Source organism: Aquitalea sp. (assembly GCF_030150775.1).
Classification (GTDB): domain Bacteria; phylum Pseudomonadota; class Gammaproteobacteria; order Burkholderiales; family Chromobacteriaceae; genus Aquitalea; species Aquitalea denitrificans.
Genome location: NZ_JASLFG010000059.1, coordinates 1 through 44,341 on the forward strand (window position 1 = coordinate 1; position 44,341 = coordinate 44,341).

40 protein-coding genes and 1 rRNA gene are annotated in these 44,341 nt (G+C 59.7%); 20 read left to right on the plus strand and 21 right to left on the minus strand.

Translation table 11 applies throughout. The features are described 5' to 3' along the window. Positions 1 to 85 precede the first annotated feature (85 nt). Entirely contained in the window at positions 86 to 874 is a 789-nt protein-coding gene (gene fabI / locus QVF59_RS19990) for an enoyl-ACP reductase FabI (protein WP_045847060.1), read from the plus strand. A 114-nt stretch (positions 875 to 988) separates the two neighbouring features. On the opposite strand, the gene QVF59_RS19995 is transcribed toward fabI, so the two are convergent. The 4 genes from QVF59_RS19995 to QVF59_RS20010 are packed head-to-tail and all read right to left on the minus strand — an operon-like array spanning position 989 to position 3,702. Beyond that, positions 989 to 1,327 carry a branched-chain amino acid transporter permease gene (locus QVF59_RS19995; protein WP_287882228.1) on the minus strand — a complete coding sequence of 113 codons (339 nt, stop codon included), beginning with the start codon at positions 1,325 to 1,327 and terminating at the stop codon, positions 989 to 991. Next, complete coding sequence (locus QVF59_RS20000) at positions 1,324 to 2,010, minus strand: AzlC family ABC transporter permease (protein WP_287882230.1); 687 nt, start codon at positions 2,008 to 2,010, stop codon at positions 1,324 to 1,326. The genes QVF59_RS19995 and QVF59_RS20000 overlap by 4 nt, the downstream gene beginning before the upstream one ends. Further along, complete coding sequence (locus QVF59_RS20005; RefSeq protein WP_287882232.1) at positions 2,007 to 2,465, minus strand: DUF2000 family protein; 459 nt, start codon at positions 2,463 to 2,465, stop codon at positions 2,007 to 2,009. Before QVF59_RS20005 ends, QVF59_RS20000 begins: the two co-directional genes overlap by 4 nt. 31 nt (positions 2,466 to 2,496) lie before the next feature. Continuing rightward, positions 2,497 to 3,702 (minus strand): fatty acid desaturase, encoded by a 1,206-nt coding sequence (locus tag QVF59_RS20010; RefSeq protein ID WP_287882234.1) that lies wholly within the window; start codon positions 3,700 to 3,702, stop codon positions 2,497 to 2,499. A 547-nt stretch (positions 3,703 to 4,249) separates the two neighbouring features. Here QVF59_RS20010 and QVF59_RS20015 point away from each other — a divergent pair. Both QVF59_RS20015 and QVF59_RS20020 read left to right on the plus strand, forming a co-directional pair. Further along, positions 4,250 to 5,077, plus strand: a complete 828-nt coding sequence (locus QVF59_RS20015; RefSeq protein WP_287882235.1) for a MoaF C-terminal domain-containing protein — start codon at positions 4,250 to 4,252, stop codon at positions 5,075 to 5,077. A 16-nt stretch (positions 5,078 to 5,093) separates the two neighbouring features. Further along, entirely contained in the window at positions 5,094 to 5,873 is a 780-nt protein-coding gene (locus tag QVF59_RS20020) for an SDR family oxidoreductase (RefSeq protein WP_287882237.1), read from the plus strand. Between the two features lie 88 nt (positions 5,874 to 5,961). Here the strand turns inward: QVF59_RS20020 and QVF59_RS20025 are convergent, their stop codons facing one another. Next, entirely contained in the window at positions 5,962 to 6,753 is a 792-nt protein-coding gene (locus QVF59_RS20025; protein WP_287882238.1) for an SDR family NAD(P)-dependent oxidoreductase, read from the minus strand. Positions 6,754 to 6,945: 192 nt separating this feature from the next. Between QVF59_RS20025 and hpaR the strand changes: the two genes are divergently transcribed. Continuing rightward, positions 6,946 to 7,416 (plus strand): homoprotocatechuate degradation operon regulator HpaR, encoded by a 471-nt coding sequence (gene hpaR / locus QVF59_RS20030; RefSeq protein ID WP_287882240.1) that lies wholly within the window; start codon positions 6,946 to 6,948, stop codon positions 7,414 to 7,416. 84 nt (positions 7,417 to 7,500) lie between these two features. Here the strand turns inward: hpaR and QVF59_RS20035 are convergent, their stop codons facing one another. The 5 genes from QVF59_RS20035 to QVF59_RS20055 form a co-directional block, all read right to left on the minus strand. Then, positions 7,501 to 8,091, minus strand: a complete 591-nt coding sequence (locus QVF59_RS20035) for a DUF3156 family protein (RefSeq protein ID WP_287882242.1) — start codon at positions 8,089 to 8,091, stop codon at positions 7,501 to 7,503. Continuing rightward, positions 8,072 to 9,583: an APC family permease gene (locus QVF59_RS20040; RefSeq protein WP_287882244.1), complete on the minus strand. Its 1,512-nt coding sequence runs from the start codon at positions 9,581 to 9,583 to the stop codon at positions 8,072 to 8,074. Before QVF59_RS20040 ends, QVF59_RS20035 begins: the two co-directional genes overlap by 20 nt. Before the next feature lie 146 nt (positions 9,584 to 9,729). Continuing rightward, positions 9,730 to 10,434: a helix-turn-helix transcriptional regulator gene (locus tag QVF59_RS20045; RefSeq protein WP_287882246.1), complete on the minus strand. Its 705-nt coding sequence runs from the start codon at positions 10,432 to 10,434 to the stop codon at positions 9,730 to 9,732. Between the two features lie 61 nt (positions 10,435 to 10,495). After that, the gene (locus QVF59_RS20050) at positions 10,496 to 11,827 is read right to left on the minus strand and encodes an aspartate aminotransferase family protein (protein ID WP_287882247.1); all 1,332 of its coding nucleotides are present in this window, start codon (positions 11,825 to 11,827) and stop codon (positions 10,496 to 10,498) included. A gap of 143 nt (positions 11,828 to 11,970) precedes the next feature. Continuing rightward, complete coding sequence (locus tag QVF59_RS20055; RefSeq protein ID WP_287882249.1) at positions 11,971 to 13,470, minus strand: aldehyde dehydrogenase family protein; 1,500 nt, start codon at positions 13,468 to 13,470, stop codon at positions 11,971 to 11,973. Positions 13,471 to 14,017: 547 nt separating this feature from the next. Between QVF59_RS20055 and QVF59_RS20060 the strand changes: the two genes are divergently transcribed. Next, positions 14,018 to 14,968, plus strand: a complete 951-nt coding sequence (locus QVF59_RS20060; RefSeq protein WP_287882251.1) for a helix-turn-helix domain-containing protein — start codon at positions 14,018 to 14,020, stop codon at positions 14,966 to 14,968. Positions 14,969 to 15,046: 78 nt separating this feature from the next. Here the strand turns inward: QVF59_RS20060 and hpaA are convergent, their stop codons facing one another. Beyond that, positions 15,047 to 15,937, minus strand: a complete 891-nt coding sequence (gene hpaA, locus QVF59_RS20065) for a 4-hydroxyphenylacetate catabolism regulatory protein HpaA (RefSeq protein WP_287882253.1) — start codon at positions 15,935 to 15,937, stop codon at positions 15,047 to 15,049. A gap of 357 nt (positions 15,938 to 16,294) precedes the next feature. Here hpaA and QVF59_RS20070 point away from each other — a divergent pair, with 357 nt between their 5' ends. From QVF59_RS20070 to QVF59_RS20130, 13 genes are all read left to right on the plus strand, one after another. Beyond that, on the plus strand, positions 16,295 to 17,059 hold the full coding sequence (locus QVF59_RS20070) for a fumarylacetoacetate hydrolase family protein (protein ID WP_287882254.1): 765 nt from the start codon (positions 16,295 to 16,297) through the stop codon (positions 17,057 to 17,059). Next, positions 17,056 to 17,832 (plus strand): fumarylacetoacetate hydrolase family protein, encoded by a 777-nt coding sequence (locus QVF59_RS20075; RefSeq protein ID WP_287882256.1) that lies wholly within the window; start codon positions 17,056 to 17,058, stop codon positions 17,830 to 17,832. Before QVF59_RS20070 ends, QVF59_RS20075 begins: the two co-directional genes overlap by 4 nt. 211 nt (positions 17,833 to 18,043) lie before the next feature. Then, the gene (hpaE, locus tag QVF59_RS20080; protein ID WP_287882257.1) at positions 18,044 to 19,504 is read left to right on the plus strand and encodes a 5-carboxymethyl-2-hydroxymuconate semialdehyde dehydrogenase; all 1,461 of its coding nucleotides are present in this window, start codon (positions 18,044 to 18,046) and stop codon (positions 19,502 to 19,504) included. Between the two features lie 130 nt (positions 19,505 to 19,634). Continuing rightward, on the plus strand, positions 19,635 to 20,483 hold the full coding sequence (hpaD, locus tag QVF59_RS20085; protein WP_287882258.1) for a 3,4-dihydroxyphenylacetate 2,3-dioxygenase: 849 nt from the start codon (positions 19,635 to 19,637) through the stop codon (positions 20,481 to 20,483). A 62-nt stretch (positions 20,484 to 20,545) separates the two neighbouring features. Continuing rightward, the gene (locus QVF59_RS20090; protein WP_287882260.1) at positions 20,546 to 20,926 is read left to right on the plus strand and encodes a 5-carboxymethyl-2-hydroxymuconate Delta-isomerase; all 381 of its coding nucleotides are present in this window, start codon (positions 20,546 to 20,548) and stop codon (positions 20,924 to 20,926) included. Between the two features lie 6 nt (positions 20,927 to 20,932). Further along, positions 20,933 to 22,126, plus strand: coding sequence for a Bcr/CflA family multidrug efflux MFS transporter (locus QVF59_RS20095; RefSeq protein ID WP_287882262.1), 1,194 nt, complete (start codon positions 20,933 to 20,935; stop codon positions 22,124 to 22,126). Beyond that, positions 22,123 to 23,586: an NAD-dependent succinate-semialdehyde dehydrogenase gene (locus tag QVF59_RS20100; RefSeq protein ID WP_287882264.1), complete on the plus strand. Its 1,464-nt coding sequence runs from the start codon at positions 22,123 to 22,125 to the stop codon at positions 23,584 to 23,586. Before QVF59_RS20095 ends, QVF59_RS20100 begins: the two co-directional genes overlap by 4 nt. A gap of 9 nt (positions 23,587 to 23,595) precedes the next feature. Next, complete coding sequence (hpaH, locus tag QVF59_RS20105; RefSeq protein WP_287882266.1) at positions 23,596 to 24,399, plus strand: 2-oxo-hept-4-ene-1,7-dioate hydratase; 804 nt, start codon at positions 23,596 to 23,598, stop codon at positions 24,397 to 24,399. Positions 24,400 to 24,531: 132 nt separating this feature from the next. Continuing rightward, complete coding sequence (hpaI, locus tag QVF59_RS20110) at positions 24,532 to 25,332, plus strand: 4-hydroxy-2-oxoheptanedioate aldolase (protein ID WP_287882267.1); 801 nt, start codon at positions 24,532 to 24,534, stop codon at positions 25,330 to 25,332. A 209-nt stretch (positions 25,333 to 25,541) separates the two neighbouring features. Next, positions 25,542 to 26,885, plus strand: a complete 1,344-nt coding sequence (gene hpaX / locus QVF59_RS20115) for a 4-hydroxyphenylacetate permease (protein WP_287882269.1) — start codon at positions 25,542 to 25,544, stop codon at positions 26,883 to 26,885. Positions 26,886 to 26,993: 108 nt separating this feature from the next. Continuing rightward, positions 26,994 to 28,172 (plus strand): porin, encoded by a 1,179-nt coding sequence (locus QVF59_RS20120; protein ID WP_287882271.1) that lies wholly within the window; start codon positions 26,994 to 26,996, stop codon positions 28,170 to 28,172. Between the two features lie 314 nt (positions 28,173 to 28,486). Then, complete coding sequence (locus QVF59_RS20125) at positions 28,487 to 29,653, plus strand: p-hydroxyphenylacetate 3-hydroxylase oxygenase component (protein WP_287882273.1); 1,167 nt, start codon at positions 28,487 to 28,489, stop codon at positions 29,651 to 29,653. A gap of 35 nt (positions 29,654 to 29,688) precedes the next feature. Beyond that, complete coding sequence (locus QVF59_RS20130) at positions 29,689 to 30,627, plus strand: p-hydroxyphenylacetate 3-hydroxylase reductase component (protein WP_287882275.1); 939 nt, start codon at positions 29,689 to 29,691, stop codon at positions 30,625 to 30,627. Between the two features lie 60 nt (positions 30,628 to 30,687). On the opposite strand, the gene QVF59_RS20135 is transcribed toward QVF59_RS20130, so the two are convergent. Continuing rightward, entirely contained in the window at positions 30,688 to 31,473 is a 786-nt protein-coding gene (locus QVF59_RS20135; protein ID WP_287882277.1) for a response regulator, read from the minus strand. A gap of 381 nt (positions 31,474 to 31,854) precedes the next feature. On the opposite strand from QVF59_RS20135, the gene QVF59_RS20140 reads away from it, so the two are divergent. Continuing rightward, positions 31,855 to 32,988, plus strand: coding sequence for a M14 family metallopeptidase (locus tag QVF59_RS20140; RefSeq protein ID WP_287882279.1), 1,134 nt, complete (start codon positions 31,855 to 31,857; stop codon positions 32,986 to 32,988). Between the two features lie 7 nt (positions 32,989 to 32,995). Here the strand turns inward: QVF59_RS20140 and QVF59_RS20145 are convergent, their stop codons facing one another. The 4 genes from QVF59_RS20145 to putA form a co-directional block, all read right to left on the minus strand. After that, positions 32,996 to 33,358, minus strand: coding sequence for a cysteine-rich CWC family protein (locus tag QVF59_RS20145; RefSeq protein WP_287882281.1), 363 nt, complete (start codon positions 33,356 to 33,358; stop codon positions 32,996 to 32,998). Positions 33,359 to 33,640: 282 nt separating this feature from the next. Next, a complete protein-coding gene (locus QVF59_RS20150; protein ID WP_159878686.1) occupies positions 33,641 to 34,384 on the minus strand; it encodes a metallophosphoesterase in 744 nt (247 codons plus the stop codon). 135 nt (positions 34,385 to 34,519) lie between these two features. Then, on the minus strand, positions 34,520 to 35,749 hold the full coding sequence (locus QVF59_RS20155; RefSeq protein WP_159878688.1) for a branched-chain amino acid ABC transporter substrate-binding protein: 1,230 nt from the start codon (positions 35,747 to 35,749) through the stop codon (positions 34,520 to 34,522). 202 nt (positions 35,750 to 35,951) lie between these two features. Continuing rightward, positions 35,952 to 39,548, minus strand: a complete 3,597-nt coding sequence (gene putA, locus QVF59_RS20160) for a trifunctional transcriptional regulator/proline dehydrogenase/L-glutamate gamma-semialdehyde dehydrogenase (RefSeq protein WP_287882283.1) — start codon at positions 39,546 to 39,548, stop codon at positions 35,952 to 35,954. A gap of 286 nt (positions 39,549 to 39,834) precedes the next feature. On the opposite strand from putA, the gene QVF59_RS20165 reads away from it, so the two are divergent. Next, complete coding sequence (locus QVF59_RS20165; protein WP_159878692.1) at positions 39,835 to 40,188, plus strand: DsrE/DsrF/TusD sulfur relay family protein; 354 nt, start codon at positions 39,835 to 39,837, stop codon at positions 40,186 to 40,188. 68 nt (positions 40,189 to 40,256) lie between these two features. Here QVF59_RS20165 and QVF59_RS20170 read toward each other — a convergent pair whose 3' ends face one another. The 5 genes from QVF59_RS20170 to rrf all read right to left on the minus strand — a co-directional run. Then, positions 40,257 to 40,589, minus strand: coding sequence for a BON domain-containing protein (locus QVF59_RS20170; RefSeq protein WP_159878694.1), 333 nt, complete (start codon positions 40,587 to 40,589; stop codon positions 40,257 to 40,259). 234 nt (positions 40,590 to 40,823) lie between these two features. Next, positions 40,824 to 42,170, minus strand: a complete 1,347-nt coding sequence (locus QVF59_RS20175; protein WP_287882286.1) for a sigma 54-interacting transcriptional regulator — start codon at positions 42,168 to 42,170, stop codon at positions 40,824 to 40,826. Next, positions 42,167 to 42,718 carry a hypothetical protein gene (locus tag QVF59_RS20180; protein WP_287882288.1) on the minus strand — a complete coding sequence of 184 codons (552 nt, stop codon included), beginning with the start codon at positions 42,716 to 42,718 and terminating at the stop codon, positions 42,167 to 42,169. Before QVF59_RS20180 ends, QVF59_RS20175 begins: the two co-directional genes overlap by 4 nt. Beyond that, positions 42,700 to 44,130 (minus strand): sensor histidine kinase, encoded by a 1,431-nt coding sequence (locus QVF59_RS20185; RefSeq protein WP_287882290.1) that lies wholly within the window; start codon positions 44,128 to 44,130, stop codon positions 42,700 to 42,702. The genes QVF59_RS20180 and QVF59_RS20185 overlap by 19 nt, the downstream gene beginning before the upstream one ends. Positions 44,131 to 44,247: 117 nt before the next feature. Further along, positions 44,248 to 44,341: ribosomal RNA gene (gene rrf, locus QVF59_RS20935) — 5S ribosomal RNA — on the minus strand; the annotation flags it as partial.

The window sequence follows — 44,341 nt, forward strand, 5'->3', positions numbered from 1 at the left end:
AAGGCAGGCTGTAGGACAATCCCCACGACAGCGTAGCGCAGGCTTGGGTATAATGCCCCCCTGTTTCTACCAAGAAGGACTCCAAATGGGCTTTCTGCAAGGCAAAAAAATTCTGATTACCGGCATGATCTCCAACCGCTCCATCGCTTATGGCATCGCACAAGCCTGCCATCGCGAAGGTGCCGAGCTGGCGTTCACCTATGTGGTGGACAAGCTGGAAGATCGTGTACGTGAAATGGCCAAGGATTTTGGCAGCGAACTGGTGTTCCGCTGCGATGTACAAAGCGACGATGAAATCAACCAGCTGTTTGTCGACCTGGGCAAACAGTGGGACGGCCTGGACGGCCTGGTACACGCCATTGCCTTCGCCCCGCGCGAATCGCTGGAAGGGGACTTCCTGGACGCACTGAGCCGCGAAGCATTCCAGACCGCACACGATGTGTCGTCCTACAGCTTCCCGGCACTGGCCAAGGCGGCCCGCCCGATGATGCAAGGCCGTAACGGTGCCCTGCTGACCCTGTCCTACCTGGGCGCGGTACGTGCCATCCCCAACTACAATGTGATGGGTCTGGCCAAGGCCAGCCTGGAAGCATCGGTACGCTTCATGGCTGCCAGCCTGGGCAAGGACGGCATCCGTGTGAACGGCCTGTCCGCCGGTCCGATCAAGACCCTGGCTGCCGCTGGCATTTCCGGCTTCTCCAAGCTGCTGTCCATTGCTGCCGGCCAATCCTGTCTGCGCCGCAATGTGACCACCGAAGAAGTGGGCAACACCGCTGCCTTCCTGCTGTCGGACCTGTCCTCCGGCATCACCGGCGAAATCACCTATGTGGACGCCGGCTTCAGCATCAACTCGATGAACGTGCCGGACGCTTAAGGCATAATTGCGCATGAAAAAATGGCAGCCTCGCAAGCGATGGCTGCCATTTTTTTGGTATCCACATCCGGTCTGTGCATTACAGACTCATGCCAATTCAGATAGTCAGACACCTCACGCGCAGTTGAAGCCGTGCGAATTGCGCAAAACGACATAAAGCAATGTTCCAGCCATGATGCTCAGCAGTGCCGAGCGCCAGCGTAGCTGCAGCAAGATCGCCAGGCCGATGGCCCCCCCTTCCTGCCATAAGCCCGCAGGGTTGTTGCTAGCGTTGCCATGCACGCTATGCAATACCAGCAAGGTCATGATGGCCGGTGGTAGGAAACGACCTAGTTGCGCAACCATCGACAAGCGTTTCAGTAGCGGAGCAGCCAGGAACGGCAGCGCACGCAGCAGGATGGTGACCGCTGCCATGCCAAGGATGGCGGTAACGGCGTAGAAGGTGTTGATCATGGCGTCACCTTGCTTGGTTGTTGGCGTGCGCTGGCGATGCCGACCAGCAGGCTCAAGCCCATGGACAGCAGCAATGCCTGCGCAGGGACAACCAGCAGAGCCAGTGCGTAGGCCACCACCGCCGTGATAATGGGAAGTACACGCTGGGAAGCCCGCCACTGCTCCACCGCCAGCACAGCGAACAGCGCCGCCAGACTAAAGTCGATACCCACCAGCGTAGTGCTGGCCCGTACACCGACAGCAGCACCGATCAACGCCCCCAGCACCCACCAGGCATGGTTCAGCATGGCCACCCCCACCATCTGCCGTGAGCTGGCATTCTTAGGGAGGGTAGTGATCACCGAGTAGTTCTCGTCAGTGAGCACCCAGACCAAATAGGCCCGTGCAAGACGGGAAACCGGCAATTTATCCAACAGTGACAAACCGTAAAACACATGTCGTATGTTAACGATGGCCGTGGTCAGCACGATGCCTTCTACAGGTGCCCCCAGGCCAAGCAAGGGAATAGCCATGAACTGCGCAGCACCTGCAAACACTAGCAGGCTGGCCAGCGGCGGTACCCACCAGACCGCGCCAGCCTGAACCAGCAAAAAGCCAAACACCATGCCCAGCGGCACATAGCCCATCGCCACCGGTATCGACAACGCCATGATGGACGGTGCGCGAACAGCTGCCGCGTTCACGGTGCCTCCGCGTCTTCTGCCAACATCCGCGCCTTGTAGAGAGAAAATTTCTTGGTCACCGCCTCTATCTCCCGTTTTTCCCCAAACAAGCCAACCGCGACTATCTCAGCCGTTTGTGCGGTCAAGGCCTCGGTATGGGCAATCTGCTCTGCCGCAGAAGCCCCTAGCATGCTGGTAGTAAACATATTGCATACAAGAGAGGGGATCTCGCGGGTTCTAAGCAGCAGATTGAACAACTGGGTAGAACTCTTGGCCTCAAGCACGATGACCGGATAAGCAGAAATCATGCTGGTCACTCCGATTGCCGGAACGGGATAAGGCAAGACTGCTGACTTGTAACCTAGCCTGCTTCCCAGGCCAATACAGAGGTGGGCACAAGCATTGAATAGGACGGCGGGGTCGTGCCTGCGATTCAGAACAATGATGAACTTGTCTGATGTGACTTCGTAGTGCATGGCTAGCTCCAAAGACAAAAGGATTGAGACCTCAGGTGGGCGAATCCGACGAAACTGATGGGACAGATGACGGCACAGAACCTTGATTATTGAGCGCCGGAGCGGCCGCCATCGACGTGAAAACGTGATTCAGCATCTGTGATAGTCCCCAACATTCACGCTGACCCATGCCCTGATCATTCCCGGCATCAATTGCCTGTTGGCGAGCAAAAATCGCAAGTGGCCATTGCGCAGGACGGTGACCAACCAAACCACACAGATGGTGCCAATCGTGCGCTGGCAAGTCGCCAACGAGTACCGATAAACGAAGAGGAATATGCAGCAGCAAGGTACGTAGCCACCAAGCTATCCAGGTGACAAAAGTCCCATTCTCAGGTAGTGGCTCTCCGCAAAAGCGGCCAATGCACCGCTGAGCATAGCTCTCATCTTTCGTAGGCCCTTCTTCGCTCACCAACCAAACGTGTTCCGTCAGAAATTGCAGTAACGCGCTAGCTTGATATCCCCAAACCATCGGCAACCAGATTGCCAATGCCACATTACTAATACCAAGTTGACTGGGCAAAACCCAAACCAACATCACCAGCCACAAAACAGACAACAGTCGCCAGAAAAACCTACGTGCCAGCAAGTTCGAACGCAGCCGTGCCGCAAGGAAATAGACATGATAAACAGGGGAAACTAATACCCAAGCAAGAACCAAGTACAGCTGACGTATAGTACGACCTGGTCTCAAGCCGAAGCGATAAAGCAATGCTGCGTCTGCATCGCGTAATGTTGTGAAGATCGTCCGCTTATGGTGTTCGAAATGCTCCCGCTTATACTCTGCCATATCCTGAACAAAAGTAATTGTTACCAAAACATTACCAATAAACTGATTTAGCTTTTGGCGATTACGAATAAAGGCCCCATGAGCACAGTAGTGAATATATACAACCTGAATCTTACGTAGCGCACCAGTCACAATCATGGCAAATATTGGAGTCAGCCAGAAACCAGCCCAACTCACACTGACACCTTTTTCTAACAGCAGCAAATGGATTAAAACTGCGACCATCAGTAGCGACAGTGTACAGATCATCATTAGCAAAGGATGGGGCCGCAACAAAGGCTGCTCTCCAGATAATGGTTTTCCACTTAGCCATGTCCAGACAGGCTGAGACCATAGAGGAAAGCGGAGATAAGACTCGCGCGCACCTAATTTTTTGTCATCAACTTTCAACTTCATATCTTCCTGCATTTCACCATCTCCAATATCATTCCAACACAACCTTCCAACATTAACCAAGCAATACATCTCAGCTATCGTAAACTACTGAAAAACATATTCTCCATTATTAATTAACAACAAACATTCAAAGCAAACAGCCATTAGCAAACACAACACTACTCAAACACTCCCAAAGGCAATGCCCTCACTAAAAAACAGCCCAACAGAATACACTGCAATCACAATAAACAAACTGGCAAAACTAACTACCGACGCATAACAATCAACTTAAGATATCAACAAAACATCAAGATATTTCTTAACAATTAATCATAAAATTCGCAACAACTACCCATACTTTCCAAAAAATTTATCAAAAATATCAACAAGGTACATTACCGCATTATCATTTACACCTACTATCAATATAAAATTATTGTAGAGATACAGACTAAAACTGCGTATCGCAAAGAAAAATAGCAAATAAAGCTTGCTACAACTCCACCATACGGTGGATGGTTGCCTGCCCAAGCCCACTGCACACTGCGCCCACATCCACCTTCATCAGGAGCGCAGCATGAGCAATCAACCCGTTTTCATCCCGGTCGGTGATCTGGCCGATGGTTTTGCCCCGGACAGCCACATCCTGCCTTTCAGCCCGCTGCTGCAGGGCCGTCAGCTGCAACTGCATTTTGCCGATGGCAGCCGTGCCCGCTTGCTAGTGAATGCCGCAGACTGCCAGCTGACAGCATTGACCGACGGGGAGGGGTCAGGCTTCAGCGGCCAGGGCCGCTACCGCGCCAGCAGCCTGCGTCCCGATATCGTGTTGCTGGATTTCCTGCCGGAAGGGCAGCACGGGCATTCACTCAGCCTGGTACTGGATCTGGCACATGGCCTGTTCACTGCCGTGGCCGGTGTCCTGCCACAGGCGGAGGATGTCACCCGTTCCGCCTTCAGCCGTGTATTGGCCGGTGAGGCGCTGACCGCCGTGGACTGCCGCTTTGCCCATGGCTGCATCGACCAGCCGGTGACAGCACACAGCACGCTGCACCACAGCACCGACGAGTTGATCGGCCTGCGCAACCAGTACCGCTACAGCCCCACCGAATGCTACGAACACATTTATCTGAACAGCCACTTCTATACCTGGCAGTGCCTGCAAGGGGTGGAGCAAGGGCTGGCCGATGTGGACCGCTGCCATTACTTCAAGCTGGCAGAGCAGCTTTATCTGTTTGTGTGGCGGGAAAAGATTGTCCCCACGCTGGGCGTGGTGCTGATCGACCTGCAACAGCTGAAAACCGATGGCAAGATCTTCGGCTACCAGGGCAACGACTTTAGCGCGCTGTCCAACTTCCCGGTGGGTGCCATCACACAGATTCTCAACCACACCAGCCACGCGCTGTAAGCCGGAGAAAGCGCCCATGCTGAACCTGGATTTTGCCGGCAAAGTGGTCTTGGTGACCGGCGGCGCACAAGGCATAGGTGCCGCCATCAGCCAGCTGTTTGCCCGCCACGCGGCTACGGTGGTGGTGGCGGATATGCAGGGAGAAACGGCCCAGTCCACGGCCGCCAGCTTGCGGGCACAGGGCTTGAGGGCCAGCGCCTGCCAGTGCGATCTGGCCGAGCCGGAACAGGCCACCGCACTGGTCGCGCAGGTGCTGGCACAATATGGCCGGCTGGATGTGCTGATCCACAATGCAGCCTATTTCCCGCTCACTGCATTTGCCGACATCACCCCGCCCCTGCTGCAACGAACGCTGGCGGTGAATCTGCAGGCGCTGTTCTGGCTGAGTCAGGCCGCCCTGCCCGCCATGCGCGCACAAGGTGGTGGGCGCATGCTGGTGACTTCCTCGGTAACCGGCCCGCGGGTTGCCTATCCGGGGCTGGCGCACTATGCCGCCTCCAAGGCAGGGGTCAATGGCTTCATCCGCGCCGCGGCACTGGAACTGGCAAGCGATGGCATCACCGTCAACGGCGTGGAACCGGGCATGATCCGCACCCCTGCCATGGATAATCTGGGCGATGACAAGCTGAATGCCTCCATCGCCCGTAACATCCCGCTGGGGCGACTGGGGGAGCCGGGAGATATTGCCGCCGCCATGCTGTTTCTCGCTTCGGATGCGGCGGCCTACATCACCGGCCAGACCATCATCGTGGACGGCGGTGCCACCTTGCCGGAAAGCACGGCGGCGCTGCACTGAAACGATTCGTAGCGCCGCATTCGTAGCGCCGCAAACGACAACACCGCCATCTGGCGGTGTTGTCGTTTGCATACAATTGCAACTGCACTCAGGACAGTGCGTTGAAAGCCAGGGTAGGCACATCGACAATGCTGGAGCCGCCATCGGCCACAATGGCGGCCCCGGTGATGATGCTGGCCTGCTCCGACAGCAGGAAGCGACAGATGCCGGCGATTTCCTCCGCCGCGGCAGCCCGGCGCAAGGGAACATCCGCCGTCACCCGGGCATAGGCCTGATCCAGGCTGTCGCCATACTGTTGCATCAACGGCTGCATTTCCTCATCCGCCATCGGCGTTTTCACCCAACCGGGACACACCGCGTTCACCCTTACCCCATGCGGCCCATAATCACGCGCCAGCGAGCGGGTGAGGCCGATCAGCGCATGCTTGGCGGTGGTATAGCCACACACCTCCGGCCCGGCGGCCAGTGAGGCAATCGAAGCCAGCAGCACCATGGCACCCCGGCTGGCCATCAAATCCGGCAGGCATGCCCGTGCGGCAACAAAAGCGGTATCCAGATTGGCACGCATGGCGGCATGCCACGCGGCATCATCCGTTTGCAGCGCGCTGCCCATGCCCAGCCCACCGGCACAACACAGCAAGCCAGTCACCGTGCCAAAGCGTTGGTGGATTTGCGCCAGCCAGCCAGGCCAAAGCGTACTGTCTGCCGCGTCACCAGCCAGGGCCAGCGCACCGTATTGCGCGGCCAATTGCTGCACAGGCGCGGCACGACGGCCAATCAACACCAATTGCACGCCATCGGTGGCCAGCAATGCAGCGCAGGCTGCGCCTATGCCACTGCCGGCACCGGTAATCACCACGGTTTTGGCTTGTGCTGCCATCTGCTTTCCTTTCAGAAATAAGAACGGGAAGCCACAGTGTAGGCAGGCCAGCCATCTTCACCCATCCACCAGATGGAGGAGCCGCGTCTGCATGTGACACACATTGTTCCGGGCAAATGGCAGATGGCGACTTGGGAAGGAGCGGGCAGAATGTTAAGATATTAATCACATTGATCCGCCAGCCCGAGACGCATGCCAACTTCCAGCGCACAACACCAGCACCGCCTGCCGCAGCACCTGCTGCGCGCCCGTGAAGCCGTGATGGCTTACTTTCGCCCCTTGCTCAACAGTGTGGGCCTGACCGAACAGCAATGGCGCATTCTGCGCCTGCTGGATGACCGCGGCGAAATGGAAGCCGGGGTGATTGCCGACCTGGCCTGCATCCTGTCGCCCAGCCTTACCGGCATTCTGGTGCGCATGGAAAAGGCCGGCCTGATTCACCGCAGCCGCGACAAGGTGGATAGCCGCCGCCTGATCGTGTCCTTGTCCAGGGAAGGCCGTCGCTTGACCCGTGAAGTCGCGCCGCTGTCCAATGCCTGCTACCGGCAGATAGAAGCGCATTTTGGCGAGGAAAAGCTGGAGCTGCTGATCAGCCTGCTGAACGAACTGGAGCAACTGCCAGCCCCCGTGGCGCTGACCGAGGACAAGCCGCAGCCGACCTAAGCGGACCTCTGAAATAAGAGACGGAAAGCAACAGGCCCCGGTGTAATGCCGGGGCCTGTTGTGTATTGTTTTACCGCGTAAAAATCAGCCCGCACTGGCCACCACTCGCCGCACCGCCGCCATTACCGCTAGCAAGGCCAGCTTTTGCGTGGTCAACAAGCGGATATAGCGGCGAAAAGGCGGGAAGCTGCCCACCACTTCACTGGCGGCAAAGTGTTCTATTTCCAGCCGCCAGCCCTGCTCATCCGCAATCAGTTCACAACGCTTGAAATCCAGCGGCATCAGCGCGGTGTGCAAGTCGCGGTCCTGCTGCAACAAGGCCATCAGGGCCGCCAGCGCTGCGCCATCCCCATCGCGGCGCAGACAGGCAAAGCCGCTGCGCTGCCAGTTGCCGCGGTGCTGCAGCGCCAGCCGGGACGGACGGGATGGCACAGCACCAGGCAGCGTCAGCACAAAGCAGCAACTGACGGTATGCAACAGGAACTGGCTTTCCACCCGCTCCTCCACCCGGAAAAACCAGTCTGGAGCAGGCAAGCGGTAAGCCGGACAGCCCTCTTCCACGCCGACGACCTCCAGCCCGTTCAGGTCTTGCGCCAGCCTCGCCAGGGTTGCCCCCGGCCGGTAAGCCCGTGGCAGGCGCGGCTGCCACAGCCGCTCAAGCACCAGAGGCAACACGCTTGAGCTCCTCGTCGATCAGCGAAGCATGGCCGCCCACCTTGCCGAACTCTTCGGCCAGGATGTCTTCAATGGCCACGGCGCGGAAAGGGTTCACCTTCTGGACAAATACGGTCCACACCAGTGCATACAGCGCAGTCAGACCCAGCATGATGCCAAAGGGCAGATAGATGTCTCGCGGATGCATGCCCGGCGGGGTGATGTACCAGATGGCAATCAGGATGCCCACCGAAGACACGATCTGCGGCAGCGGGAACCACGGCGAGCGATAGGCCCGCGGGAAATCCGGCCGGGTGAAGCGCAGCCGGACAATGGCCAGATTCACCAGCAGATATGCCACACCCCAGGCGCATACCGCCGCCAGCACCAGCGGCATGATGCGGTCCAGATCCCCCTGGATGAACCAGGCATGGACGCAGGGAATGACCACCGCCACCAGAATGCCGACCAGCGGCGTTTTGAAGCGCGGATGCAGATAGGTAAAGGCCTTGGGCAATGCCCCATCCACCGCCATGCCGTACAGGATGCGCGGCAGCGCGGCAATCAGGGTATTGATGGTGGCCGCACCGGCAAACAGTAGGCCGACACCCAGCCAGATCTTGCCGAACGGGCCCATCACCTGGTCGGCAAAGGCCGGAATGGCCATCGGCGTATCCAGCAAATGCGGGCCGGCGGGATTTTTCGGGTCCATTGCCACATTGGCCACCTGATGCACCATGGCCGCACCGTACAGCGCCATGGTCACGGCCACGCCGGTCAGGCCCAGCCTGGCAGCACGCGGAATGTTGCGACCGGCGTTTTTCAGCTCCGGTGCCAGCGGGGTCACCAGCTCGAAACCGACAAACATGAACATGGCCATGCCGATCAGGCTGAGCACGCCACTGGCGTCGCTCAGGTCCAGCGGGCTGCCGAACCAGCCTTGCAGCGACACGGCCGGGGCCTTGATGAGGCCGATGATGCCGAACACGGTAAGCGTGGCCCACATCACGAAGGTCAGCACGATTTCGGCCTTGCCGAAAATGGTAACCCCCAGGGCATTGAGGATGCCGAACAGCACCACCAGCCCTACCCCTACCATCCAGGAAGTACCGCTGTGCTCCATCATGGTGTTGAGGTGTTCAAAGTTCACCAGCGCCATGATGCCGGACAGGATGGTTTCCGCCGTACCGGCAAACACATGCACCAGCAGATAAGCCGAAATGGTGCCGGTAATCGCCCAGAAGCGTCCCAGCCCGCAGGATATGTAATCGTAGACGGCACCGGACGTCGGCATCATCGAGGCCGCTTCGGCAAAGGTGGTGGCCTGCGCCTGCATCATGATGAAGGCAATCAGCATGGCCAGGGCAAAGGTGCTGCCCGCCATGCCAAAACCGCTGGTAACGGTAAGGATGACCGGGCTGGCCATCACCACGCCGACCGAACTGGCCAGCGCCACCGGAAAACCCACCACCCCTTGCTGCAGGTGCAGGGTCAGTTTCTTCTCTATCGACATGCTGTTTTCCTCCTGAAGACTCGCTAACCATGGCAGGGAGGCACTGCAGCAGGCTTGGCTACCTGTCTGTGGCGCATCAGTACACCTTCCCCATCATGCTGATAACCGGGCGCGCTTCTTTTTATGGCTTTTCCCGGACGAAACCGTCACTGCCGCAACTGCTGTACGGCCTGTTGCCGGACAAACAGGGCATGCGCCAGCGCGGTACGACTACTCACATCAAACTTGCGAAACAGGTGCAATAAATGGGTTTTGACCGTGGCGAGACCCATGTTCAGCTCGCGGGCAATGGTCTTGTTGCAGGCACCGGTAGACAACAGCATGGCCACCGCCTGCTCGCGCTCGGTCAGCACGATGGCGGGGGCCGGGCAAGGCTGGCTCAGCATGCTGTCCAGCGCCATGTCCAGCAGGCCATGCAAGCCATGCAGCACACGCAGCTCGTCGTCGGCAAAGGCGGGCATCCGCCCTTGCCGCAACAGCGAAAAACCGGCCACCACCCGCCCTTGCCGCCGCAGCAGGATTTCCGCGACATCCACCAGCCTGTTGCTGGCCAGAAACGGCGCATAGCGCGATGTGGCACGTTGCGCGGCCGGCAAGGCGCTGCCCAGCGTCACCACATCCAGCGGCTGGCGCGCCAGCCTGGCCGGATGCAGCGGGTCGTGCCCCATGTAACGCGCAACATAGCGCTGATGCACCTCCTGCGGCATGTGACGCAAGACGAAATCATGCGGCTGCTGCTGCCGGTCCACCCGGTAAAAGGCAGTGGCGCTGTGCGGCAACACATCCTGCAGCACGTCCAGACAGCGTTGCAACGGTTTTGCCACCGGTGCGTCAGCAAGCAGATGGTTCATGGTGTTGTCCTGGCAATGGGCGGGAGCAGACACCAGGCCGGCTCCCGCCCCGTCACGTGGTTCAGGCAGCCTCGAAACCGGCAGCCAGCGCACTGACAATGGCATCGCATTCTGCCTGACCGATGACCAGCGGCGGCGACAGGATGATCTTGGTGCCCACCGGGCGTACCAGCACGCCGTTTTCACGCGCGATTTCGGCAACCTTGTTGGCATAGCCGCCCATCGGATCGATAGGCTCGCGGCTGTGTTTGTCCTGCACCAGATCCAGCGCAATCATCAGGCCCTTGCCACGCACCTCACCGACGGCGGCGTATTTCTCGGCAAACGGTTTGAGCCTGGCCAGCAGGTATTCCCCCTGGGCGGCGGCCTGGGCCGGCAGGTTTTCCTCGCGCACGATCTTGAGGTTGGCAATGGCCGCCGCGCAGGCAACCGGGTGACCGGCATAGGTGTAGCCGTGCATGATGACGCCGCCGAAATCCTGGTTCTTGGCAAAGGCATCGGCCACGCGCTGGTTCACCACGGTGGCACCCAGCGGCACATAGCCGGAGGAAATGCCCTTGGCCAGGCACATGATGTCCGGCTTCACGCCCCACAGACGGCTGCCGAACATGGAGCCGGAACGGCCAAAACCGGTGACGATTTCATCGGCAATCAGAAATACGCCGTACTTGTCGCACACCGCGCGGATCAGCGGCCAGTAGCTGGCGGGCGGCACGATGACACCACCGGCACCCTGGATGGGTTCGGCAATGAAGGCGGCCACGGTGTCCGGGCTCTGGAACAGGATTTCCCGCTCCAGCATCTGCGCGCAGATTTGTGCCAGTTCTTCCGGATCTTCGGTAAACGGGTTGCGGTACAGCCACGGTGTTTCCACATGGAAGCAGCCGGGCAGCAGCGGTTCGTAGCTGCGACGGAACACGGTATTGCCATTGACCGAAGCACCGCCGAAATGCACACCGTGGTAACCCTGCTTGAGCGAGATGAACTTGGTGCGGTCCGGCTGGCCGCTGACACGCCAGTACTGGCGGGCCAGCTTGAGCGCGGTTTCCACCGCGTCGGAACCACCGGAACTGAAGCTGACCCGCGCCATGTCTTCCTGCTTCAGCATGTCGATGAGGGTGGCGGACAATTCCTCGGCCCGCGGGTGGGAGATGCCATCAAACAGCTGGAAGTATTCCAGTTCGTCCAGTTGCTCCACGATGGCCTGCTTGATTTCCGGGCGGTTGTGGCCGACGTTGACGTTCCACAAACCGGCGACGCCATCCACCAGCTTGTGGCCCTGGTCGTCGAACACATGACAGCCATCGCCACGCACGATGCGGATGGGCTGGCGCTGCTTCATTTCATTGGGGTGCAGCATGGGGTGCCAGAAACGGGACTTGTCGTAAGACATGGGTTACTCCTTTTGCAGACAAATGTGCGACCGATGGCGGCCAGCAAACCTCGTTAAGTACCTGAGTCAAGCCGCGCCGCCGCAGACAGTACAAGGCGTACGGCAAGGCGGCGCGACACGGGATCGGGTGACTTGTCAGTCACTCAGTGCGCGATGCAGACCGACTTGGTCTCGGTAAAGTTTTCCACCGCACCGCGACCAAACTCGCGGCCGATGCCGGACTGCTTGAAACCGCCAAACGGCAGGCTGGGGTCCAGCGGGATATGACTGTTGACCCACACCGTGCCGGCCTCGATGCGCGGCACCAGGTTCATGGCGGCGGACAGGTCGTTGGTCCACAAGCTGGCGGCCAGGCCATAGCGCGAGTCGTTGGCCATGGCGATGGCCTCGTCGGGATGGTCGAAGGGCAGCGCCACCAGCACTGGGCCGAATACTTCCTCGCGCACGATGGTGCTGTGCTGGGCCGCATTGACAATGATGGTGGGCTTGACGAAGTAACCGGGCAGATCGGCCGCGCCGCCACCGGCCAGAATGCTGGCGCCTTCGCTGCGGGCGGTGTCGATCAGCCGGCACACCGACTGCTGCTGGCGTGCCGACACCAGCGGATTGACCTGGGCGTTCAGGTCCAGCCCGCTGCCCAGCGTCATGCTGTTGGCGGCAGCGGCCAGCCCTTCGACGACCTGGTTGAACTTGCTGCGCTGGATATACAGGCGGGAAGCGGCGGCACAAACCTGGCCCTGATTGAGGAAGCCGCCCATCAGCGCGCCCTGGATGGCCTTGTCCACATCCACATCACCCAGCATGATCATCGGGTTCTTGCCGCCCAGCTCCAGCGAGAAGCGGGTCATGTTGTCGATGGCGGTATGGCCGATGGTCTTGCCGATTTCGGTGGAGCCGGTGAACGACACCTTGCTCACCAGCGGGTGGCCGGCCAGGGCCTGGCCGGCGCGAGCGCCACGGCCGGTCAGCACATTCACCACGCCGGGTGGAATGCCGGCTTCCAGTGCCAGCTCACCCAGGCGCAGCGCAGTCAGCGGGGTTTCGGTGGAAGGCTTGAGCACCACGGTACAACCGGCGGCCAGGGCCGGCACCATCTTCCAGATGGCAATCATCAGCGGGAAATTCCACGGCACGATGCCAGCCACCACCCCCACCGGCTCGCGACGGGTATAGGCGGTGTAACGGGTGCCGGGCGGTACCGGAATCGACACGTCCATGGTTTCGCCACCCAGCTTGGTGGCCCAACCGGCCATGTAGCGGACAAACTCGATGGACGCGCCCACTTCGATGGCACGCGAAATATGGATGGACTTGCCCTGATTCAGCGTTTCCAGCTGGGCCAGCTCTTCGGCGTGCGCTTCCAGCACATCGGCCAGCTTCAGCAAGATGCGTTCGCGTTCGGCCGGACGCAGACCGGACCACACCCCGGCGGTGAAGGCCCGGTGTGCACTTTGCACCACCACATCCACATCCTGTTCGTTGCCATCGGCCACGCTGGCAATCACCTGTCCTGTTGCCGGATTACGCACTTCGGTACGTTGGCCGGACTGGGCAGCCACCGTCTTGCCGTCCACCAGCAAGCCATGCTCGCGCAGCAGGAAAGCATTCACCGGCTCCAGTACCACTACCCGATTGTGATCCATTCTTCTCCACTCCTTGCAGGGCGGTCTTGCCCGCAGGCAGGCCGCCTGATTTGCCTTGTCGCCATCAGTCGCTGACAAGCAGCAACAGCAGCAACGCGATTTGTTGCAGATCAATATACGCGTCAGTTTTTGGCGGCCTGATCCCAAATCGGCAAATCCTGCATGGCCTGCCCGGCAGGACAGCACAGCGCAAAACAGGCTGAACCCGGACCCCGTTGTTGCAATGAAGAAACAGCAGCCAACACGGCAGGAGGATTGCCGGACAAGGCTGTGGCAAGCCTTGCCCGACAAGGGTGACAGACAAATAGATAATATATTAAGTATTCTTTGCAGCGCATCGGCAAATGACCCAATATAGTCAGGACTTGGCCAGTACAAGACAGCATGTCCAAAACGGACATGCCACCAACTTGCCCAAGCAGACAAGATGGCCCGCAGAGGTCGGGCGACCGCCCATGCTGTCGCATCAGATTGACATCTACAACGTCAGAAACAGCAGGTGAGCGGCCACAGGCTGCCACCGGAGAACTGCATCAGGAGGTCCACCATGCTGGCTGAAGTTCGCCATTTCGATGACGCCCAATGTCATGCCGCACACTTGCCCGGCTGGCAGCAGGTATACGACCAGATCAGTGGCGGGCGCTTTTACAGCTCGCTTTCCCGCCTGAATACCGGCCATCTGGAAGTGTTCCGCGAAGCCTTCAACCAGCGCGTGGTGCAATATGGCCGCGCCCCCGCCGACATGGTGCACTTCGCCATCCCCATCCACGCCCCGCTGCCGCTCACCCTGCAAGGCCGCGCAGTTGGCTGTCATGCCATTACCGCCTTGCGCAGCAATGAAGAATTCATCATGCATGCGCCTGCCGAAGTGGACTCCATCCAGCTGTCGGTACGCAATGAAGACCTGGCCGCACTGGCACCGGAGTTTTACCAGCAGCTGAACAGCAAACGCCAATGGCAGCCGATAATCCAGATTCCGCCCGAACAACTGGCCCACACCCGCCAGTTATTGCTAAGCGTGTTCGATCAGGCAGTGGAAAACCCGGACCTGATGCGCTTTGCCGGCAGCCAGAAGCTGGTGCAACACCAGTTGATCAGCCTGCTGCTGGACCTGCTGCACGGCAGCGTGCCGGAGCGCGCCATCAACCTCACCCACGCCACTCACTGTGACATCGTGCGGCGCAGCCAGGCCATCGTGCTGGCCAGCAGCGACGAGCCGGTGACGGTGCTGGACCTGTGCCAGCAGCTGCGCATCAGCCGGCGCACCCTGCAAAACAGCTTTCAGCTGATTGCCGGCACCACGCCGGTGGATTACCTGCGCTCCATCCGGCTCAATGCGGTGCGGCGCATGCTGCTGTCAGCAGAACATGCCGGGCTTGGCGTGCGCGATGCCGCCGGGCACTGGGGCTTTTACCACCTGGGACATTTTGCCCGCGATTACCGCAAGCTGTTTTGCGAGCTGCCATCGGAAACCCGCCAGCGCAGCCTGCTGCAATAAAACCCGCTGACAAAACCCCCGCTCCCGCCCCGACTCTCCAAGAGCTTTTGTCAGCCGCGCCAGGCTGCCGGTGCTGCCTCATCCCGCATGCTGCTGGCGGTAGGCACTGGGCTTGCTGCCGGTTTCACGCAGGAAGAAGCGGGAAAAATACGCCGGGTCCTTGAAGCCAAGGTGATAGGCAATTTCGTTTACCGACCCGGCGGAATACATCAACAAGCGCTTGGCTTCCTGCAACAGCCGGTCATGCACCAGTCGCTTGGACGGCAAATCCGCCATGCGCCGGCAAATATCATTCAGCCGCGACTCGGTCACCCCCATTTCCTCGCCATAGCGCCACAGCGGCCAGTGCTCGCGAAAATGCGCTTCGATCAAGGCATTGAAACGATGGAAAATCTGCAAGTCCTCGCGGCGGCATTGCCGGCTGTGCTCGCCCTGCGCACTCAGGCGCAAGGCAGTCACCAGTACCAGCTGCACCAGGCCGTGCAGCGCGGCCTCGCGCCCCACTGCGTCATGGCCATACTCCTCGGCCAGCAAGGCCAGTAGCTGCGGCAGGTGCTGCGCGGCCTCCCCGTCGGCCAGCTCGACACAGAAGGGCTGCATCAGCCCTGCCTCGCGCTGGGTCAGCGGCAGTGTGTGCAATAACTGGCGTGCCAGTTCCTGCCGCACGGTCAGCACATAGCCTTCGGCATCGGCCTCGGTGATGAAAGCATGCGGCACCGTGGGCGGGGTAAAGAAAAACAACGGTGCCTGCGCCACATAGTGCTGCTCTTCCAGATACAGGCGAATCTGCCCGCTGGCCAGATAATGCAGCTGGAAAAAGCGGTCGTGCCGGTGCACCGGCATATTGCGGCCAAAGAATTCCGCCAGTTTGCCAAAGGATTCAACATTGATATCCGACTCGCCATAGCGGCTGTCATACACCTTGCCGATGTCGATATTGGGAATCGGGGTACGGTTTTCCTGCTTCATGGCCGCTCCGTCGTAGCCTGTGCGCAAAATGCCACAGGCCTGTTGATTTCCATCTTTTGTACAGTAAGCATTTTCAGCGTGCAAGCAGTCAGCCAGCACCACCTTGCCAGACAGCTTGATTTACCGTCACTACAGCAAAATCCCATGCATTAACCAAGCAAGGCACACCCGTGACAAACCCATGAAAAGTACAATTCATTCCTTAGAAAATGCTGCAAGGCACGTGGCATAGTAGCTGTCATCCGCTGTTGCAGCACATGAAGCGCGTTGACAAAGGCGGAAGCAGGCCCGTATAAAGTTAACATATTAAATAAATGGCCAGCACCGCTGTCCACCACCACAACAAGGAAGAGACCGATGAAGCAAGGCCGCATCGTGCTGAACCAGCAAGCCCGCCAGGTGACCGCGCTGGCTGACGGCAAACTGCTGCTGGACAACGGCAATCCACTGGCAGACTCCCCGCAATGGCTGGCTCCCGCCAGCGGCACCGTGTATGGCGTGGCGCTGAACCACCGCAGCCTGCTGGAACAGCTGGAAGCCGACTTCCAGCAGCCGCCCTACCAGAAAGCCCCGGCCACGCCGGTGCTGTTCATCAAACCGCGCAATACCCACGCCGGCCACGGCAGCACCATTGCCCTGCCGATCCAGGCCGGCAAGGTGTTTGCCGGTGGTGCGCTGGGCGTGGTGATTGGCAAGGTGGCCAGCAAAGTGGCAGTCGAACAGGCACTGGCTGTCGTGGCTGGCTACACCGTGGTGAATGAAATCAGCCTGGAAGAGACCAGCTTCTACCGCCCGGCCGTCAAGGCCAAGTGCCGCGACGGTTTCTGCCCGATGGGCCCGTGGCTGGTGGATGCTGCCGCCATCGACCCGCTGAACGTGGAAATCCGCAGCTATCTGAACGGCGAGCTGGCCGAAACCAATCACAGCCGCGACTGGTTGCGCTCCGTGCCGCAGCTGATTGCCGCCCTCAGCCAGTTCATGACCTTGCAGCCGGGCGACGTGATCATCCCCTCCACCCCGCTGCGCCAGCTGGAAATCTGCCCCGGCGACACCGTGGCCGTGGAAATCGACGGCATTGGCCGCCTGGAAAACCACCTGATCGCCGAGGAGAGCGCCCAATGAAACACGCCCGCATCCGCCTGCCCGGTGAGGCAGAGATCCACGCAGTTCTGGTGAATGACGACCACTCGGTACAACTGGCTGATGGCCGCCGCTTTGCCGAAGAGGCGGTCGAATGGCTGCCGCCGGCTGAAGGCACGGTATTCGCGCTGGGGCTGAATTATGCCGACCACGCCGCCGAACTGGCCTTCAAGGCCCCGACCGAGCCATTGGTGTTCCTCAAGTCACCGGCCACGCTCACCGGCCACCGGCAGGTATCGGTACGCCCGGACAACATCGCCTACATGCACTACGAGTGCGAGCTGGTGGTGATTATCGGCAAGACCGCCAAGAACGTCAGCCGCGAACAAGCGATGGACTACGTGGCCGGCTACAGCGTGTGCAATGACTACGCAGTACGTGACTACCTGGAAAACTACTACCGGCCCAATCTGCGGGTGAAAAACCGTGACACCCTCACCCCGATCGGCCCGTGGTGGGTGGACCGTGACGACGTGGCCAAGCCAGCCAGCCTCACCCTGCGTACCTGGGTGAATGGCGAGCTGCGCCAGCAGGGCAACACCAGCGACATGGTGTTCGATATTCCTTATCTCATCGAATACCTCAGCAGCTTCATGACCCTGTCCCCCGGCGACATGATCGCCACCGGCACGCCGGAAGGGCTGGCCGATGTGCTGCCCGGCGATGAGGTGATTGTCGAGGTGGAAGGGGTGGGTCGCCTGGTCAACCACATTGTCAGCGAGGCGCAGTACGCCGACAGGCTGCTGACAAAGTGATTTGATGAGATTGCACTGGCCCCGGCAAAGCCGGGCCTTTCAACAAACTGATTGATTCCGCAGCCTTTCCATCTATTCCCAATCCCCCCGCCCTTGCCCTGCAAGGGAGCCTCGCTTTCTGCTTAGAAAGCGAGAGGGGGTTGTCAATAATCGGCTGAATGATTACCCGGCGCAGCCCGGTAGACGGCGCGCCTGCACAGGAGAACACAAGATGATCAAGCACTGGATCAACGGCCGCGAGGTCGAGAGCAAGGAAGTCTTTGAAACCGTCAACCCGGCCACCGGCGAAGTGATTACCGAAGTCGCCTCCGGCGGTGCCGACGAAATCAACGCTGCCGTGGCCGCCGCCAAGGAAGCCTTTCCCAAGTGGGCTGGCACCCCGGCCAAGGAACGCGCCAGGGTCATGCGCCGTCTGGGCGAGCTGATCGACCAGAACGTGCCCATGCTGGCCGAGCTGGAAACACTGGACACCGGCCTGCCCATCCATCAGACCAAGAACGTGCTGATTCCGCGTGCCTCGCACAACTTCGATTTCTTCGCCGAAGTGTGTACCCGCATGAACGGCCACAGCTATCCGGTGGACGACAGCATGCTCAATTACACGCTGTACCAGCCGGTGGGCGTGTGCGGCCTGGTATCACCGTGGAATGTGCCCTTCATGACTGCCACCTGGAAAACCGCGCCCTGCCTGGCGCTGGGCAATACTGCCGTGCTGAAGATGTCCGAGCTGTCCCCGCTCACCGCCAATGAGCTGGGTCGGCTGGCGCTGGAAGCCGGTGTGCCGCCCGGCGTGTTCAATGTGGTGCAGGGCTATGGTGCCACCGCAGGGGATGCGCTGGTGCGCCATCCGGATGTCCGCGCCGTGTCGTTTACCGGCGGCACCGCCACCGGCAAGCGCATCATGCAGAATGCCGGGCTGAAGAAGTTTTCCATGGAGCTGGGCGGCAAGTCGCCAGTGCTGATTTTTGCCGATGCCGATCTGGACCGCGCACTGGATGCCGCGCTGTTCACCATCTTCTCGCTCAATGGCGAACGCTGTACCGCAGGCAGCCGCATCTTCATCCAGCGTCCGGTATACGACAAGTTTGTCGAAGAATTTGCCGCGCGCGCCAAGCGCCTGATCGTCGGCGACCCGCAAGACCCGAAAACCCAGGTCGGCTCCATGATCACCCCGCAGCACTACGACAAGGTGACCGGCTATATCCGTATCGGCATGGAAGAAGGCGCCCGGCTGGTGGCCGGTGGTCTGGAACGCCCGGCCGGCCTGCCCGCCCATCTGGCGCGTGGCAACTTCATCCAGCCCACGGTGTTTGCCGATGTGGACAACCGCATGCGCATTGCGCAGGAAGAAATCTTCGGCCCGGTGGTATGCCTGATGCCGTTTGACGACGAGGCCGATGCGCTGCGCCTGGCCAACGATGTGGAATACGGCCTGGCGTCCTATATCTGGACCCAGGACATCGGCAAGGCCCACCGTCTGGCCCGTGGCATCGAGGCTGGCATGGTGTTCATCAACAGCCAGAACGTGCGTGACCTGCGCCAGCCCTTTGGTGGCGTGAAGGCCTCCGGCACCGGGCGCGAAGGCGGTGAATACAGCTTCGAGGTGTTTGCCGAAATCAAGAACGTCTGCATCTCGATGGGTAGCCACCATATTCCGCGCTGGGGCCTGTAAGCGCAGTGCCGCTGCGCTGTTGTTAGCAGCTGAAAAACAACAGATGGTCAGGGCGCCACAGAACGCCCGGCCTCTTGGCTGTGGCACACATCAATGCCCACCGCCCTCACGACTACAAAGGAGACAATCCATGGGACAACTCGCCCTGGCGGCCAAGATCACGCATGTGCCGTCGATGTATCTATCTGAACAACCCGGCCAGCATCAGGGCTGCCGTCAGGCCGCCATCGACGGCCACAAGGAAATCGGCCGTCGCTGCCGCGAACTGGGTGTGGACACCATCGTGGTGTTCGATACCCACTGGCTGGTGAATTCCGGCTACCACATCAACTGTGCGCCGGCGTTTGAAGGTGTCTACACCTCCAACGAGCTGCCGCACTTCATCAAGAACCTGCCCTACGCCTACCCGGGCAATCCGGCACTGGGCCAGTTGCTGGCCGATGCCGCCACGCAAGCCGGGGTACATACCCGCGCACACGATGCCACCACGCTGGCACTGGAGTACGGCACGCTGGTACCGATGCGCTACATGAACCCGGACCAGCATTTCAAGGTGGTATCGGTGTCCGCCATGTGCACGGTGCACAACCTGGCCGACAGCGCGCGGCTGGGCATGGCCATGCGTCAGGCGGTGGAAGAACAGTACGACGGCAAGGTGGCGTTTCTGGCCAGCGGTTCGCTGTCGCACCGCTTTGCCCAGAACGGCGTGGCCGAGCAATACCTGCACAAGGTGTGGAGCCCCTTCCTCGAAACCTTCGACCACGAAGTGGTGGCCATGTGGCAGCGCGGCGACTGGAAAACCTTCTGCGCCATGCTGCCGGAGTATGCGGAAAAGTGTCATGGCGAAGGCTTCATGCACGACACCGCCATGCTGCTGGGTGCGCTGGGCTGGGACGAATACCAGGGCAAGGCCGAGGTGATCACCCCTTACTTTGGCAGCTCCGGCACCGGCCAGATCAACGTGGTGCTGCCTGTCTGATTGCCTGCCTTTCTTGGCCAGCCCGCTACGGAGGGGGCTGGCGGTATTCCCCGGAGGATTCCATGCCGCATTTCATCGTCGAATGCACCGACAATATCCGCAAGCAGGCCGACCTGCCCGGCCTGTTCGAAAAAGCCCATGCCTACCTGATTGGCACCGGCCTCTACCCGGTGGCGGGCATCCGCAGCCGCGCCATCTGGCTGGACACCTGGCGCATGGCCGATGGCGAGGCCGACTACGCCTTTGTCCACATGAGCCTGAAAATCGGCCATGGCCGCACTTTTGAAGAACGCGAACGCACAGCCGAGGGCCTGTTTGCCTTGATCAAGCAACACTTTGCCCCGCTGTTTGATGCCCGCTATCTGGCCCTCACTTTTGAGCTGAGTGAGCTGGACGCCAGACTCAGCTACAAGCACAACAACGTCCATCAGCGCTTCAGATAAACCACCATGCATACCGCAAGTCAGGCACAGCAACAGGTGCGGCTGATCGTGCTGCTGGGGGTACTGGTGGCCTTCGGCCCGCTGTCCATCGACATGTACCTGCCCGCCCTGCCCGCCATTGCGGCGGATCTGGCCGCGCCGGTGGCACGCATCCAGCTGACCATCGGCAGCTTCCTGGCCGGCTTTTGCGGCGGCATGCTGCTGTACGGCCCGCTGTCCGACCGCTATGGCCGCCGCCCGGTACTGCTGACCGGCCTCAGCCTGTATGTGCTGGCCAGCCTGGCTTGCGCTGCGGCGCAAACGGCAGAACAGCTGATTGCCCTGCGCGTGCTGCAGGCCATGGGTGGCGGCGCGGCCACGGTGATGGCACGCGCCATCGTGCGCGATGCCTTTCCGTTGAGCGAGGCCAGCCATGTGCTGACGCTGATGCAGCAAATCACCATGATCGCCCCCTTGCTGGCCCCGCTGCTGGGTGGCTGGTTGTTGCTGCTGGCAGGCTGGCGCAGCCTGTTTCTGCTGCTGGCGCTGCTGGGTGCGGTGTCGCTGGCGCTGGTGGTGTGGCAGTTGCCGGAAAGCCATCCGCCATCCGCTCGGTCGGACATCACGCTGGGCAAAGCCTTCCGTGCCTACGGCCACCTGCTGCAACACCTGCCTACCATGGGCTACAGCCTGGCGCTGGGGCTAAGCTTTGGCGCGATGTTCGCCTACATCACCGGCTCCCCCTTTGTGTACATCCAGTACTTCGGCGTGGCCGCGCAGCATTACGGCTATCTGTTCGGGCTGAATATCGTCGCCATCGTGCTGTTCAGCCAGCTCAACCGCCATTTGCTGCGGCGGCATGCCATCGACAGCCTATTGCAATGGCAATGCGGCGTGGTGGCGGTGGCCGGGCTGGCACTGTGGCTGCTGGGTGCGCACAGCCTGTGGCTGACGGTGCTGCCGCTGCTGTTCAGCGTGGGCATGACCGGCAGCATCGGCCCCAATGCCATGGCGCGCTTACTGCAACTGCATGCCGACCGTGCCGGCGCGGTGATGGCGCTGGCGGTCTCCGGCCAGTTTGGCTGCGGCATGCTGGCCAGTGCACTGGTGGCCAGCCTGTTTGACGGCAGCCCGCGCGCCATGTGCCTGCTGGTGATGGCCTGTGGTGTCGCTGCCTGGCTGAGTCTGCAATTGATCCGTTTTTCCCGGAAACCGACATGAACTCCCACTCCCGCCCATCCGCATCCCTGCTGCGTGAACAGGCATATATCAACGGCCAATGGCTATCCGGCGCGCAGCAGTTTGCCGTGCACAACCCGGCCAGCGGCGCACTGCTGGCACAAGTGGCCGATCTGGGCGCAGCAGAAACCTGCGCGGCCATTGAGGCCGCCAGCGCCGCCCTGCCCGGCTGGCGGGCGCTGACTGCACAGCAGCGTGCCGCCATGCTGATGCGCTGGCATACGCTGATCCTGCAGCACCAGGGTGAACTGGCGGCGCTGATCAGCCAGGAGCAAGGCAAGCCCGCCGCCGAAAGCGCAGGCGAAATTGCCTACGGTGCCAGCTATATCGAATGGTTTGCCGAAGAGGGAAAACGCGCTTATGGCGAGGTGATTCCCAGCCCCTTTAGCGACAAGCGCCTGCTCACCGTGCGCCAGGGCGTAGGTGTGGTGGCGGCCATCACGCCGTGGAATTTTCCGCACGCCATGATTACCCGCAAGGTGGCCCCGGCGCTGGCCGCTGGCTGCACCGTGGTGCTGAAACCGGCAGCGGAAACACCGCTGTCCGCACTGGCGCTGGCGGCGCTGGCCGAACAGGCTGGCCTGCCGCCCGGCGTATTCAATGTCGTCACCGGCACCGATGCGGTGGCCATTGGCGGCGAGTTGACCGGCAGCCCGCTGGTGCGGGCGCTGAGCTTCACCGGCTCCACCGCTGTCGGCAAATTGCTGATGCGCCAGTGCGCGGACACGGTGAAAAAACTGGGGCTGGAGTTGGGTGGCAATGCGCCTTTCATCGTGTTTGACGATGCCGATCTGGATGCCGCCGTGCAGGGCGCGCTGTTTGCCAAATTCCGCAACAGCGGCCAGACCTGTGTCTGCGCCAACCGCCTGCTGGTACAGGACGGCATCTACGATGCCTTTGCCGCCAGACTCGCCGCTGCCGTGGCCGCGCTACAGGTTGGCCCGGCCAGCGAGCCCGGCATGCAGCAAGGCCCGCTGATCAGCCAGGCCGCGGTGGCCAAGGTGCAGCGCCACATCGCCAACGCCGTCAGCCTGGGGGCAAGGGTGCTCAGCGGCGGTGCGCCGCATGCACGCGGCGGCAACTTCTTCCAGCCCACGGTACTGGCCGATGTCACCGAACAGATGCTGGTGGCGCAGGAAGAAACCTTTGGCCCGCTGGCTCCGCTTATCCGCTTCCGCGACGAAGCCGAGGCCATCCATTTGGCCAATAGCGGCGAATCCGGCCTCGCCGCCTACTTCTACAGCCGTGATGTAGGCCGTTGCTGGCGGGTGGCCGAAGCCATCGAAGCGGGGATGGTGGGCATCAACGAAGGTGCCATTTCCACCGCAGTCGCCCCGTTTGGCGGCATCAAGCAGTCCGGGCTGGGTCGCGAAGGCGGCCGCCCAGGGCTGGAAGAATTCATGGAAACCAAATACCTGTGCTTTGGCGGCATCGCCAACTGAGGAGACATCATGCTGACATCAGACATCATCCAGACTACCGCCCGCCGCCTGCATCAGGCCGAGCAGCAACGCGAGCAGATCCGCCAGATTTCACTGGACTACCCGGACATCACTATTGAAGACGCCTATGCCATCCAGCGCTGCTGGGTGGAGATGAAGCTGGCTGAAGGCCGCACGATCAAGGGCCACAAGATCGGCCTGACCTCGCGCGCCATGCAGATGTCCTCGCAGATCAACGAGCCGGACTACGGCACTCTGCTGGACGACATGTTCTTCAACGACGGCAGCGACATTCCCACCAGCCGCTTCATCGTGCCGCGGGTGGAAGTGGAGCTGGCCTTCATTCTGGGCAAGGAGCTCAAGGGCCCGGACATCACCCTGTTCGATGTGTATCAGGCCACCGATTTTGTCATTCCGGCACTGGAAATCATCGACGCGCGCAGCCAGTCCATCGACCCGGCATCCGGCCGCCCGCGCAAGGTGTTCGACACCATTTCCGACAACGCCGCCAATGCCGGCGTGGTGATGGGCGGCCGCCCGGTCAAGCCGTCCGAGCTGGACCTGCGCTGGGTATCCGCGCTGATGTACCGCAACGGGGTGATCGAGGAATCCGGCGTGGCCGCGGCGGTGCTGAACCACCCGGCCAACGGCGTGGCCTGGCTGGCCAACAAGCTGGCACCGTTTGATGTCAGCCTCAAGCCCGGTCAGGTGATTCTGGGTGGCTCCTTCACCCGCCCGGTGCCGGCGCGGGCTGGCGATACCTTCCATGTGGACTATGGGCCGCTGGGTGCCATCAGCTGCCGCTTTGTTTAGATCAGCGAACAAAAACCCTGCTGCTGCGTTGCGCCTCCTGGCCGTACACCTTGTACTGTCTGCGTCGGCGCGCCTTGCATCAGGGGCGCTGCGCTATTTTGTTAGCTGCTCTTGTTTTTTAAGGAAAATTCCATGCAGAACCCATCCAACCGCTTCAAGGCTGCGCTGAAAAACGGCGAAGTGCAGATCGGCCTGTGGCTGAGCCTGGCCAGCCCCTACAGCGCCGAGCTGCTGGCTGGTGCCGGTTTCGACTGGCTGCTGATCGACGGCGAACACGCGCCCAACACACTTACCGACATGCTGGGCCAGCTGCAGGCCATCGCCCCCTACCCCAGCCACCCGGTGGTGCGCCCGGTATGGAACGACCCGGTGCGCATCAAGCAGATTCTGGACATTGGCGCACAAACCCTGCTGCTGCCCATGGTACAGACCGCCGAAGAAGCGGCACTGGCGGTAGCCGCCACCCGCTATCCGCCGCATGGCATCCGCGGGGTGGGCAGCGCCATTGCCCGCGCCTCGCGCTGGAACCGCATCGAGGGCTACCTCAAGCATGCGGAAGACGAGCTGTGCGTGCTGGTGCAGATTGAAACCCGCCAGGGCCTGACCAATCTGGATGCCATTGCCGCCACGCCCGGCGTGGACGGCGTGTTCATCGGCCCGGCGGATTTGTCCGCCGACATGGGCTATCTCGGCCAGCCTGCCCACCCGGAAGTGCAAGCCGCCATCGAACAGGCCATCGTCCGCATCCGCGCCCAGGGCAAGGCGGCCGGCATCCTGATGGCTGACGAGAAACTGGCCCGTCACTATATCGAGCTTGGCGCGCAGTTTGTCGCCGTGGGCGTGGACAGCACCGTGCTGGCGCGCAGTGCCGAAGCACTGGCCGGTCGCTTCAAGTCCGGTGGCCAGCAGGCCGGTGCCAGTGGCGTGTACTGAAACCACAATGGACGGCCCAGCGGGTCGTCCGCTGACGCGGCATGCAGCCAACAGATAATTAATATATTCAATTAACCACAACCGAAAGGACTGCACAGCCACATCGCACACCGCAGCAAGGCAACAAGGTGATCTGCCAGCAAGAGCAGGCACCACGACAAAGGACAACACGCCGGAACGCTCCCGGCACGATAAATGAGGAGAAGTGCATGAGTCTGGATAAAGCCACGACCTGCCACACCGCGCCCGACCTGATGGATCAGGCGCACAAGGACGACACACAGCAAGAACAACAGGTGATTCGCAAAGTTTCCGGACGCTTGATCTGGTTTCTGTTCATCCTGTTCGTATTTTCCTTTCTGGACCGCATCAACATCGGCTTTGCCGGCCTCACCATGGCCAAAAGCCTGAACCTGACGGCCACCATGTTCGGCTTTGCCGCCACCATCTTTTACATCACCTACGTGTTGTGCGGCATTCCCAGCAACATGATGCTCAGCCGTATCGGTGCCCGGCGCTGGATGGCCGGCATCATGGTGGCCTGGGGCTTTGCCTCCACCGCCACCATGTTTGCCCATGACGCCACCAGCCTGTACATCCTGCGCGCACTGGTGGGCATTACCGAAGCCGGCTTCCTGCCCGGCATGCTGGTCTACCTCACGCTGTGGTTTCCGCGTGTTTACCGTGCCCGCGCCAATGCCCTGTTCATGATTGCCATGCCGGTGACCGCAGCACTGGGTTCGGTGGTATCCGGCTATCTGCTGGAAATGGACGGCATCTGGCAACTGGCCGGCTGGCAATGGCTGTTTCTGGTGGAAGGCCTACCTTCGGCCGTGCTGGGCGTGGTGGTGTGGTTCTATCTGGATGACTCCCCCGCCAAGGCGAAATGGCTCAGTCCGGAAGAAAAGCGCTGCCTGCAAGGCATGCTGGACGCCGAAGCACACCAGCCAGCCCAGCAACATGCCGGCGTGATGCACGAGCTGCTGCAGCCGACGGTGTTGAAATTCGCCTTCGCCTATTTCTGCCTGGTCAACACCCTGAGCATGGTGAATATCTGGGTGCCGCAAATCGTCAAAAGCTTCAATGCCGGCAGCAGCAATGTCACCATCGGCATCCTGGCTGCCATTCCGCAGCTGGGCACCATTTTGCTGATGCTGTGGTGGGGCGCGCGTTCCGACCGCACCCAGGAGCGCAAATGGCATACCGTGCTGCCCATGCTGTTTGCCGCTGCAGGCTGGCTGCTGACCGCCTATGCCGGCGACCCGGTAGTGCGTCTGGCCGGCATCGTGATGGCTTCGGCCGGTTCCTTTACCGCCATGACCATTTTCTGGACCACCCCCGACACCACGCTGTCGACCAAGGCCAAGGCAGTGGGCATTGCCCTGATCAACGCCACCGGCAATATCGGTTCGGCGCTCAGCTCCTTCGTGGTGGGCTGGCTCAAGGACATGTCGCACAGCTTCACCAGCGGCCTGTTGTATGCGGTGGCCGCCTTATTGATAGGTGCCCTGGTGTTTCTGCTGATTCCGCTGCAAAAGCCGGCGCGCAACTGAACCATTAACCATTCCCTATTTAACTGCACGGTGTCCGACATCAAGGCCGGACACCGCGGCGGCCTGCGTCCATCAATCGCCAACGCAGGCCCAAACCGGAGCCATACCATGCAAGGCAAACATCTTTGGGCAGCCCTGTTCCTGCTGCCACTGCTGGCCCACGCCGACGTCACCCTGTACGGCACACTGGACGAAACCATCGAATCGGTCGGCACCCGTGGCGCTGCCAACGGTCAGCCCGGCAGCAGCGTGCGCCGCATCAGTTCGGACAGTTCGCTGATCGGCTTCAAGGGTCGTGAAGAACTGGGCAACGGACTCAGTGCCTACTGGCAGCTGGAAAGTAATCTCTGGCTGGACAGCGCGCCCTCCTATGCCACCTTCGGCACCCGCGACAGTTTTGTCGGTCTGTCCACACCCGCCGGCAATGTGCAGGCCGGCCTGATCAGCCCGCCCACCCGCGTGGTGGCCGGCATGCTGGATGTCAATCAGGGCAATACCGGCATTGGCATGTCCGGCGCGTTGCTGGGCAAACTGGGCAATGTCCTGTCCGCTGACGGCCTGTTGAAAAGCTATGGCAGCGCCACCCCGGCCGACGGTAATGGCAACACCCTGGTGCGCACCAGCCCCTTCGACACCCGCCGCAAGAACGCCGTGCAGTACACCAGCCCCAGTTGGCAGGGGCTGACGGCAACCGTGGGCTATGACGCGGTGGAAACACGCGCCGCCGGTGCCAGCCATGCCGCCAGCGTGTTTGACCTGGGCCTGAGCTATCGCGGTGGCCCATGGCTGCTGACCTCCGCTTACGAGCGCATCGACACCGGCGTGGATGATGCAGCCAGCAGCACAACCCAGTTCCGCCAGGTATGGAACCTGCGCGCAGGTGGCTACTACCGTTTTGACGAAGTCAGCCGTATCGGCCTGCTGCTCGACCACACCGATGGCCATCTCACCCCCACTGCCGCCGCCAGTTATCAGGGCAGCAGCCTCAGCCAGAATGTGTGGTATGCCCAAGCCGTTATCGGCATCGGCGACCATGGCCGGCTGATCAGCCAGTATGGCGAATCCGGCAAGCTGCAAGGAAGCACCGTCAGCGATAGCGGGCGGGCACGCCATGCCGAGCTGGGCTACGAATACGACCTGTCGCGTCACACCACCCTGAAAGCCCTCTATGCGCAAATCCGGAATCATGGCAGCGCCGCCTATGATTTCGGCTTCAGCAGTATTGGCAGTGTGCCTGCCGGCAGTACGGTGCACGGGCTGGCCATGGGGCTGCGCCACAGCTTCTGACGCCAAACTCGCTCCAGATGGGCAGATTCTCCTTTCAGCTGCACCATCCTTGTCAGCCGCTCCTTTCTGGGCGGCTGTTTTTTTTGCCGCATCTGCCTTTTGGTGCAGGGTCGAAGAAATTCATGAAAAGTACAGTAATCAACCTGAAACTTGTATTTCATGGCTATTGGGTGGGCTACATAATGCAGTCAGCAAGCACAGCTTCCGCGCTCGTCAGACCACAACAACACCAGGTGCAAGCTGTCTGCCGTATTGCCTTGTTCACGGCACAAATACTTAACTTATTAATAAAACACATGCAACAGGAGACATTCATGAGCGAGAAAACCCTGCTGATCCGGCTGCAGCAAATCCTGCCGGAAATCGCCGCCAACGCGGACCAGGCCGAAGCCATGCGCCAGGTCCCGGAACAAAACATCCGCCTGCTCAAGAGCATTGGCATGCATCGCGCCTTCCAGCCAAAGAAATACGGCGGGCTGGAAATATCCTTGCCGGAGTTTGCCGACTGCGTGGCCGCACTGGCCGGTGCCTGTGGTGGCACCGCCTGGGCGTTCAGCCTGCTGTGCACCCACAGCCATCAGCTGGCCATGTTTTCGCAACAGCTGCAGGATGAAATCTGGGGCGACAATCCGGATGCCACCGCCAGCAGCAGCATCGCCCCGTTCAGCCAGATCGAAGAAGCCGAAGGCGGTGTTTATCTGAGCGGCGAAATGGGCTGGAGCAGCGGCTGTGACCATGCCGAATGGGCCATTGTCGGCATGCGCCGTAAAAATACCGAGGGCGAACTGGTGTACAGCTTTGGCGTGCTGCCACGCAGCGACTATGAAATCCGCGACAACTGGTTTGCCATGGGCATGAAGGGCAGCGGCTCCAAAACCCTGGTGATCCGCAATGCCTTCATCCCCAATCACCGTATCGAAGCGGCCAAGGACATGATGGAAGGCCGCTCCAGCGGCTTTGGCCTGTATCCGGACAGCGATATTTTCACCACCCCGTATCGGCCCTACTTTGCCAGCGGCTTTGCCGCCATCAGCCTGGGCATTGCCGAACGCATGTTGCAGGCATTCAAGGACAAAACCGCCAATCGCGTGCGGGCCTACACCGGTGCCAGCGTCGGCACTGCCACGCCTGCCCTCATGCGCCTGGCAGAGTCCACCCACCAGGTAGCCGCCGCCCGCGCCCTGCTGGAAAAGACCTGGCAGGATCATGCAGAACACGGCCGTCGCCGTGCCTACCCGGACCGCCTGACACTGGCCTACTGGCGTACCAATCAGGCGTATGCGGTCAAGATGTGCATCGAAGCAGTGGACCGCCTGTTCAGCGCCGCCGGTGCCACCAGCTGGATGGAAGGCAACGAGTTGCAACGCCTGTTCCGTGACTCGCACATGACCGGTGCCCACGCTTATACCGATTACGATGTCTGCGCCCAGATCCTTGGCCGCGAACTGATGGGTCTGGAACCCGACCCGAGCATGGTCTGACACCACCTCACAACAAGCAAAACAAGGAGATGAGGATGACAAGCAAACCACCGGCCAGCGCGGACGACCCGCGTCTGTTCCGCCGCGCGCTGGGTAACTTTGCCACCGGCGTCACTGTGATGACGGCCTGCGGCACGGATGAACAAAAAGTGGGCGTCACCGCCAACAGTTTCAACTCGGTATCTCTCGACCCGCCACTGATTCTGTGGAGCATAGACAAGCGTTCGGGCAGCTACCCGGTATTTGCCTCGGCCAGCCACTTTGCCGTCAATATCCTGGCAGCCGACCAGATCAGCCTGTCCAACCGCTTTGCCCGGCCCAGTGACGACCGCTTTGCCGGCGTAGCGCACACGCAGGGGGCTGGTGGCGCGCCGCTGCTGGAAGACTGCGCCGCCCGCTTCGTGTGCGAACGCCATGCCATGCATGACGGTGGCGACCACTGGATCATGCTGGGCAAGGTGGTGGCACTGGACGACTTTGGCCGGGCACCCCTGCTCTACCATCAGGGAAGTTATGCCATGGCCTTGCCGCACAGTCTGCAGCAGAAAAAAGAGCTGCCGGCGCTGGCATGCAGCAACCTGCAAAAGCGCCTGGACAACAATATCTACTATCTGCTGACCCAGGCTGTGCGTACTTACCAGAATCACTACCAGCCACGCCAACTGGCAACAGGGCTGCGCACCAGTGAGGCACGCATGCTGCTGGTCCTGGAGGACGGGCTTGATCTGGCGGCACTGCATGGCGCAGTCAACATGCCTGAACGGGAGGTGGAACAGGCAGTGGCCATGCTGCTGCGCAAGGAGCTGATCAGCCTTCAGGAGCAACACTACAGGCTGACCGAACAGGGCCGTTTGCAAGCAGAAGCCCTGCACGATCTGGCAGAACAACAACAGCAGGAACTACTGGGAGGCTTCGATGCAGAACAGGTATCGGTACTGAAAAACATACTGCAGGGCATCATCCGCCAACGCTAGCCTCAAGTACCTCAACGGCTTCAGGCGCGGCCTCGCCGCCCCTGAAGCGGTCCAACTCCATTACGGCATGGCTTGCAGCTGCTGCTCCAGCGTTTGCAGGCGATGACGCAGATCCTCCAGCAGAATACCCACCTGCTCGGCATGTCCAAGCTTGCAGGCTTTTTCCATTTGTTCGCAGTCACGCGCCACCTGCTGGGCATCGATCAGCCGGGCTGCACCCTTGATCTTGTGCAGCACCTGCGCCAGATCCATCCACTGCTGCCGGTCATACAAGGAAAACGCTTCAGCCAGGTCATGCCGGTTGCTGTCCAGCAGCTTGCACACAAACTTTTTCATCAACACCGCATCGCCATCAAACAGGGCGGACAGGCTGTCATTCACATAAACCGGCAGCCGCTGCATGCTGACTGCCAGGCTAAAACGCAACAAGGTGGTATGCAGCACCGGCAAGGTTACCGGCTTGGCCAGCAGGATATTGAAGCCGGCTTCCTGTGCTCGTTGCCACTCCTTCTCACCCGGGTCGGCTGATATGCCAATGACCGGACGCATATCACCATCGCTGCGTAGTTGCCGCACCAGACAAAAGCCATCCAGCTGAGGCATGCCCAGGTCGGTCAGCAGGCAGTCAAACTGTTGCAGCCGCCATTGATTCAGCGCCTCCAGTCCGTTGCTGACCCCCGCCACCTCACAGCCCAGCCGTTGCAACTGGCTGTTGAGCAAAAACAGATTGGCCAGATTGTCCTCGGCCACCAATACCCGTGGTTGCAGGCCTTCGGCCCAGAGACCGGCAGCCGGCTGCCCCTGGCTGTCCAGTGCGCCATATGCACCGGGGCCAGATTCGGACACTGCACTCTGCGGCCGGCTGCTGATGCGTTGCATCATTGAAAAAATCTGATTGTTTGACATGACACTGACACCTGATTTGATTATCTGGACACTCCCGCCTCTTCATCCGCTTGTCGGGCTCACGCAAGAAGCGCTTTAAGCTTAGAAAGGGGAACGGCATCACTATCCGGGTTATTTCTCAACAAACAATAAGAAATTTCTGATCATGCAAAAGGTCAGCGCATAGCTCGCCAATCGACACAGTAAATGCAGGTGATGTGTCGCATCCGAGCCGCAGACAGCAGGCAAAAACATTGCCGAGACATCCCAGGCACAACGGGTTACATTGCTGTCTGATGGCAACAAGGCCAGAACATTGAAGTGGCCAGAGACGGAGCAAGCATGATCCACCACCACCACCCTCTTATCTCCAGCTGCCTGGGAACACAGCGCCAGCTATCCAGCTTTCACTTTGGTCAGCCGGGCAGCCCGGCTGGCAAGGCCTATATCCAGGCCTCGCTGCATGCGGACGAACTACCCGGCATGCTGACCGCCTGGGAACTGAAACAGCAGCTGCAGGAGCTGGAACAACAAGGCAAAATTGCCGGGGAAATCATTCTGGTTCCGCAAGCCAACCCCATCGGGCACGCCCAGTCGATACAGGGTTATCAGTTGGGCCGTTTCGATCTGGCCAGCGGACAAAATTTCAACCGCCACTATCCGCAACTCACCAACGCGGTTTATGCCGCGGTAAAAAACCAACTGGGTGCAGATGCAAAGAGCAATACCGCCCATATCCGGCAGGCCATGCGCCAGCACCTGCGGCAGCTGACCGAACCGACCGAGCTGGTCAGCCTGCGCAAGACACTGATGCTGCTGGCGACCGATGCCGACATCGTGCTGGACCTGCACTGCGACAGTAATGCAGCGTTGCATGTCTATACCGGCACACCACTATGGGAGCAATGCGAACCACTGGCACGCTATCTGCAATCGCATGCGCAGCTGTTGGCTACCGAATCGGGTGATTATCCCTTTGACGAAGCCTGCAGCCAGACCTGGTGGGAATTGCAGGCCTTGTGCCAGCGGGATGGGCTGGACGTCCCCATCGAAATGGCCTGCCTGTCGGTTACAGTAGAATTGCGTGGCCAGCATCAGGTAAACCGGCAACTGGCCAAACAGGATGCTGCGGCCATTCTGGATTTTCTGCGCTGGCGCGGGCTGATCACCGGCGATACACCCGCAGCCTTGCCACCGCTACCTTATCCGGCAACCCCCTTGGCGGGGTCCGAAAACCTGCTTGCTCCCCATCCGGGTGTGGTCAGCTTTTTGCTGCCGCCAGGCAGCGTGGTAACGGCGGGACAGCCGGTGGCCGAAGTCATCGACCCGTTGCAGGACAAGGTGGCAGTACTCAGCTCGGCATACGGCGGTATGTTGTATGCACATGAGCTACATCCCTATGCCACAGCCGGAATGACCGTAGCCAAGGTAGCCACGGCGCAGGCATTCAAAACTGGCAAACTGCTGTCAGCCTGAAGACCGGCTAACCCGGGTCTGGTGCGGCATCAGACCCGGCCCTGGCAATGGCCTGCAGCAGGCAGGATGGACACAGGCAATCCTTGCCATCCTCGCCCAGCGGCATGATGTTAGGCAGCTTTGCACACCAGCAGCTGTTGGCCGGCCCATTGGCTCCGCAACTGAAGCTGTCGCCGCAGCGCTGGCACTGTTTGGCCTCGACTTGTGGCGGCAAGGCAAGCAAGCGGTTCCACACCGCTTTCTTCTCGAAATCACTGAAACCAGGCCAGCCGGCAATTTCCTTGATGGAGCGTCGACAACTTAGGCAGTGTTCACCGGTGGCATCCAGCTGGCAACGCTGCTGGCATGGTGACGGGATGGGCGGCTTCATGCCGCACACCTACTGGCGGGGCAACCACCAGCCAATAAGGGAAGTCGCAGCCGTGGCGACAAAGGTCGCACACTACGGTCCTGCCCGGCGGCTGACCAAATGGAAATGCTACACATATGATGCATATACAACCTGCTACAAGGGGAATAGTACTAACCCGGCACGCGGGACCAGATACCAAAAATCATACGGCATGATAACAAGACAATTAAATGACATGGAGATACAAGCATTTCACTTGTCCGTGCGCAAATAAAAATCCACCGCCATCATGCCGGCATTTCACCCTTCCATCACATCACTGCTATATCCTTTGTCGCCCACCTTCACGCTGTGGGTCTGCAAGGTATCAAGCTGCAGCATGCTCAGGCTGCGGCCATAAACACCACCGGTATCCAGATACCAGACATTGTCGATGCTGCGTACACCGGCCTGGGGCGTATGTCCGACACAGAGCATGAAAACCCCGACCACAGGCTTGCGTACCATCCCCCTGGCGCGTAAACGACACCAGGTAATCTGCCGCAACAGCTTGCCCCCTTCTTCGCCCCAGGGCTGAGGCAGGGCCAGTTGTTCGCGCAGGCCATTCCAGTCATCCAGTGGGCAGTCAGCATGCAGCAGCCCGATCAGTCCGTGCTCGCTCACCACCTCCATCGCCAGCGGCAGGCGGTTGAACGCTGTACGATAGGCCTGCTTGTCCCGCTCCGCCAGACAGATAAACCAGCCGCCACCATTATTCAGGTAACGCTCGCAGGCATCGGTTTGCGCCAGATCGAAATCCAGTGCCATCTGCTCGTGATTTCCACGCACAGCATAAAACCAGGGCTTGGCCAGCCACTCCAGTACCTGGCGTGACTCCGGCCCCCGGTCCACCAGGTCGCCTACGGAAAACAGGCGATCGCGACTACCATCGAACACCACGCTTTCCAGCAACTGGCGCAATTCGGTAAAACAGCCGTGGACATCACCCACAACATAATCCCGTCCATTCAGGTTGGCGGGCAGGCTGGCAAACAACTCAGTCATACACAATCACAAAGGTTTTATCGATTTACCGCTTTATTATGCACATCTGTCCCGCTACTGCGGGAATTTGTCTAGCGGCAGGCATGAAAAAACGGCGCAGAATCTGCGCCGTTTCTGTATGAACTACCGCCTGAATTACTGCGCCGCAGATGCAGCAGCCGGAGCGGCAGCACCGCCACCGATGGTCTGCATCACTTTCCACTGGCCGCCTTCAACCTTGTAAACGGTAATGCCGCCGTCTTTCAGGTCGCCCTTGTCGTCGTAGGTCCAGTTGGCGGAAGTCACACCGGAGTACTTGATCTTGGCCAGAACCGGCAGATAAGCCTTGGGATCGGTGGAGTTGGCATCCTTCATGGCCTGGATCATGGCGCGGGTAGCGTCATAGCCATACGGAGAGTAGGTGGCTACGTCGGTCTTGAAACGTGCCTTGTACTTGTCGGAGTAGTCCTTGCCCTTGGGCATCTGCTCCAGCGGCAGGCCAGCCAGCGAGGCGATGGAGCCTTCGGCTTCCTTGCCTGCCAGTTGCAGGAAGTTCGGGGTCTTGGTCATTTCGCCGGAGATCAGCGGAGCCTTCAGGCCCAGACGCTTCATCTGCTTGGCCATCGGAGCGGACTGGGCATCAGCGCCACCATAGAAAATCACGTCCGGGCTAACACCCTTGATGGAGGTGAGAATGGCGGCAAAGTCAGTTGCCTTGTCATTGGTGAATTCGCGCTTGGCTACTTCGCCACCAGCAGCCTTGACGGCTTTTTCGAATTCGTCCGCCAGGCCCTGGCCGTAAGCGGTACGGTCGTCAACGATGACGATTTTCTTGGCCTTCAGGGTATCCACCACGAACTTGCCCATCACGCTACCTTGCTGGGTATCGGAGGTCATGGAACGGAAGGTGTTCTTGAAGCCCTGAGCGGTGAAGACCGGGGAAGTCGCCATGGCGATCATCGGAATGCCGGCGTCGGAGTAGATCTTGGAGGCCGGAATGGCGCAACCGGAGTTGAAGTGACCGATGATGCCGGCAACCTTGTCATCAACCAGTTTCTGAGCCAGTTGGGTAGCGGTTTTCGGGTCGGCCTGGTCATCCTGGGCGTCCAGTTCGAAAGTCACCGGCTTGCCACCGATGGTCGGCTTCTCGGCATTGGCATCTTCAATCGCCAGAGTCACACCGTTTTTGTACTCTTCGCCATAGTGTGCTTGCGGGCCGGTCAGCGGCGCAGCAAAGCCGATCTTGATGGTATCGCCACCAGCAGCAGCGGCAGCCGGAGCGGAGGCGCCAGCCGGAGCAGCAGCGTCGTCTTTCTTGCCACATGCAGACAGTGCCAGAGCGGCAGCTACAGCGACGGTAACGGTAGTCAGCTTGGTGAATTGCATCTTGAATCCTCTATCTTTCGGTCTCTCCTGTCCGCTTGTGGCGAACAGATCTCATGCAGCGAGCTTGTTGTAAGTTAAAACGCTGGCGGCATTATTCCAATGCCGACAGCTCATGACAAGTAGCTTGGCACAGATAACATCGTTCAGCCCCGGTTTGTGACCATTCCCGCCAATCAGCAGAAGGTCTCCGGGGCTGCCGTCATCAGTCGCCAATACTCATCAGGCTGGCATTACCACCCGCCGCCGTGGTGTTGACGCTGACTGCGCGTTCCACCACCAGACGGTGCAGGTTGTAGCCATCCTTGCCAGCCAGTACCAAGGGAATCAGCGCACCATCGCGCTGCGCCAATTGCTGACGCACCCTGGCAGCATCATTCCCTTCATACAGCACGGCATCCAGCGACGCGGTCAACACATCTTGCGTAAGCTCGACATGGCTACCCAGCGTACTGGCCAGTTGGCGATTGGCCGGCGAATCCGCCAGCACTGCCACATTGCCGGTAGCCATTACGGCCACCAGTTGTTCGGCCAGCATTGCACTGCTGCTGGCCACGCACCCTACCTTGCCGCGTGCGGCAAAGCAGAGCGTGTTCTTTTCACCGGTCGGACCGGGCAGGCTGACCTGATGCGTCAGCGGCGAGGCGCGGCGTGCGGCATCGATGCGTACATTCAGCCCACTCACGCCCAGGCTGTCAGCCACTGCGGCCAGCTTGGACAGACCGGCCAGATTGGCGGCCACTGGCTGCAGCGCCAGTTTCGGCTCCCAGGCGGCGCGGGTCAGACGGTACAGGTAGAACGGGCCACCGGCTTTGGGGCCGGTACCGGACTTGCCTTCACCACCAAACGGCTGCACGCCCACCACCGCGCCCACGATGTTGCGGTTGACGTAGACATTGCCCACTTTGATCTTGTCGACAATGTTGTTGATGGTTTCGTCGATACGGCTGTGGATGCCGTGGGTCAGGCCGTAACCAGTGCTGTTGATCTCGGCGACTACCTTGTCCAGTTGGCTGGCTTCAAAGCGCAGCACATGCAGTACCGGGCCAAACACTTCGCGGGTCAGGTCGGACAGGTTGTCGATTTCAAACAGCGTCGGTGCCACGAAGGTACCCTGCTGGCATTCTGCACTCAGCGGGGTCTGATAGTTCCAGCGGGCACGCGACTTCATCTTGTCGATGTGTGCCAGCAGACCGGCCTGGGCTTCGGCATCAATCACCGGGCCAACGTCGGTATTCAGCTTGGACGGATTACCCACGGTCAACTCGGCCATGGCGCCCTTGATCATGGCGATCACCTTGTCGGCGATATCGCTTTGCAGGTACAACACACGCAGTGCTGAGCAACGTTGGCCGGCAGAGTCGAAGGCCGAACTCAGGACATCGGTCACCACCTGCTCCGGCAGTGCCGAGCTGTCCACGATCATGGCGTTCTGGCCACCGGTTTCGGCCACCAGCACCACATCTTCGCCACGCTTGGCCAAGGTACGGTTGATGATCTGCGCCACTTCGGTGGAGCCGGTGAAAATCACGCCCTGGATGCGCGCATCGCTGGTGAGCGCAGCACCAACCACTTCGCCACGGCCTGGCAGCAATTGCAGCACATCACGCGGTACACCAGCCTCATGCAGCAGGCGCACGGCATAGGCGGCGATCAGGTTGGTCTGCTCGGCTGGCTTGGCCAGCACCGGGTTACCGGCAGCCAACGAGGCGGTCACTTCGCCAATGAAGATGGCCAGCGGGAAGTTCCACGGGCTGATACACACCACCGGCCCCAGCGGCTGGTGGGTGGCGTTGTCGAAATTGGCGACAATCTGCGCGGCATAGTAACGGCAGAAGTCCACCGCTTCACGCACTTCGGCAATGGCATTACTCAGCGTCTTGCCGGCTTCGCGCACAGCCAGGCCCATCAGCGCCGGCATGTGGTCTTCCATCAGGTCGGCCATGCGGTTCAGACAGGCAGCGCGATCAACCACCGGGGTATTGGCCCAACGTGCGGCGGCGGCTTCAGCCAGTTGCAGCGCACGTTCCACGTGCTCCGGCGTAGCTTCAATCACCTGGCCGACGATGTCGGCATGGTCAGCCGGGTTACGCACCGGCTGGCTGTCGCCTTCGCTGACATCGGCATCACCCAGCAGGGGGAAGGCAGTCCATTGCTGCTGTTCCGAACCTTGCAGGCCCATTTGCAGCGCAGCCAGCACGTGCTCGCTGGACAGGTCCAGACCCTTGGAATTCTGACGCTCGCTGCCATACAAAGAAACCGGCAGGGCAATCTTGTGATGCGGTAGGCCGGCATGGCTGGCGGCTTCAGCTACCTGATCAGTTACCAGCTCGTCGATGGACACGTTTTCGTCCACGATGCGGTTGACGAAGGAACTGTTGGCACCGTTCTCCAGCAGACGGCGTACCAGATAAGCCAGCAGGGTTTCGTGCGAACCCACCGGCGCGTAAATACGGCAAGCCTTGCCCAGATTGTCCTTGCCCACCACTTGGTCGTACAAGGTTTCGCCCATGCCGTGCAGGCACTGGAATTCGTAATCCAGACCCTGACCCAGCTGATAAATGGCAGACAGGCTGTAGGCATTGTGGGTGGCAAACTGCGGGTAGATGGCATCCTGTGCGGCCAGCAGACGCTTGGCACATGCCAGATAGGAAATGTCGGTGTACACCTTGCGGGTATAAACCGGATAGCCCGGCAGGCCATCCACCTGGGCACGCTTGATTTCGGCATCCCAATAGGCGCCCTTCACCAGACGCACCATGAAGCGGTGACCGGAACGGCGTGCCAGATCCACCAGGTAATCGATGATGTAAGGGCAGCGCTTCTGGTAAGCCTGCACCACCAGACCAATACCATTCCAGCCAGCCAGATCCTTGTCGAAGGCCAGCTGTTCCAGCAGGTCCAGCGACAGCTCCATGCGGTCGGCTTCTTCGGCATCGATATTCAGGCCGATATTGTATTGCTTGGCCAGAAGCAGCAGTTCCTTGAGGCGGGCATACAGCTCGGTCATCACGCGTTCACGCTTGGCGCGGCTGTAACGCGGGTGAATGGCGGACAGTTTTACCGAAATACCCGGGCCATCGTAAATGCCACGGCCGGCAGACTCTTTGCCGATGGCGTGGATAGCCATCACATAGTCTTTCATGTAGCGCTGGGCATCATCCTCGGTCATGGCGGCTTCACCCAGCATGTCGTAGGAGAAGCGATAGCCGCGTGTTTCGCGCTCGCGGCCATTTTCCAGCGCCTGTTCGATGGTTTCGCCAGTGACGAACTGCTTGCCCAGCATGCGCATGGACATGTCCACGCCTTTGCGGATCAGCGGTTCGCCGCCCTTGGCGATCAGACGGGTCATGGCGGCAGACAAGCCCTGCTCGCTATGCGAGGAAACCAGCTTGCCGGTCACCACCAGGCCCCAGGCTGCGGCATTGACGAACAAGGAAGAGCTGTTGCCCAGGTGGGCTTTCCAGTCGCCACGGGAAATTTTGTCGCGGATCAGCTTGTCGGCGGTTTCCTTGTCCGGAATACGCAATAGCGCTTCTGCCAGACACATCAGGGCAATGCCTTCTGCGCTATCCAGCGAGAACTCATGCATCAGGGCATCCACCCCGCTGGAGCGCGTACGCTCGTGCCGCACCTGGCTGACCAGGCGACGCGCCAGGTCCTGAGTGGCGGTCACTTGTGCCGGCAGCAAGGCAGCTTGCGGCAGCAAGGCTTGTACACATTCCTGTTCATCGCGACGGTATGCGGATGTAATGGCATCGCGCAAGGCGCTCTGGTTTAGGGCAAACACCTCGAATTGCATGGAAAACTCCCGATTTTGTTCGCAGCCCGGTTTATACCGGTTAAGATTTGCCTATTGTATACAATTGCGTTTTTCTTTGTTCGACAATATAAAATATTCTTGGAGTATTACGCACGGCCCCTGTGACAGAGCAAGGCAAATCAAGCGACTTGTCCTATTATTTGGCTCATCGCAACAGCCTGCAGCTGTTGCATTGCCACAACGCACTAGCCTGCAGCCGCAGCAAGCGCCATCAAACCACCGCCCTGACAGGCCATTTCCACTTTGTAGTCGAGACAGGATATCCGTGCAGAATATTTTATTGATACTGAATGCCAGTCCCTATGGCAGCGAACGCAGCCTTAGTGCACTGCGACTGACACTGGCTCTTGCCAGCCATGCACAACCCAGCCGCATCAAGCTGTTCTTACTGTCCGATGCCGTCACTACGGCACAAAGCGGCCAGGGCAATACCACCGGCCCCAGCCTCGGTGACATGTTGGCAGAAGCCATTGCACATGGAGCCGCAGTTTATGTTTGTCGCACCTGTGCCGATGCACGCGGGCTGGATCAGGGACGTTTACTCGCCGGGGTCAAGATAGGCAGCATGCCAGAACTTGCCGGCTGGACGCTGGAAGCAGATAAGGTCATCAGCTTCTGAATAAAAAAAGGCCTGCCTCTCGGGGGGGAAGGCAGGCCAAAGGGCAGTTCACATCAAGCAATACATGGTCAGATTGGGCGAATCGACATTTCGGAGCGGACCTCGCGCACTCCCGGCACATTGGCAGCGACCTCCAGCAACTGCCGAATGGTATCCCGGCTGGGGCTTGAACCCTTCAATCGCACCATGCCGGCCTTGACCCAGGGATGCACCACAGCACCAGAGCCATCCGCCAACGGTTTCAATACTTCATTCAATTCCCAAGCAATTTTTTCGTCATCAGACAGATGAGAAACAGCAACATGCTCAGCAATCGGATCAATCGACAGACTTCCCGTTGCTATCGCAGCATGCAAGGGAAGCAACAATAAAAGCAGCAAACCGAAACGTTTAATTTTCATTGCACACCTCGCGACAAGAGCGTTGCCACTACTATTGCAATTGCTGTGCCAGGTAAAAATACTTCTTACATAACAACAACTTGCAAAATAAAATGGCAAATTCCCCACCTATACAAACCTGAATTTGTCGCATACTGGCGACAGGCCAAAAGCCATAAGCACGCCAATACCATGATTTAAAAGAAAAAACCCCTGTCGTCATCTGGCGACAGGGGTTGACAGGACAGCGTGAAATCAAAAATCCTTGAATGCCGAAGCCACCAGATCATGCTTTTGCAGCAGCCGGTAAAACTCGGTTCGATTCCGGTCTGCAATGCGCGCGGCAACGCTGGCATTGCCCGCAGTCACCCGCAGCAGCTTTTCCAGATAGTCCCTTTCAAACTGACGCCGGGCCTCGGCCAGTGTCGGTATGCTGGCCATGCCATCGGACACCGCCTTTTGCACCAAGCTTAATGGTATCAGCCCGGACGTGCTCAACACGCAGCACTGCTCTACCGCATTAGCCAACTGACGGACGTTGCCAGACCAGCGCAAACTGCACAAATGCTCCATGGCATCAGGCGCAAAGCCGGCTACCTCCTTGCCATAGCGCTCGCACAACTGCACCAGGAAATGCTGAGCCAGCAGCGGAATATCTTCACGGCGATCGCTCAGTGCAGGCAATTGCAAGGCCACCACATTCAGCCGATAAAACAGATCCTCGCGAAACAGGCCGTCACTAATCAGCGACTCCAGATCCCGGTGGGTTGCCGAGATCACACGCACATCCACCGCCACAGACTTGCCGGCACCAACAGGTCTCACTTCCCTCTCCTGCAGCACGCGCAGCAACTTAACCTGCAAGGCCAGCGGCATGTCGCCGATTTCATCCAGAAACAGTGTTCCGCCATCAGCCTGGGCAATCAACCCCTGATGCCGCGTTGCAGCCCCGGTGAATGCGCCCTTTTCATGGCCAAACAACTCGCTTTCGAGCAAATTATCAGGAATCGCCGCGCAATTGACTGCGATGAACGGACCGTTCGCCCGTGGACTGGCACGATGCAATGCCCGCGCCAGTACTTCCTTGCCGGTGCCACTTTCGCCACGAATCAATACGCTGGCATCTGTTACCGCAATCAGCCGTGCTTCGGCCAGCAACTCATCCATCAAAGGACTGCAACTGACCACTTCCTCACGCCAGGCATCCTGTTCATCGAGTGCAATAGCAGGGGCCGACAACAGTAAAGCCTGCTCCACCTTACCCAGCAGGGCTGCACTATCAAACGGCTTGACCAGGTAGCCAAATACACCACGGCTAACTGCATCGACAGCATCCGGCACTGTACCGTGAGCGGTAAGCATGATCACCGGCATCGATGGATAGCTCTTTTTCACCAACTCGAACAACTCCATGCCGTTCAAACCAGGCAAGCGCCAATCAGTAAGCAGCACATCAGCCCGGCGCACCGCCAGCGCACTCAGGGCTGCTTCAGCAGATGCTGCCTTGTCAACCAGATAGCCCGCAGCTTCAAGGCGTAAACTAAGCAGCCGCAACAGATCTGCATCGTCATCAACCAGTAATACCCGTCCACTACGCATCATGGCTGTATCTTCTTCTTGCTGGCCTTATTGACCATGGATTGTTCGATCTGACGCAAAGCATCCAGCTTGGCAGTCAGCTCATCGGCACGTCGCTGCTGCTCAGCCAGTTGGACACTGCTTCTTTGCAGTGCATCTTCATGCCGCCTGCGCTCATTCAACTGGCTTGCCAACAATATGGACAAGCCGGACAAGCCCTCTGCCGGCTCTTGCCGCAGCTGGGCATTTGCCATTTCCAGCTGTAATCGCATTGCTTCGAACCTGGGTTCACCATTGAGCAACTGCTGTGCCACATAACGCAATCGGTCGCCGGCACATGCATCTCTCAGCAAAGTCACAGCCTCCCGGCCACGGCGTACACCGCTCAATACTGCATCAGCGTCCGGACAGTTGCGTAGTACATATTTTCCAGTTGAAGGGTTTGCCGCATCCCGCGCAGGTCGCCCAGTCATCGCCACACACCCTGACAACATGCCCAGTAACAGCAAGGCACAGATATTTTTACGCATCATGCAAGTACTCACCCAAAACCTCATGGCCACCAGACACACAAATGTGCGCCACGCACAGCCGGTAATGACTCGACATCACCACCCATTAATTGAGCAAAGGTTTTCACCATGGTAAGCCCTATGCCACTACCGGGCACTTCACCCACAGGAGCCGGCCCGGTATAAAAGGGCTGAAAGACAAGCGTGTGATTCTGTGCAGGAATTCCCGGTCCCTGATCAATGACAGATACCCATGTCCGGTCTGAATTCCTGCCAATATTCACAGAAATAACACCATTAACAGGTGAAAACCGTATGGCGTTAGAAAGAAGATTATCGATAATGGTTCGGAATTTTTCCTGATCGACCTGCACCAGCAAAGCGGCCTGGGACAACTCCAGTCTGATGCGCTTTTGTTGCAACAAGGGCCGCATGGCTTCGGCTGCCAGCGCTATCAGGGCTTGCAGATCATGCAGCTGCATGGCAAGTGGCCGCTCCAGCCAGTTAGCCGCATCATGCAGCAAAAGCGCATCGACACGCTGGCGTAGCAGCCGGGTATTGGACAGCGTAATGGCCACGATTTCCTGCTGAGAAGCCAGCAATGGGCCGGGAATCTGGTCCTGCAGCAATGAGGAAGCCTCCTGAATTGCCGCCAACGGTGTTTTCAGTTCATGCGAAACATGACGAAAAAAATCAGCCTTATCCTCCTCCAGCCGAGCAAGACGCCGATCAAGCTCTCCCAGTGCGGTCGCCAGCTGGACAATATCCGCGGGGGCAGACATCGCCCACTCCTGGCCTCGCTGACCTTGCGCCAGCGCAGCAATCTTGCTGCGCAGCTGCTGTAATGGCCTAACCAGCATCCAGGCCAGTAGCAAGCCAGAAACCACAGCAAGGCACAAGGATAAAATCGCAACCCGGTCAGCTTGCTGACGCTTTGCACGCAGGCTGCTATCCCATTGCAGTCTTTTGAACTCTGCCAGCTGCCTGATATGGGTCTCAAGCTCACTCCCCAGACTGGCCAAAGCCTCATACTGGCGTGACCACTCTGCCGCAGGATGATCTGCACCATCAAGCAGGCGCTGTGACAGCGCGCACCATCGTACCAGATTCCGCCCCAGCACCTGCAGACCGCTGTCATCCATGTGTTTAAGGCGCTCCGCCAGTTGCCTTAACCCTGATAGAGCCTCCTGTCCTGCGTGAGAATAGCTTTCCTCATGCAAAACACTCCATTGCCGTGTTGCCCGCTCGAACAGTTCTCCCTGACTGGAAAATGCACGCATGGACTCCGACAACAGCTGCGATTGTTGCTGGCTTTGGTCTACCTGCTCAGTCAATTGCTGTAGATGCCACCAGGTTTGTACCAGAGCCAACGAAGGAATCAGCGTCACCACAAACAGGCTGGCCACCAACAAAGTTTTAAAAGATAGATGGCGCAATATCATGAGGAACCCATCGCCAAAGAAATACTGCATTGTCTGTCATGATGATTACGCTTCACAAATCAAACAGGCTTAGACAGAGTGATTGATTAAAGAGCAATCTAGAATGCACAAAGCCCAGCTCGGTTGAGCTGGGCTTCTGTATGGGGAGTCTGGCGGTGTCCTACTTTCACATGGCGAATGCCACACTATCATCGGCGCTAAGGCGTTTCACGGTCCTGTTCGGGATGGGAAGGCGTGGGAC

What these genes read in the sequence shown, in the direction of transcription:
- hpaR (WP_287882240.1), top strand. Translation starts at nt 6,946, where the DNA reads ATGCCAACTTCCAGCGCACAACACCAGCACCGCCTGCCGCAGCACCTG.
- QVF59_RS20140 (WP_287882279.1), top strand. Translation starts at nt 31,855, where the DNA reads ATGATCCACCACCACCACCCTCTTATCTCCAGCTGCCTGGGAACACAG.
- QVF59_RS20025 (WP_287882238.1), bottom strand. Translation starts at nt 6,753, where the DNA reads ATGGCAGCACAAGCCAAAACCGTGGTGATTACCGGTGCCGGCAGTGGC.
- QVF59_RS20050 (WP_287882247.1), bottom strand. Translation starts at nt 11,827, where the DNA reads ATGTCTTACGACAAGTCCCGTTTCTGGCACCCCATGCTGCACCCCAAT.
- hpaI (WP_287882267.1), top strand. Translation starts at nt 24,532, where the DNA reads ATGCAGAACCCATCCAACCGCTTCAAGGCTGCGCTGAAAAACGGCGAA.
- QVF59_RS20040 (WP_287882244.1), bottom strand. Translation starts at nt 9,583, where the DNA reads ATGTCGATAGAGAAGAAACTGACCCTGCACCTGCAGCAAGGGGTGGTG.
- QVF59_RS20175 (WP_287882286.1), bottom strand. Translation starts at nt 42,170, where the DNA reads ATGATGCGTAGTGGACGGGTATTACTGGTTGATGACGATGCAGATCTG.
- QVF59_RS20170 (WP_159878694.1), bottom strand. Translation starts at nt 40,589, where the DNA reads ATGAAAATTAAACGTTTCGGTTTGCTGCTTTTATTGTTGCTTCCCTTG.
- QVF59_RS20020 (WP_287882237.1), top strand. Translation starts at nt 5,094, where the DNA reads ATGCTGAACCTGGATTTTGCCGGCAAAGTGGTCTTGGTGACCGGCGGC.
- QVF59_RS20095 (WP_287882262.1), top strand. Translation starts at nt 20,933, where the DNA reads ATGCATACCGCAAGTCAGGCACAGCAACAGGTGCGGCTGATCGTGCTG.
- QVF59_RS20120 (WP_287882271.1), top strand. Translation starts at nt 26,994, where the DNA reads ATGCAAGGCAAACATCTTTGGGCAGCCCTGTTCCTGCTGCCACTGCTG.
- hpaD (WP_287882258.1), top strand. Translation starts at nt 19,635, where the DNA reads ATGGGACAACTCGCCCTGGCGGCCAAGATCACGCATGTGCCGTCGATG.
- QVF59_RS20100 (WP_287882264.1), top strand. Translation starts at nt 22,123, where the DNA reads ATGAACTCCCACTCCCGCCCATCCGCATCCCTGCTGCGTGAACAGGCA.
- QVF59_RS20145 (WP_287882281.1), bottom strand. Translation starts at nt 33,358, where the DNA reads ATGAAGCCGCCCATCCCGTCACCATGCCAGCAGCGTTGCCAGCTGGAT.
- QVF59_RS20005 (WP_287882232.1), bottom strand. Translation starts at nt 2,465, where the DNA reads ATGCACTACGAAGTCACATCAGACAAGTTCATCATTGTTCTGAATCGC.
- hpaH (WP_287882266.1), top strand. Translation starts at nt 23,596, where the DNA reads ATGCTGACATCAGACATCATCCAGACTACCGCCCGCCGCCTGCATCAG.
- QVF59_RS19995 (WP_287882228.1), bottom strand. Translation starts at nt 1,327, where the DNA reads ATGATCAACACCTTCTACGCCGTTACCGCCATCCTTGGCATGGCAGCG.
- QVF59_RS20185 (WP_287882290.1), bottom strand. Translation starts at nt 44,130, where the DNA reads ATGCAGTATTTCTTTGGCGATGGGTTCCTCATGATATTGCGCCATCTA.
- QVF59_RS20060 (WP_287882251.1), top strand. Translation starts at nt 14,018, where the DNA reads ATGCTGGCTGAAGTTCGCCATTTCGATGACGCCCAATGTCATGCCGCA.
- putA (WP_287882283.1), bottom strand. Translation starts at nt 39,548, where the DNA reads ATGCAATTCGAGGTGTTTGCCCTAAACCAGAGCGCCTTGCGCGATGCC.
- hpaX (WP_287882269.1), top strand. Translation starts at nt 25,542, where the DNA reads ATGAGTCTGGATAAAGCCACGACCTGCCACACCGCGCCCGACCTGATG.
- QVF59_RS20090 (WP_287882260.1), top strand. Translation starts at nt 20,546, where the DNA reads ATGCCGCATTTCATCGTCGAATGCACCGACAATATCCGCAAGCAGGCC.
- fabI (WP_045847060.1), top strand. Translation starts at nt 86, where the DNA reads ATGGGCTTTCTGCAAGGCAAAAAAATTCTGATTACCGGCATGATCTCC.
- QVF59_RS20055 (WP_287882249.1), bottom strand. Translation starts at nt 13,470, where the DNA reads ATGGATCACAATCGGGTAGTGGTACTGGAGCCGGTGAATGCTTTCCTG.
- QVF59_RS20125 (WP_287882273.1), top strand. Translation starts at nt 28,487, where the DNA reads ATGAGCGAGAAAACCCTGCTGATCCGGCTGCAGCAAATCCTGCCGGAA.
- QVF59_RS20045 (WP_287882246.1), bottom strand. Translation starts at nt 10,434, where the DNA reads ATGAACCATCTGCTTGCTGACGCACCGGTGGCAAAACCGTTGCAACGC.
- QVF59_RS20010 (WP_287882234.1), bottom strand. Translation starts at nt 3,702, where the DNA reads ATGCAGGAAGATATGAAGTTGAAAGTTGATGACAAAAAATTAGGTGCG.
- QVF59_RS20155 (WP_159878688.1), bottom strand. Translation starts at nt 35,749, where the DNA reads ATGCAATTCACCAAGCTGACTACCGTTACCGTCGCTGTAGCTGCCGCT.
- QVF59_RS20150 (WP_159878686.1), bottom strand. Translation starts at nt 34,384, where the DNA reads ATGACTGAGTTGTTTGCCAGCCTGCCCGCCAACCTGAATGGACGGGAT.
- QVF59_RS20070 (WP_287882254.1), top strand. Translation starts at nt 16,295, where the DNA reads ATGAAGCAAGGCCGCATCGTGCTGAACCAGCAAGCCCGCCAGGTGACC.
- hpaE (WP_287882257.1), top strand. Translation starts at nt 18,044, where the DNA reads ATGATCAAGCACTGGATCAACGGCCGCGAGGTCGAGAGCAAGGAAGTC.
- QVF59_RS20130 (WP_287882275.1), top strand. Translation starts at nt 29,689, where the DNA reads ATGACAAGCAAACCACCGGCCAGCGCGGACGACCCGCGTCTGTTCCGC.
- QVF59_RS20075 (WP_287882256.1), top strand. Translation starts at nt 17,056, where the DNA reads ATGAAACACGCCCGCATCCGCCTGCCCGGTGAGGCAGAGATCCACGCA.
- QVF59_RS20015 (WP_287882235.1), top strand. Translation starts at nt 4,250, where the DNA reads ATGAGCAATCAACCCGTTTTCATCCCGGTCGGTGATCTGGCCGATGGT.
- hpaA (WP_287882253.1), bottom strand. Translation starts at nt 15,937, where the DNA reads ATGAAGCAGGAAAACCGTACCCCGATTCCCAATATCGACATCGGCAAG.